The organism is Streptomyces sp. O3 (assembly GCF_054788135.1).
Map to the genome: position 1 here is coordinate 57,672 of NZ_JBTVYK010000007.1, position 57,671 is coordinate 115,342.

Consider the following 57,671-nt stretch of genomic DNA (forward strand, 5'->3'; position numbering starts at 1 on the left):
TGCCGCTGCACACGGACGGCCTCCTCGTCGGCGAACAGGTCGACCTGATCATTCTGTACGCGGCGGAGTTCTCGGACGTTCCGGGCTCCGGCGAGACCTACGTCAGCGACCAGCTGACGGCCTGGCGGGAGATGCCCGAGCGGCTGCGCCGCGTCCTCGACGAGCACGAGATCGAGTATCTGGTGAAGGAGCGGGGCTACTTCCCGACCGTCCCCGTCGACTGGCACACCATCCCGACGACCCGTGACTACGGCCGGGTGAAGTCCCTGAACCTCACGACGGCCTTCCCCCGCGACGTGGACCAGCGGTCCTGGGAGATCCGGGTCAAGGGCCTGCCGCAGGCCGAATCCGACCGGTTCTTCGATGAGCTCGACGCCTTCCTGCGCTCCGAACGCTACGCCTACACCCACCGCTGGCAGGTCGGCGACCTGCTGATCATCGACAACCAGCGGACGCTGCACGGCCGCACCGCCATCAGCGAGGGAGGCACCCGCGTGCTCTTCCGCGGCCAGCTGACGCTGTCCGACGCGGCCTAGCGGCCCGGCGGACCTGATCTGGCGGACCGGCCCCAGGTGTTCGAGGAGTTGCTGCCCGCCCCGCACACGGTCGTCGAGGCCTTCGGCGACCCGCCCGGCCCGGTGCCGCTCTTCGAGGAGGAGGAGCGGTACGTGGCCGGGGCCGTGCCCGAGCGACGCCGGGAGTTCGCCACCACCCGCGCCTGCGCGCGGGCCGCCCTGGCCCGGCTCGGCGAGGCTCCGGGGCCGATTCCGCGCGGGCCTCGGGGCGCGCCGGTGTGGCCCGCGTCGACCGTCGGCAGCATGACGCACTGCGCCGGGTACCGGGCCGCCGTGGTGGCCCGGTCCGCCGCGGTGCTGACCGTCGGCCTGGACGCGGAGCCGAACCTGCCGATCAGCGGCGGCGCTCTGAAAATGACCACGAGCCGTCAGGAACGGCTGCACATCGCCGAGTTGGCGGCGTCCGGCCTCGATGTGCACTGGGACCGGCTGCTGTTCAGCGCGAAGGAGAGCGTGTACAAGGCCTGGCATCCGCTCACCGGCGGCTGGCTGGGCTTCGAGGACGTGGCGGTGACCGTCGACGTCCCCGCACGGACCTTCACGGCGGACCTAACGCGGCCGCGCCCCCTGGCGGGCGGCCGGTGCGTGACCGCCTTCCAGGGGGTGTGGACCGTACGGCGGGGCCTGCTGCTCACGGCCGTCTCCGTGCCGAGAACCTCCCCCGATCTCCCTATCCCTCCCCCTCCCCCTCTTCTTCTCCCTCCTCCCGACTGACCCACCCCGTACAGGAGTTCGCGATGCTCAAGCCCAGACAGCCCGCGCCCGCCCTCGACGTCCCGCTGGTCGGCGGCGGCCGCTGGGTCCTCGCCGACCAGCGGCCCGAGAGCTTCACCCTCGTGGTCTTCTACCGGGGCGTGCACTGCCCCATGTGCCGCGCCCATGTAACGGAACTCGACTCCGTCATACCCGAGTTGGCCGAGGCCGGGGTGACCTCGGCGGTGGCCGTGAGCGGCGACGGCATCGACCGCGCCGAGCGGGCCGTCAAGGAGTGGAACCTCACGCGGGTGCCCGTCGGATACGAGCTGAGCCTGGAATCGATGCGGGAGTGGGGCCTGTACGTGTCGAAGGCCGTCAACGAGGGAAACCCCGACGAGTTCAGCGAACCGGGCCTGTTCCTCGTCCGCCCGGACGGCACGCTCTACGCGTCGGTGCGGACGTCGATGCCGTTCCTGCGCCCGCACCTGAACGAGGTCGTCGAGACCGTCCGGTGGATCAACGAGAACGACTACCCGGCACGGGGCGAGGTGTGAGCGGCGGCGAGCGGACCCCTGAGAACGCGGGCACGATCACACCCGCGGAACTCAAGGACCTGCTCGACCGCGGAGCCCCCATCGACCTCATCGACGTCCGGGAGCCCCACGAGTGGGAGCTCGTCCGCATTCCCGGAGCCCGGCTGGCGCCCCAGGGCTCCTGGCTCGACGCGTCGGCGCTGCCGACGCTGCGGGCGGGACTCCGGCCCGTCTTCTACTGCCGGACCGGTGTCCGTACGCGGGCGGTCCTGGCCGTCGTGCGCGAGGCGGGCTTCGCCGACGCCGTGCACCTCGAAGGCGGCGTCCTCGCCTGGGCCACGCAGATCGACCCCAGCCTGCCGCGGTACTGAACCGCCTCACCAGAAAGGCCTGAACATGGCTCCCGTCAGCAAATGGTGCGTCGTCGCCAACGTCCCCCTGCCCGACCTGGAACACCTCGCGCGGCCCGCCGACCTCGGCGACCTGACGGTGTACTACCGCGGCCCCGAGGGAGCGCGCCTCCCCGAGAACCCGCCGTTCGTCGTCGACGTCGCCACCCTGTCCCCGCACTCCCGCGCCGCCGCCTCGCTGCTGCGCGTCGAGGCGGACGCCGTCACCGTCCGCGTCTCAGCGCTCAACCAGGACCCGGTCTACTACGCGGTCAACCGGATGAAGGGCCTCTTCGCCTACTTCACCGACCTGTTCCTCGCCCCGCTGGTGCTGCCCGCGCTCGGCCTGCCCGTCCGCGTACTCGGCGACGCTCCGGCCCACGAGCACGGCACCCTGGTGGCCGACGTGAGCCGCCTGCGGCACGGCACCGTGACGCGGACGCGCCGTAACAGCGGCGGACACTGGCTCACCGACACGGGCGACGAGCACGACGTACTGGGCGACTTCCGCACCCCGCACCGGGACGACCCCCTAACAGCGGGCGAGGCGCAACTGGAGGCGCTGGCCGCGGAGATCGCACGCGTCGACGCGACCACTCCGGAGGGCACCGGCTACGCCACGCTGCTGTCCGGGGGCATCGACTCCGGAACCGTGACCTATCTGGCGGCCCGCGCCGGGCTGCCCGTCACCCCGTACAGCGTGGCGACCCCGTGGGGCGACGAGCTCGACGACGCGGCCGAGCTCTGCGCGGAGCTCGGCATCGGCCTCGAACCCGTATACCTGACCGAGGATCAGATCATCGCCTCCATACCGGAGGCCGTCCGCTGGCTGGGAGCGGCCGACGCCGAGACAGTCGAGGTCGCGCTGACCGCCACGACGGTGCAGCGGCTCGGCGCGGTCTCCGCGGACGAGGTCCTGCTGACCGGCTACGGCAGCGACCTCGTCAACGCCGGCCTCTACCGCCCCTTCGACCACCGCGACGACCTGATCGAGCAGATCCTGTCCGCGGTCGACCGCACCCGGCGCAGCAACGAACTGTCCAACCGGATGCCCCTCGCGTACGGCACGACCGCCCATCACCCCTTCTGGTCCTGGCCGGTGATGAGGGTCGCCCTGGAGACCACGCCCGAGTGCAAGGTCCGCGAGGGCCGGGAGAAGTACCACCTGCGCACGGCGATGGGCCGCCGCGTCCCCGAACCGGTCGCGTGGCGCAAGAAGATCGCCGTCCACCACGGCGGCGGCCTCCAGGACGGCGTGACCCGACGCCTGGAGAAGGAGACCGGCGCACAGGACCGAGGGGCCGTCTACCGGGCCTGCTTCGCCGAACTCCTGGACCGCGCGGCACGGGGAGAGCTGGAGCCCTCCGACCCCTGGGACCTCTTCGAGCGGGCGCTGCGGCGCGCGCGGGCTTAGCGTCCACGGGCGCGCCCGCCTCGGCCAGGACCGCCAAGTGGCCAGCGCGGACCGCCGATCGCCCTACCCGAGAGGCCGCGTCTCCGCCCATACGGTCTTGCCGGGGCCGGTGCGCTCGCTCACGCCCCAGCGAGCCGCGACGGCCGCGACCAGATGCAGGCCCCGGCCGCTGTCGCGGTCCGCCGCGGCGGTCACCGGCTCGGGCAGCGCCGGGTGGGTGTCGGACACCTCGACGCGGACGACCCCCGCCTCATGCCCGTACACCAAGCGCAGCTCGAAGTCCCGACCCGGCACGCGGCCGTGCAGTACGGCGTTGGCCGCCAACTCTGCGACGAGCAGGGCCACCTCGTGGCAACCCGGCGTCCCGTACGGGATGCCCCAGTCGTGCGACTGCTGCGCGGCGAGGCACCGCGCCTGGCGCGCGCCGAGCCGCGTCGCGGCGAAACGCCGCGCGAACACACTTACGGTTACGACCCCTTGGGCCGGTGAAGCTGTCATACGCCCAGCGTTCCGGCCCGTCACCGCACGCCAACAGGCGCGACACCCATACAGATCCGGCTGTACCAGTTCACGCACTGGACCGGGTGCGTGACCGCCCGTAACCATGGGTGAGTTGGGTGACGCACGGAGGGCGGGCGGCGATGACGGCGGAACACGACGGCGCGACCACGGAACCCGAACTGTCGGACAGCCTCAAGACCTTCGGGGCGGTGCACAAGGCGCTGCGCGACGCGGCGAACCTGACCCAGGAGGAGTACGCGCCGCGCGTGCGCTACTCGGCGGCCTACATCGCCAAGATCGAGCAGGGCAAACGGTTCCCGCCGGGGGATCTGCCCGAGCGGGCGACGGAGGCACTGGGACCGCTCGCGGCGAAGGTACTCGCGGCAGCGGCGAGAAGCCTGCGCCGCAAGGCCGGACTGGCGTCCTGGTTCTTGCAGTGGGCGGGGATCGAAGAGGAAGCGATCACGCTGTACGCGTACGAGTGCCGGGGGATTCCGGGGATGTTGCAGCCCGAGCCGTACATCCGGGCCATCTTCGACCGGCGGCTTCCTCCGGTTACGGAGGAACGGCTGGAGCAGGAGGTCGCGGCCCGCCTGGACCGGCAAAAGCTCATCTCGCAGCGCCCGAACACGGCGTTCAGCTTCGTCATCGAGCAGGCGGTGCTGGAACGCGGGGTGGGAGGGGACAGCGTCACACGGTCCGTGGTCGACCATCTCTTGCGCGTTGGCAGCCAACGGAACGTAGAGATCCAGATCATGCCGCTTCGGCAGGATGACCACGCCGGAATCGACGGGCAGATGTACTTGGCGGAACGGCCGGACCACCAATGGGTCGGCTACACGGAAGGACAACGGTCGAGCAGTTTGATCACCACTTCGGTCGATGTGAGCGTGCTTCTGCAGCGCTATGGCAAGCTGCGTTCCCAGGCCCTGGACTGTCGGGCTACCGTGAGCCTGCTGGAACAGATGCGAGGAGCGCTATGAGCACCACCGAAGACCTGAGCTGGTTCAAGAGCAGCTACAGCGGCAGCGAAGGCGACAACTGCGTCGAAGTCGCCATGCAGCCCACAGCGGTCCACGTCCGCGACTCCAAAGACACCGGACTCCGTCCCTTCTCTGTCTCTCCCGCGGCCTGGACGGCGTTCACCGCCACACAGTTGAGCTGGTTCAAGAGCAGCTACAGCGGCAGTGGCGGCGACAACTGCGTCGAGGTCGCCGTGTTGCCGCAGGCAGTCCACGTCCGCGACTCCAAAGACACCGGACTCCGCCCCTTCTCCGTCTCGGCCGCCGCCTGGACCGCGTTCACCGCGCACCTGTCGGTGTCTCAGATGCCCAGTACGGCCTTGGCGGTCATGAAGTAGATGAGCAGGCCGGTCGCGTCGACCAGGGTGGTGACCATCGGGGCGGACACCACCGCCGGGTCGATCCGCAGCCGCTTGGCCAGCAGCGGCATGGTGCCGCCGATGGTCGCGGCCCAGCTGCAGATGAGGATCAGGGTGATCCCGACGACCAAGGCGATCTCCGCCCCGGCGAACACCGTGCCGACGATCAGGCCGAGTGCCGCGAGCAGCGAGCCGAGCACCAGGCCGACCCGGCACTCGCGCCAGATGACCTTCAGCAGGTCCGAGCCGCGCACCTCGCCGACCGCCAGCGCGCGCACGCACGCCGTGGCGGCCTGCGCGCCCGCGTTGCCCCCGGCCCCGATGAGCAGCGGGATGAACATGGCGAGCTGGGTGACCCGTTCCAGGGTGCCCTCGAAGGCCTGGGTGACGCTGACCGTCAGCGTCGCGGCGACCAGCAGCAGACCCAGCCACAGCGCCCGCGAGCGGGCGAGCTGCCAGACCGACGCGGCCATGTAGTGCCCGGCCCAGGGCGCGGCGCCGGACTGGCGGGCCACGTCCTCGGTGTCGGCGGCCTCGATGACCTCCACCGCGTCGTCGATGGTGAGCAGCCCGACCAGGCGGTCCTCGCTGTCGACGACCGGCAGGTTGAGGTCGTTGGTGTCCCGCATCAGCCGGGCCGCGTCCTCCGCCGCGTCGGTGGCGTACGCGGACGGCGGCTCGGTGACGACCAGCTCGGAGACCATGGTGTCCGGCGGGCTGAGTACCAGCTCGCGCAGCTCGACGACGCCGGTCAGCCGCTTGCCCTGGTCGACGACGGGGAGCGTGTAGACGGTCTCGGCGTGCCCGCCCTTGGCCCGTACGGTGGCCAGCGCCTGTTCGACGGTGAGGTCCTGGGACAGCGCCACGAACTCGGGGGTCATATAGCGGCCGACGGAGCCCTCGGGGTAGCCGAGCAGCGCGGACGTCATCCGCCGTTCGTGCGCGCTCAGCCCCGCGAGCACCCGCTTGGCGACCTTGGCGGGCGCCTCGCGCAGCATCCGGGCCCGGTCGTCGGGGTCCATCGCCTCGACGAGTTCCAGGAAGGAGCGGTCCCGCAGCCCTTCGAGGATCTGCTGCTGGTCGACCGGCTCCAGCTCCTCGAAGACGTCCAGCGCCCGGTCCTTGTCGAGCAGCCGGAACGCGATGCCCGCGGTGACCCCGTCCATCCGCGCCAGTTCGTCGGCGATGACGTGCGGCGGGGTCACCTCCAGCCACTCCAGGGCGGCGTGCACCTGATGGTTCTCCACCATCTTCCGCAGCGACTCGGGCGGCTCGGAGCGGACGTCGGGCGTGGGGTGCGGCGGCATGGGGTCACGGTATCGAGACGCGTCGCGGTATCGGGTGAGGGCCATCCGGATGATCCCGTCACCCGCACAGCGAGTACCGGGCGTCCAGCGCGTGCGGGATGCGCCCGTACCCCCTTGGCTCAGAGGCACAGGCACCTGCGGCGGAGGGCACTCCCATGCGCACCACCCGGACATCCCGCACGCTCCGGCTCTACGGCCCGCTGGCCGCCGTGGGCGCGGTGGTGCTGGGGGTGCCGCTGGCGCTGTTCGCGGTGCACGAGACCGATTCCGGTACGCGACCGGCCGCCGGGGCCGGGGCCGGTATCCGGGTCACGGCCGACGGCTCCGTGGTGCGGGTCAGTACCGGCTCCTGTCCGAGCGGCGGGCGGGCCGCGCTGCTGAGCGCGGGCCGCGGCAGCTTCGCGGAGGGCAGGCAGACGGAGCTCACCGGCAGCGGCGGCGGCACGCTGAGCGCTTCCTGGCAGGGCGTCGCGCCCGGTACGTACACGGTGGCGGTGGTCTGCTCGGGCGGGGAGTCCGCGGGGTCGCGGCGGATCACCGTGACCGGCGCGCGGACGTCCACGGGTACGCCGTCCCCGGCCGCCACACCGTCCCCGGCCGCCACCGCGCCGCGCGTATCGCCGGTGTCTCCCGCGTCGCCCGCCACCGCCTCATCGCTCTCCCCCGTGCCGAGCGGGAAGGTGCGGGGCGGGTTCGGCGGCGGGGCGGGCAGCGGAATGTGGGCCGACCCGAACGTGCGGATCGCCGGGGGCGCGGCGCTCGCCGTGACGGCCGGGTCCTGCGGCGTCTGGCTGATCCGCCGCCAGCACCGCCGAAACTCCTCCTGCCCTTTCTGACTATCTCTGGTCACTTCTGACCACTTCTGACCCGTCGCCTGTACGGAGGTGAGCCCATGCGCTCCGGGAACCGGTCGCCCCGGCCGTATCGGGGATCGCGGATCAAGGCTCCGCTGGCCGGGCTGACCTCGCTGTCCGTGCTGGTCGGCGGCTGGCTGATGGCCGAAGGGGTCCGGGCCCAGGAGCAGCCGCCGCGGCCGTCCGCCGCCTCCGCCCAGCGCCAGGACCCGGAGTCCGGCCGGTCGCCCGCGGCCGCGGCCGGTGCGCTGGCGCTGCCGCCCGCGCGGCCGCTGCGGATGCGGATCGCGGCCATCGGCGTCGACACGCCGCTGATGGGGCTCGGGCTGCTCCCGGACGGCACCCTGGACACCCCTCCGGGCGACGCGACCGAGCTGGCGGGCTGGTACCGGGACGGGACCGCGCCGGGCGCCGTCGGCACCGCGCTGACCGTCGGCCATCTCGACTCCGCCACCGGGCCCGCGGTGTTCTACCGGCTCGGCGCGCTGCGCCAGGGCGACACCGTCGAGGTGGACCGCGCGGACGGGCGTACGGCCGTGTTCACGATCCACGCCGTGGAGTTGCACGAGGGCGAGGCGTTCCCCGACGAGCGGGTGTACGGCCAGGCGGACCGCCCTGAGCTACGGGTCATCACCTGCGGCGGCGGCTACGCGGGCCCGGACGCGGGCTACCAGGGCAACACGGTCGTGTACGCGCACCTCACCGACGTGATCAGCTCGGTGCGCCCGGAAACTCCCAGGTGATCATCGCGAAGGCGTCGTCGTCCTTGCCGCCCGCCGAGCGGTAGGTGGCCAGCGCGGCGTCGTTGTCCGGTTCGACGCCGACCCACATGCTGTAACAGCCACGCTCGCGGGCGAGGCGCTCCAGCGTGGCGACGAGCGCGCGGCCGATGCCGCGGCGGCGGAAGGCCTCGGCCACGCCGAGTTCGTACAGGCACATCTCGACGCCCTTGTCGGGGTGGACGAGTTCGATGCCGCTGACGAATCCGGCCGGGGCGGCGTCCTCGTAGGCGAGGAAAAGGTGGTGTCCCGCGGTGTCCAGGAAGCGGCGGGCCCACTCGGGGCGCACCGGGGAGTCGAAGAGGTGGGTGGCGGCGAGCAGTTCGTCGACGGTGTGCGCACGTCTGATCTCCATGGCGGATGTTCGTACCACAGCGGGACGGTGACCTGGACGCGAGGGGGGGTGCCGGGCCCCGGCAACGGGGGCCGGAGCGGACGGCGGCGGTCGGACGACGACGGCCGGACGGACGACGACGGCCGGCGGCAGCCGGACCGGCTGACGCGGACGCCCGTGCGCCCCGGTCCGGCGGGTCACCCAGTGACTCGCCGGACCGGGGCGCACGGCACCCAGGCCTGCCGCGCCGACGCGGCGCGACGGGCGGGCGGGCGGGCGCGGCTCAGTGGTTGCGCGGGAAGCCCAGGTCTACTCCGGCCGGGGAGTCCGACGGGTCGGGCCAGCGGGTGGTGACGACCTTGCCGCGGGTGTAGAAGTGCGTGCCGTCGTTGCCGTAGATGTGGTGGTCGCCGAAGAGCGAGTCCTTCCAGCCGCCGAAGGAGTGGTAGCCCACCGGCACCGGGATCGGCACGTTCACGCCGACCATCCCGGCCTCGACCTCTAGCTGGAAGCGGCGGGCCGCGCCGCCGTCACGGGTGAAGATCGCGGTGCCGTTGCCGAACGGCGAGGCGTTGATGAGGGCGAGGCCCTCCTCGTAGGTCTCGGCGCGCAGCACGCACAGCACCGGGCCGAAGATCTCGTCCCGGTAGGCGTCGGCGGTGACCGGGACCCGGTCGAGCAGCGACAGGCCGATCCAGTGGCCGTCCTCGTAGCCCTCGACCGTGTACCCGGTGCCGTCCAGGACGACCTCGCAGCCCTGCTCGGCGGCCCCGCGCACATACGACGCGACCTTGTCGCGGTGCGCGGCGGTGATCAGCGGGCCCATCTCGGAGGCCGGGTCGCCGCCGGGGCCGATCTTGATCTTCTCGGCGCGCTCGCGGATCTTCGCCACCAGCTCGTCGCCGGTCGCGCCGACCGCCACCACCGCGGAGATCGCCATACAGCGCTCACCGGCCGAGCCGTACGCGGCCGAGACCGCGGCGTCGGCGGCCGCGTCCAGGTCCGCGTCGGGCAGGACCAGCATGTGGTTCTTGGCGCCGCCCAGGGCCTGCACCCGCTTGCCGTTGGCCGAGGCCGTGGTGTGGATGTAGCGGGCGATCGGGGTCGAGCCGACGAACGACACGGCGGCCACGTCCGGGTGTTCGAGCAGCCGGTCCACGGCTGCCTTGTCGCCGTGCACCACGTTGAACACACCGTCCGGAAGCCCCGCCTCAGCCAGCAGTTCGGCGATCCTCATGGAGGCGGACGGGTCCTTCTCGGACGGCTTGAGCACGAAGGTGTTCCCGCAGGCGATGGCGATCGGGAACATCCACATCGGCACCATGGCCGGGAAGTTGAACGGCGTGATCCCGGCGACGACGCCGAGCGGCTGCCGGATCGAGGCGACGTCGACGCGGCTGGACACCGACGTGGACAGCTCGCCCTTGAGCTGGACCGTGATCCCGCAGGCCAGGTCGACGATCTCCAGGCCGCGCGCCACCTCGCCCAGCGCGTCCGAGTGCACCTTGCCGTGCTCGGCGGTGATCAGCTCGGCGATCTCGTCCCGGTGCGCGTCCAGCAGCGCCCGGAACTTGAACAGAATGGCGGTGCGCTGGGCCAGCGACGCGTTCCCCCAGGTCGCGTACGCCTCGCGGGCGGCGGCGACCGCGGCGTCGACCTCGTCCACGGACGCGAAGGCGACCTGGGTGGTGACCGCGCCCGTCGCCGGGTCGGTGACCGGCCCGTAGGTACCGGACGCGCCCTCGACGGTCTTGCCACCGATCCAGTGGCTGACGGTCTTCGTCATGACGTACTCCTCACAGGTGACGGCGTCGGGTGGCGACGTGCCGGTCGTACTCTTCGCGCGCCTTGACCGCCGACGGACGGTTCGCGGTCTCGGCTACGGGAACATCCCACCACGCCTGCGCGGGCGGCACGCCCGACACTGTGTCTGCCGTTTCGGTCTCTGCATAGACACCTGTGGGGCCCTCGGCCCGGCGGGCGGCCTGGAGGGCTTCGCGCAGGTCACGGACCGTTTTCGCGCGGATCACGGGCATGCCGAGGCTGGCCGCGTTGGCGGCCAGGTCGACGGGCAGCGGCGCGCCCGTGTACGTGCCGTCGTCGGCCCGGAAGCGGTAGGCGGTGCCGAACCGCTCGCCGCCGACGGACTCGGACAGGCCGCCGATGGACGCGTACCCGTGGTTCTGCAGGATCACCGTCTTGACCGGGACGCCCTCCTGGACGGCGGTGACGATCTCGGTGGGCATCATCAGATACGTGCCGTCGCCGACCAGCGCCCACACCGGCCGGTCCTGGCCGGGCTCGGCGCGCCCGTGGCCCGACCGGTCGGCGAGCGCGACGCCGATGGCGGCCGGGATCTCATAGCCCATGCAGGAGTAGCCGTACTCGACGTGGTACTGGTCGCCGGAGCGGGCGCGCCAGAGTTTGTGCAGGTCGCCGGGGAGCGAACCGGCCGCGTTGATGATCACGTCGTCGCCGGTGGCCAGCTCGTCGAGCAGGCCGAGTACCTGCGCCTGGGTGGGGCGGGCGTCCGGGTCGGGGGTCGCGTAGGCGGCGTCGACCCGCGCCTCCCAGCGGGCCTTGGCGTCGGTGTACTCGGCCTCGTAGGCGGGGTCGACGCGGTGGCCGCGCAGGGCTTCGGTCAGCGCGTCGAGCCCGGCGCGGGCGTCGGCGAGCAGCGGCAGCGCGGCCATCTTGTGCGCGTCGAACCCGGTGATGCTGAGGTTGACGAAGCGCGCCCGCGCGCCGAACAGCGTGCCGGACGCGGTGGTGAAGTCGGTGTACCGGGTGCCGACCCCGATCACCAGGTCGGCGGTACGGGCCAGCGCGTCGGCGGTCGCGGTGCCGGTGTGGCCGATGCCGCCCACGTCCGCCGGGTGGTCGTGGCGCAGCGAGCCCTTGCCCGCCTGGGTGGACGCCACCGGGACGCCGGTCGCGTCGGCCAGCGCCGCGAGCGCGTCCTGGGCCTCGCTGTGCCGGACCCCGCCGCCCGCGACGATCAGCGGCCGCCGGGCGTCGCGTACCGCCCGTACGGCCGCCGCGAGTTCACGCGCGTCGGGGGCCGGGCGGCGTACGCCCCAGGTGCGCTCGGCCAGGAACTCGTCGGGCCAGTCGTACGCCTCGGCCTGGACGTCCTGGGGCAGTGCGAGGGTCACCGCGCCGGTCCCCGCCGGGTCGGCCAGGACCCGCATGGCCTGGAGCGCGGCCGGGATCAGCGCCTCGGGGCGGGTGACGCGGTCGAAGTAGCGGGAGACCGGCCGCAGGCAGTCGTTGACGGACACATCGCCCGCGTAGGGCACTTCGAGCTGCTGGAGGACCGGGTCGGCGGGCCGGGCGGCGAAGGCGTCGCCGGGCAGCAGCAGGACGGGCAGGTGGTTGACCGTGGCCAGCGCCGCGCCGGTGACCAGGTTGGTCGCGCCGGGCCCGATGGAGGTGGTCACCGCGTGCGCGGAGAGCCTGCGGGCGTGCCGGGCGTAGCCGACGGCCGCGTGCACCATGGCCTGTTCGTTGCGGCCCTGGTGGTACGGCATCTCGTCGCGGTACTCGACCAGCGCCTGGCCGATCCCGGCCACGTTGCCGTGCCCGAAGATGCCCCAGGTCGCGCCGATCAGCCGCCGCCGGACGCCGTCCCGCTCGGTGTACTGCCGGGCCAGGAACGCCACCAGCGCCTGGGCGACGGTGAGTCTCACCGGTATCCCTCCGGGTGGTCGGGGTGGAAGCTGATGCGCCAGGCGCGTTCGTCGCCCGGACCCGCCATGACGTTCAGGTAGTACAGGGTGTGTCCTGGCTGGGCGATGGACGGGCCGTGCCAGCCGTCGGGCACCAGCACCGCGTCGCCGCTGCGGACCTCGGCGAGCACGTCCGTGCCGCCCGGCCTGGACGGCGAGACCCGCTGGTAGCCGAGGCCGGGCCGTCCCTGGTCGCCTTCCTCGATCTCGTAGTAGTAGATCTCCTCCAGTTCGGCCTCCTGGCCCGGCCGGTGCTCGTCGTGCTTGTGCGGCGGGTACGAGGACCAGTTGCCGCCGGGCGTCAGCACTTCGACGGCGATCAGCCGGTCCGCGTCGAAGACCCCTGCCGCCCCGAAGTTGCGCACCTCGCGGGCGCGGTTGCCGCTCCCCCGCCGTTCCACGGGAACCTCCGGCGCGGGGCCGTAGCGGGCGGGGAGTCGGCGCTCGCACTTCGCTCCTGCCAGGGCGAAGCGGCCTCCCGCACCGGAGGCGATCTGGGCGTGGGCGTCGCGCGGGACGTACGCGAAGTCGCTGACCCCACTGAACACACTTTCCCTGCCCAGGAGTTCAAAGGCCCCACCGTCCACATGCACGGTACAGCCACCGCTCAGCGGAAGCACGATCCACTCGCTGTCCCCGGCGGCCAGCTGGTGCGTGCCGCCCGGCGGCAGCTCGACGACCCGCAGCCCGGCGTACCCCCAGCCAGCCCGCTTGGGGTCGATGTCCAGCGTGTACGGCCCGCTGGCCGTACTGCCTGCCGGCAGATGCATCACGGCTCCCTTCGGTCGGTGTCAGCCCTGGCGGCCTGTCGGTCGCTGGCACCATCGGCCTGTTGGCCGTCGTCGGCCTGTCGGTCGCTGGCGACCCGGCCGCGTTCCAGGGCCTCGGCCACCTCGTGCGGGTACGGCATGGCGGACGAGCAGGCCAGGCGGGAGGCGACGAGGGCCCCGGCGGCGTTGGCGTACCGCATGGTCCGCGCCAGCTCCCAGCCGTCCAGCAGCCCGTGACACAGCGCGCCGCCGAAGGCGTCACCCGCGCCGAGTCCGTTGACGACCTCGACGGGCAGCGGCGGCACCTCGACGCTCCCGCCCGCGCGGTTCACGGCCAGGACGCCCTTCGGGCCCTGCTTGACGACGGCGAGTTCGACGCCCGCGTCGAGCAGCGCGCGGGCGGCGGCGTGCGGCTCGCGCTCGCCGGTGGCGACCTCGCACTCGTCCACGTTGCCGACGGCGACGGTGGTGTGCCGGAGCGCTTCGGCGTAGTGCGCACGCGCCCGGTGCTGGTCGGTCCAGAACATCGGCCGCCAGTCCAGGTCGAAGACCGTCGCCCCCGCCTTCGCCCGGTGGGTGAGCGCCGCGAGCGTGGCCGACCGGCTCGGCTCTTCGCTCAGCCCGGTCCCGGTCACCCAGAACACGCGCGCCGACCGGACCGCGTCCAGGTCCAGTTCGTCGGCGCGGATCTCCAGGTCGGGGGCCTTGGGCTGGCGGTAGAAGTACAGCGGGAAGTCGTCCGGCGGGAAGATCTCGCAGAAGGTGACCGGCGTCGGCAGCCCCGGCACCCCCGTCACCCACCGGTCGTCGACGCCGAACTCGCGCAGCGCCTGGTGCAGATACGCGCCGAACGCGTCCTCACCGGTACGGGTGATCACGGCCGCGCGCCGCCCGAGCCGGGCCGCGGCGACGGCCACGTTCGCGGCGGAGCCGCCGAGGAACTTGCCGAAGGTGTCCACCTGGGCGAGCGGGACGCCGGTGCGCAGGGGGTAGAGGTCGACTCCGATCCGCCCCATGGTGACGACGTCGTACGCGCCGCGATGGTCGGTTGCCGCCATGCACGCCCCTTCAGCCGCGGGTCCGCCGGGTGTCGCCGGGTGTCGCTGGGTGTCGCTGGGTGTCGTCGGCCGGTCCCCGGTCCCCGGTCCAGTCCCAGATCTAGTCCCGTCGCCCGAACCCTGTCAATCTTTTGTCCTGACATATAAGCCGGTTAAACCGTGACCGGCCTTGACACCCGCTTCCCACCGCCTGAAGGGTGACGCTCATGACGCCGCCGTCACCCCTGTCCCATATCCGCATCGGCTCCGCCCCCGACTCCTGGGGCGTGTGGTTCCCGGACGACCCCCGGCAAGTCCCCTGGCAGCGCTTCCTCGACGAGGTCGCCGACTCCGGCTACACGTGGATCGAGCTCGGCCCGTACGGCTATCTGCCCACCGACCCGGCCCGGCTGCGCGAGGAGACCGGGCGGCGCGGGCTGCGGATCAGCGCGGGCACCGTCTTCGCCGCGCTGCACCACGGACCCGCCGCGTGGGACGTGGCCTGGTCCCATGTCGTACGCGTCGCGGAGCTGACCCGCGCGGCGGGCGCCGGTCATCTGGTCGTCATCCCGTCCTTCTGGCGCGACGACAAGACCGGAAAGGTCCTGGAGGACCGCGAGCTGACGCCCCGGCAGTGGCGCTGGCTGGCGTCCGGCGCGGAGCGCCTGGGCCGGGAGCTGTGGGAGCGGTTCGGCCTGCGCGTCGTCGTCCATCCGCACGCGGACACCCACATCGACACCGCACCGCACGTCGCCCGCTTCCTCGACGCCACCGACCCGGATCTGGTCTCGCTGTGCCTGGACACCGGGCACTACGCGTACTGCGGCGGCGACAGCGTCCGGCTGATCGAGACGTACGGGCCGCGGATCGGCTATCTGCACCTCAAGCAGGTGGACCCGGACGTCCTGGCGGACGTACGGGCCGACGACCTGCCGTTCGGCCCCGCGGTGGCCCGCGGGGTGATGTGCGAGCCGCCGCGCGGCGTACCCGCGCTGCCGCCCGTGCTCCGGGCGGCGCAGGCGCTGGACGTCGACCTCTTCGCGATCGTCGAGCAGGACATGTACCCCTGTCCCCCCGACCGGCCGTACCCGATCGCCCGCCGCACCCGGCGCTACCTCCGCGGCTGCGGCGCGTAACTCACCACAGTCACCAGCGTCCCGCCCCCGTCCCACATGTCACAGTCACGCGGGTTTTCCGTCACACCCCGTCAACAGAACCTCCCGCACGGTCACTGACTGTCGTTGTCCGGGCACAGGCTGAGTGATCGCCCCTCTCGACGGCTCCCCCGGCCGCCGCTGCGGCGCGCACATGGAGGTTCGCACCGATGACCGACCGCCGACTCTGGTCGTACAAGGAGATCGCCGCGCATATCCGGGTCCAGCCGGACACCGTGCGCTCCTACCGAAAACACGGGCTGCTCCCACCCCCCGACCACGTCGAGGGCGGCAAGCCCTACTGGTACGCGGACACCGTCCGGGCCTGGGTCGCCAGCCGCCCCAGCAACCGGGGCCGCAAGCTGGAGTGACGCCGCCCGGACCACACCTGACAGGCGGCGCCCCACAGGGGGCGCCGCCTGTGCCGCTCGCCGTCGCACGGGCCGCCGGTCAGCGCCTCGCGCAGTAACCGGCGTACGGGGCGCGGCTGGGGGCGCGGTACTGGTCGACCTGCCGCTCGGCCTCCGCGTTGACGGCCCTGACGCGGTCGCGGGTCGACTGGTCGATGCCGTGATAGCCCTTCTGTGAGGCGTGGACCGCCAGGCCCACGCCCTCGATCTGGGCGTCGAGCGCCTTCGACAGCTTCACCAGCTCCGCGTGGACGACGGCGAACGTCTCGTAGAGGAACTGGGCTTCGCGGAACTCCCGCGACCCGAGCTGGCCGCGTGTCATGCGGACGCCGTCCGACATCCTCCCGGCGTCCGCGTCGGAGCCGCTCAACTCCGCGAGCAGGGTGCCGACTCGCTTCCTGAAGCCCGCCATCGCCTGGGCTTCGACCCGCACCCCCCACTGTCCCGCCACTCTTCCGCCCACTCCTCCGCCTCCCCGCGACACCCCCAGCCAGTTACGGAAAGTCACTATAGCTACCCCCTGTGACATTCGCGTGTCCGCCGCCGCGCGACCTCACCAGGACTCCAGCTCGACCGTCCGGCCCGGCGGTGGCGTCGAATCCCCGCCCGCCGCGCGCAGCTTGAGTGCCAGGAGCGGGAAGGTCAGTACGGACACCATCCCGGCCCCCACCAGTGCCGCCGCCTCGCCGGACTCCAGCGCGCCGTCGTCCAGGCCGAGCGTGGTGATCGCCACCACGAGTGGAAGCGCCGTGGAGGAGTACAGGGTCAGGGCTCGGCGATCGCGCGGGGACAGGTCGCGCGGGGCGAGGAACCAGACCGGCAGGCCGCGTACGACCAGGAAGAGCAGCAGGAAAGCGGGGAGGAGGAGCAGCGCGCGGCCGCCGTCCAGGAGGGCCTTCAGGTCGAACTCGACGCCGGTGACGACGAAGAAGAGCGGCACGAGGAAGCCGAAGCCCATGCCCTCGATCTTGCCCAGCACGGCGTCGGCGCTGTCCGGGGCGGCCCCGTGCAGCACCAGGCGGGTGATCATCCCGGCCGCGAACGCGCCCAGGAGCATGTCCAGGCCGAGGAGTTGCGACGCGCCGAGCATCAGGGCGAGCAGCAGCACCACCAGGCGTACCGCGAACTGGCCGCTGGTGTGCAGGGTCTTGGCGATGACTCGCGCGAACCACGGCGGGCGGGGGCGCAGCGCCCAGCAGACGGCCGCCGCGGTGAGCAGCGCGAAGGCCGCGAGTACGACCGTGGAGCGGCCCGGCGAGCGGCTGCCGAGCAGCAGCGCCATGGCGATGATCGGGCCGAACTCCCCGACCGCGCCGAACGCCATCATGACCGTGCCGAAGCGGCTGCGCAGGTCTCCGGCGTCCCGCAGGACGGGCAGGACGGTGCCCAGGGCGGTGCTGGTCAGCGCCACGCCGATGTAGACGCCCTTGTCGAAGCCGCCCGCCAGCAGCATGGCGAGCGCGAGCCCCAGGACGAGCGTGATCAGCCAGGCCCAGACGGAGCGCCGCAGGGTGTCGCCGCGCGTCTTGTCGAACTGGATCTCGTATCCGGCGAGGAAGATGAGCATCGCCAGGCCGAGTTCGGCGAGCGCGTCGATCACCTCGCCGTGCCCGGCCCAGCCCAGGACGTCGGGGCCGATGACGATGCCGAGCAGGATCTCGAAGATCACCAGGGGGACGGGCAACCAGCGGCTGACCCCGTACGCGAGAAGCGGCGCCAGGACCGCGATGGACATGATCAGAATCAGCGTCCCAGACTGCGCCATAGCGGATTTTTACCATAAGATTTGGACAAAACGGCCGTATATGGAGTACGGAGTGATGCGCTGTGAGCCTGCCGCCCGACACTGGCCCGACTCCGCCTCCGCCTCCGCCGCCTCCGCCGCCCCCTCCCTCGCGATCGTCGCGCCCGGCCGCCGGTACGACCTCGCCGCCCCCCGCCGCCCCCGAGATCAGCCGGGGCCTGTGGAAGCGGTGCCTGTGGGGCGGCCTCGCCCTGTGGGTGCTGACCGCGATCGTCACGTACGCCACCAAGAACACCACCCTGCTGCCGACCCTGATCCTGCTCGGCAGCTTCCTGGTGCCCGCCGTGTTCGTGCTGTGGGCGTACGAGCGCCACGGCGGCGACCTCGGCGTGGGCCTCATCCTGGGCTGCTTCCTGACCGGCGGCGTGCTCGGCGTCCTGGGGGCGTCGGTGATGGAGTACTACCTGCTGCACCCGTCGGTGTGGATGTTCCTCGGCGTGGGGCTCATCGAGGAGGCGGTGAAGCTCCTCGCGCTGATGTACGTGCTGCGCCGCCGTCCGGGCGTCCGCGGGCTGCGCGCGGGCATCGTGCTCGGCGCGTCGGTCGGCTTCGGGTTCGCGGCCTTCGAGAGCGCGGGGTACGCCTTCAACGCCGCCGTGACCATGCGGGGCATCGACCTGCGGGCTCTGGTGGAGACCGAGGTGCTGCGCGGGGTGCTCGCGCCGTTCGGGCACGGGCTGTGGACGGCGATCGCGGGCGCGGTGCTGCTGGCGTACCGCCGCCCGGACGGCCGGTTCCGCTTCGCCGGGCCTGTGGTGCTCACCTATCTCGGGGTGGCCGTGCTGCACGCGCTGTGGGACTCGATGCACGGGATCGCGGTCTGGCTGGTCGCCGTGCTGACCACCAGCGACCTCCAGCGGTCGCTGTTCGCGCAGGGGTACATCCCCGAGCCGACCTCCCAGCAACAGCACCTCTTCACGTTGTTCTCGGTGGGGGGACTGGTGGCGATCTCCTTGGCGGCCATCGGCTGGGCGCGTTCGCTCGCGCACCGGGACCCCTCTTGGAAACGTACCCCCTAGGGGTATACAGTGATGAGTGTCAGGCGGGCTCGGAATTCCGGGTTCCGTTCAGTCCGCCGCACGCCATGCCGCCACGCGCGCGTACGTCTTCGGCCGCGCACCATCCGACGAGGAGAACGCCATGACCGCCCAGACCGAGACCCCCAAGGCCGAGACCGGCTCCTGCTGCACTGCCGACGGCTCCTGCCACTCCACCCCGGCGGCCGACGAGCAGCAGGGCGCCGTGACCGTCGTCTACCAGGTCAGCGGGATGACCTGCGGTCACTGCGAGGGCGCCATCGCCAGCGAGATCTCCGAGATCGCCGGGGTCACCTCCGTGAAGGCCGTCGCCGCCACCGGTGAGGTGACCGTGGTCTCCGAGGCCCCGCTCGACGAGGCCGCCGTACGTGCCGCCGTGGACGAGGCGGGCTACGAGCTCACCGGCAAGGCCGCCTGAGTCGTACGTTGGGGGTGTCGCGGGAGTGCCCTCGCGACACCCCCGGCACGCACGACCCCCAGAGCACCAGGACGCACCCATGACCAGCGCGGCGACACACGGCATGCCGGCCGTGGACGGCTCCGAGACCGAGCTCGCCATCGGCGGGATGACCTGCGCCTCCTGCTCCGCCCGCATCGAGAAGAAGCTGAACCGCATGCCGGGCGTGTCCGCGTCCGTCAACCTCGCCACCGAGAAGGCGAAGGTCGCGTACGGGGACGGGGTCGAGGTCGCCGACCTGGTGGCCACCGTCGAGAAGCTCGGGTACTCCGCACGGGAGCTGCCCCCGTCCACGCCGACCGCGCCGACCGCGTCGCCTACGTCGCCCGCGCCGACCGCGCCGTCGGCTCCGGCCGCCGCACCGTCCGCGCCGGAGGCGGAACCGGCGACGACGGCGGCGGCCGGGCCGGAGTCGGCAGCGGAAACCCGTGCCGTCGGCGCGCTGCGGCAGCGCGTACGCGTCTCCGCCGTGCTCGCGCTGCCCGTGGTGCTGCTGGCCATGGTTCCGGCTCTGCAGTTCGACAACTGGCAGTGGCTGTCCCTGACACTCGCCGCGCCCGTCGTCGTCTGGGGCGGGCTGCCCTTCCACCGGGCCACCTGGGCGAACGCCAAGCACGCCGCCGCCACCATGGACACCCTGATCTCGGTCGGCACCCTCGCGGCGTTCGGCTGGTCGCTGTGGGCGCTGTTCTTCGGGGACGCGGGGATGCCCGGAATGCGGCACGGCTTCGACCTGACGATCTCCCGCACCGACGGCGCGAGCACCATCTACCTAGAGGTCGCCGCGGGCGTCATCACGTTCATCCTGCTCGGCCGCTATCTGGAGGCCCGGTCCAAGCGGAAGGCGGGCGCCGCGCTGCGGGCGCTGCTCACCCTCGGCGCCAAGGACGTGTCCGTACTGCGGGATGGAGCGGAGGTAAGGATTCCGGTCGAGCGGCTGGCGGTCGGGGACCTCTTCGTCGTACGGCCGGGCGAGAAGATCGCCACCGACGGCACCGTCACCGAGGGCTCCTCGGCCGTGGACGCGTCGATGCTGACCGGCGAGTCCGTCCCGGCGGACGTCACCGTCGGGGACGCGGTGGCCGGTGGCTGTGTGAACACCGCGGGACGCCTGGTCGTCACGGCGACACGGGTCGGCGCGGACACCCAGCTGGCCCGGATGGCGAAGCTCGTCGAGGACGCGCAGGCCGGAAAGGCCGCGGTGCAGCGCCTGGCGGACCGCGTCTCGGCCGTGTTCGTGCCGGTCGTCATGGCGATCGCGGTCGGCACGCTGGTCGCCTGGCTCGCCTTCACGGGCGACGCGGGCGCCGCCTTCACGGCCGCGGTCGCGGTGCTGATCATCGCCTGCCCGTGCGCGCTCGGCCTGGCCACGCCGACCGCGCTGCTGGTCGGCACTGGGCGCGGCGCCCAGCTCGGCATCCTGATCAAGGGGCCCGAGGTGCTGGAGTCCACGCGCCGGGTCGACACCGTCGTCCTGGACAAGACCGGGACCGTGACCAGCGGGCGGATGCGGCTGCGCGAGGCGTACGCCGCGGACGGCACGGGCGGTCCGGGCACCGCCGACGCCACGGACGCCACCGGATCCGGCTCCACCGCCGCTAGCCGCACCGCCACCGACGCCACCGCCGGCGCCCCCGCCACGGCAGGCGCCACCGACACCGCAGGCGCCACCGACGCCGACAGCGTGCGGACGCTGCTGCGGCTGGCGGGCGGCCTGGAGCACGCGTCCGAGCACCCCGTCGCCCAGGCCATCGCGGACGGCGCCGCCGCGCGGGTCGGCGCCCTGCCCGCGGCCGAGGACTTCGAGAGCGTCGCGGGGCTCGGCGTACGCGGCACGGTGGACGGGCACCGGGTGCTCGTCGGCCGGGAGCGGCTGCTCGCGGAGGCCGGAATCGCGCTCCCGGACGGGCTCGCCCGCGCCAAGGCGGCGGCCGAGGCCCAGGGGCGTACCGCCGTGGCCGTGGCCTGGGACGGCGCGGCGCGCGGCGTGCTCACGGTCGCCGACGCGGTCCGGGAGACCAGCGCCGAAGCGGTCGGCCGGCTGCGCGGGCTCGGCCTGCGGCCTGTGCTGCTGACCGGCGACAACCAGGCGGTCGCCGACGCGGTCGCGGCCGAGGTCGGCATCGACGAGGTGTACGCCGAGGTGCTGCCGCAGGACAAGGTGGCCGTGGTGGAGCGGCTGCGGCGGGACGGACGCACCGTGGCGATGGTGGGCGACGGCGTCAACGACGCGGCCGCGCTGGCCACCGCCGATCTGGGCCTGGCCATGGGAACCGGCACGGACGCGGCGATCGAGGCCGGTGACCTCACGCTCGTCCGGGGCGACCTGCGGGTGGCCGCGGACGCGATCCGGCTGTCCCGCAGGACCCTGGCCACCATCAAGGGCAACCTGTGCTGGGCCTTCGGCTACAACGTCGCCGCGCTGCCGCTGGCCGCCGCCGGGCTGCTCAATCCGATGATCGCGGGCGCGGCTATGGCCTTCTCGTCGGTCTTCGTGGTGACCAACAGCCTTCGACTCAGGTCCTTCACATAGTCACTACAGGGCACGCAATACCCTTACGCTCGGGACCGGATCGGGATTCGGTCCCTCTTGCACCGCTACGGCGCCTGTGCAAGAGACGTAGATCACAGTGATTCCCGCGTAACCATTCGCGGGGGTCGCGGGTCTAAGTAGGGGATGGCGGAGATGTCTTGGGGGACGTGTCCGCCGTCGGGGGACGTCTTGGGGGACGTCTCCGGGATGTTGTTGGCCGGGGCACGTGCACCGGGGAGCTTGAGCGGCCCTCCCGTACGTACGCGTCCCGGCGGACCGCATGCGGCACCACGCAGGACCACGCGGACACCCGAGCGGATCCCGTGGGGGGAATCCGCTTCGGGAAAGGGGAAGCGCCCCGTCAGTCGGCCCGTGGGGGGTCCGGCTGCGGGGCGCTTTTCCGGCTGCGGGGCGCTTTCCGGCTGCGGGCGGGCGCGATCCGCGCGGCGGCGGTCTCCGCGCGCGAGGACGGTCGCCGCGAGGCGGTCGCGGTCGCTCAGCGCGCCTCGACCGGGACGAAGTCGCGCTCGACGTGGCCCGTGTAGATCTGGCGCGGGCGGCCGATGCGGGAACCCGGCTCCTTGATCATCTCGTGCCACTGGGCGATCCAGCCGGGCAGTCGGCCCAGCGCGAAGAGCACCGTGAACATCTCGGTCGGGAAGCCCATGGCCCGGTAGATCAGGCCGGTGTAGAAGTCCACGTTCGGGTAGAGCTTGCGCTCGACGAAGTAGTCGTCGGACAGCGCGTGCTCCTCCAGCTTGAGCGCGATGTCGAGGAGCTCGTCGGACTTGCCGAGCGCCGACAGCACATCGTGCGCGGCGGCCTTGATGATCTTGGCGCGCGGGTCGAAGTTCTTGTAGACCCGGTGGCCGAAGCCCATCAGGCGGACGCCGTCCTCCTTGTCCTTCACCTTGCGGATGAAGGTGTCGACGTCGTTGCCCGAGTCCCGGATGCCCTCCAGCATCTCCAGGACGGACTGGTTGGCGCCGCCGTGCAGGGGACCCCACAGCGCGGAGATGCCCGCGGAGATCGAGGCGAACATGTTCGCCTGCGAGGAGCCGACCAGGCGGACGGTGGAGGTCGAGCAGTTCTGCTCGTGGTCCGCGTGCAGGATCAGCAGCTTGTCGAGCGCGGAGACCACGACCGGGTCCAGCTCGTACTCGGCGGCGGGCACCGAGAACGTCATGCGCAGGAAGTTCTCGACGTAGCCGAGGTCGTTGCTCGGGTAGACGACCGGGTGGCCGACCGACTTCTTGTACGCGTAGGCGGCGATCGTCGGCAGCTTGGCGAGCAGCCGGATCGTCGACAGGTGGCGCTGCTTCTCGTCGAACGGGTTGTGGCTGTCCTGGTAGAACGTGGACAGCGCGCTGACCACGGAGGACAGCATCGCCATCGGGTGCGCGTCGCGCGGGAAGCCGTCGTAGAACCGCTTGACGTCCTCGTGCAGCAGCGTGTGCTGGGTGACCTCGTTACGGAACGTCGAGAGCTCGTCGACGGTCGGCAGGTCGCCGTTGATGAGCAGGTACGCCACCTCGAGGAAGGTGGAGCGCTCGGCCAGCTGCTCGATCGGGTAGCCGCGGTACCGCAGGATGCCCTGTTCGCCGTCGAGATAGGTGACCGCGGATTTATAGGCGGCGGTGTTGCCGTATCCGCTGTCCAGGGTCACCAGACCGGTCTGGGCCCGGAGCTTCCCGATGTCGAAGCCCTTGTCGCCGACGGTGCTGTCGATCACCGGGTAGGTGTACTCGCCATCGCCGTACCGCAGTACTACAGAGTTGTCGCTCACGTCATCCCTCACCGACGTTGTGCCTCTTCTTCGAGGTGCCCTGACTGTCTCTACCATCCCCCATTTGGCCCTGGAGAGTGCACTCGGGGTCGACCATTGGGCCTATTGGCGGCACTCAGTGCCGCCAGCCTGCTCATCCTGCCCCCTGAGACCCGGCTGCGGAACCCCTCCGTGACACACACCACCGAAATGATCGATCACTCGGGTGACGGCGCGCCACTCGGGGGGTCTACGGGGGTCCCCGGCCCGCTCTGGCCGCCGCGCAGACGGTGGGCGAGCGCGGTGCAGCGCTTGCCCGCCGAGACGGTGCGCACCGCCTGGCCGAGCGCCCGGCGGGAGCCGACCAGGACGACGAGCTTCTTGGCGCGGGTGACGGCGGTGTAGAGCAGGTTCCGCTGAAGCATCATCCAGGCCCCGGTGGTGACCGGGATCACCACGGCCGGGTACTCGCTGCCCTGGGAGCGGTGGATCGTCACCGCGTAGGCGTGCGCGAGTTCGTCGAGTTCGTCGAAGTCGTAGGGCACCTCCTCGTCCTCGTCGGTCAGGACCGTCAGCCGCTGTTCGTCGGCGTCGAGTGCGGTGACGACGCCGACCGTGCCGTTGAAGACGCCGTTCTCGCCCTTCTCGTAGTTGTTGCGGATCTGGGTGACCTTGTCGCCGACGCGGAAGACCCGGCCGCCGAACCGCTTCTCGGGCAGCTCGGGCCTGGCGGGGGTGATCGCCTGCTGGAGCAGGCCGTTGAGGGTGCCCGCCCCGGCCGGGCCGCGGTGCATGGGGGCCAGCACCTGGACGTCGCGCCGGGGGTCGAGCCCGAACTTGGCCGGTATGCGCCGGGCCGCGACGTCCACGGCGAGCTTCCCGGCGTCCTCGGTCTCGTCCTCGACGAAGAGGAAGAAGTCGTTCAGCCCCTGGGTGAGGGGCGGGACCCCGGAGTTGATGCGGTGCGCGTTGGTGACCACGCCGGACTGCTGGGCCTGGCGGAAGATCCTGGTCAGCCGGACCGCGGGGACCGGGCCGCCGTCGCTGAGCAGGTCCCGCAGCACCTCGCCCGCGCCGACGCTCGGCAGCTGGTCGACATCACCCACCAGGAGGAGATGGGCACCGGGTGCCACCGCCTTCACGAGCTTGTTGGCGAGCAGCAGGTCCAGCATGGACGCCTCGTCCACGACCACCAGGTCGGCGTCCAGCGGGCGGTCCCGGTCGTAGGCCGCGTCCCCGCCCGGCTTCAGTTCGAGCAGGCGGTGCACCGTGGAGGCCTCGGCGCCGGTCAGCTCGGCGAGCCGCTTGGCGGCCCGCCCGGTGGGGGCGGCGAGCACCACCTTGGCCTTCTTGGCGCGGGCCAGCTCCACGATCGAGCGCACCGTGAAGGACTTGCCGCAGCCGGGGCCGCCGGTGAGCACGGCGACCTTCCGGGTGAGGGCCAGCCGGACCGCCTGCTCCTGCTCCGGGGCGAGCTCGGCGCCGGTGCGGTCGGCGAGCCACGCCAGGGCCTTGTCCCAGGCCACGTCGGCGAAGGCGGGCATCCGGTCCTGGTCGGTGCGCAGCAGCCGCAGCACCTGGGCGGCCAGGGACAGTTCCGCCCGGTGGAAGGGCACCAGGTAGACGGCGGTGACCGGCTCCCCGCCGTCGGGGCCCGGCACCCGTTCCCGTACGACGCCCTCCTCGTCGGCCGCGAGTTCGGCCAGGCACTCGATGACCAGGCCGGTGTCGACCTGGAGCAGCTTCACGGCGTCCGCGATGAGCCGCTCCTCGGGCAGGAAGCAGTGCCCCTGGTCGGTGGACTGGGACAGGGCGTACTGGAGGCCCGCCTTGACCCGCTCCGGGCTGTCGTGCGGGATGCCGACGGCCTGGGCGATGCGGTCGGCGGTGAGGAAGCCGATGCCCCACACGTCGGCGGCCAGGCGGTAGGGCTGATTCTTCACTACGGAGATCGAGGCGTCGCCGTACTTCTTGTAGATGCGCACGGCGATGGAGGTGGAGACCTCGACGCCCTGGAGGAAGACCATCACCTCTTTGATGGCCTTCTGCTCCTCCCAGGCGGCGGCGATCTTCTTCGTGCGCTTCGGGCCGAGTCCGGGCACTTCGATGAGCCGCTTCGGCTCGGACTCGATGACGTCGAGGGTGTCCACGCCGAAGTGAGTGGTGATCCGGTCGGCCATCACCGGGCCGATGCCCTTGATCAGGCCCGAGCCGAGGTAGCGGCGGATGCCCTGGACGGTGGCGGGCAGCACCGTCGTGTAGTTCTCCACCGTGAACTGTTTGCCGTACTGGGGGTGCGAGCCCCAGCGGCCCTGCATGCGCAGCGACTCGCCGACCTGCGCGCCCAGCAGTGCGCCGACGACGGTCAGCAGGTCGCCCGCGCCGCGGCCGGTGTCGACCCGAGCGACCGTGTAGCCGTTCTCCTCGTTGGCGTAGGTGATCCGTTCCAGGACTCCCTCGACCACCGCCTGCTGAGGCTGGGGCGCTGTCGGCTGTGTGGACATGATCCGACGCTACCGCCGGAGTACGACAACGCGGGAAGCCTGTGGAAAACCCCGGTCCGGGGAAACTTCGAGGGGGTCCGGCCCGTCGGCCGGACCCCCTCGGTCTCCCCTCCCCTGTTCCCCCCTGTCAGGGCGTCTCGATCCCCCCGGATCGCCCCTCCCCGGAGGCCCTGACACCGTGTACGACCCACGTCACCCGGAAAGGGTTGTACGACTTCACGCGGTTATTTTTCCGGAGGGTCGACAGGGTCGGCGTTCCGGGGTGTTCGCGACAAACCGGGCGGCCGTCTCCGCGAGGACCTCGCGCCCGTCCCGCGCCCACAGGGCGTCGTTGAAGAGTTCCACCTCGATCGGGCCCGTGTACCCGGCCGCGTCCGCCTGGCGGCGCCAGTCGGCCAGGTCGACGGCCCCGTCGCCGAGTTGGCCGCGCCCGGTGAGCACCCCCTGCGGGAGGGGCGTGACCCAGTCGGCCAGCTGGAAGGCGTGCAGTCGGCCGCCCTGCCCCGCCCGGACGAGCTGGGCGGGCGCCAAGTCGTCCCACCAGACGTGGTACGTGTCCACGCACACGCCCACCTGACCGGCCGGGAAGCGCTCCGCCAGGTCGAGCGCCTGGCCGAGCGTGGAGACCACGCAGCGGTCGGCGGCGTACATCGGGTGCAGCGGCTCGATGGCCAGCCGGACGCCGCGGTCCGCCGCGTAGGGGGCCAGTTCGGCCAGCGCGTCCGCGACGCGCTCCCGCGCCCCGTGCAGGTCGCGGCTGCCGGGCGGCAGGCCGCCGGAGACCAGGACCAGGGTGTCGGTGCCGAGCGCCGCGGCCTCGTCGATCGCCGCCTTGTTGTCGTCGACGGCCGCCACGCGCGCGTGGGCGTCGATCGCGGTGAGGAAGCCGCCGCGGCAGAGCGTGGTGACGGCGAGCCCCGCGCCCCGTACCAGCCGGGCCGCCTGCTCGACCCCGTACTCCTGGACCGGCTCGCGCCACAGGCCGACGCCGGGGATGCCCGAGGCCGCGCAGGACGTGACCAGTTCGGGGAGCGTGAGCTGTCTGACCGTCATCTGGTTGACGCTGAAGCGGGCCAGGTCGGGGGCGCGGGTCTCGCTGGCGGGGCTCACTGGTCCACTCCGTGCACGGTGAGGAGGGCCTTGATCCGGGCCTCGGCCAGCGCCGGGTCGGGGAACAGGCCGAGTCCGTCGGCGAGTTCGTACGCGCGCGCCAGATGCGGCAGGGAGCGCGCCGACTGGAGGCCGCCGACCATCGAGAAGTGCCGCTGGTGGCCCGCCAGCCAGGCCAGCAGCACCACGCCCGTCTTGTAGAAGCGGGTGGGCGGTGCGAACAGGTGGCGGGACAGCGCGACCGTCGGGTCCAGCAGCTCCCGGAAGCCCTTGGCGTCGCCGGTGTCCAGGGTGCGCACGGCCTGCGCGGCCAGCGGCCCGAGCGGGTCGAAGATCCCCAGCAGGGCGTGGCTGAAGCCGCGTTCGTCGCCCTCGATCAGCTCGGGGTAGTGGAAGTCGTCGCCGGTGTAGCAGCGCACGCCCTCGGGCAGGCGGCGGCGCAGCGCGACCTCGCGCCCGGCGTCCAGGAGCGAGACCTTGATGCCGTCGACCTTGTCCGGGTGCGCGGCGATGACCTCCAGAAAGGTCTCGGTCGCGGCGTCCAGGTCGGACGACCCCCAGTAGCCCTCAAGGGCCGGGTCGAACATCGGGCCGAGCCAGTGCAGGATCACCGGCTCGGCGGCCTGGCGCAGCAGGCGCCCGTACACCTGGAGGTAGTCCTCGGGGCCGCGGGCGGCGGTGGCGAGGGCCCTGGACGCCATCAGGACGGCCTGCGCCCCCGCGTCCTCGACGACGGCGAGCTGCTCCTCGTAGGCGGCCCGCACCGCGTCCAGCGAGCCCGCGGGACCGGCCGCGAGCTGGTCGGTGCCGACCCCGCAGGCGATGCGTCCGCCGGTCGCGCGCGCCTCGGCGGCGGACCGCCTGATCAGTTCGGCGGCCACCGGCCAGTCCAGGCCCATGCCCCGCTGGGCGGTGTCCATCGCCTCGGCGACGCCGAGCCCGTGCGACCACAGGTGGCGGCGGAAGGCGAGGGTCGCGTCCCAGTCGACGGCGGCCGGTGAGTCGGGGGACGCGGGCGAGGTGTCGGCGTACGGGTCGGCGACCACATGCGCGGCCGAGAAGACCGTACGGGAGACGAGCGGGGCGCCGTCGGCGACGGCGAGGGGCTCGGGGCGGGGCGTGTAGGCGTAGACGCCGCCACGCGCGCGTGGCAGGAGGACGGTCACCGCGACAGCTCCGGGACGTCGAGGCGGCGGCCCTCGGCTGACGACTTCAGGCCCAGCTCGGCGAGTTGCACGCCGCGCGCGCCCGCGAGCAGGTCCCAGTGGTAGGGCGCGCCGGTGTGGACGTGCCGCAGGAACAGCTCCCACTGGGCCTTGAAGCCGTTGTCGAAGCCGTCGGACCCGGCGGGCAGGTTGTCCGGGACCTCCTGCCACTGGTCGCGGAAGGACTCGGTCGCCGGCAGGTCCGGGTTCCACACCGGCTTGGGGGTCGCGCTGCGGTGCTGGACGCGGCAGTCGCGCAGGCCCGCGACGGCCGAGCCCTCGGTGCCGTCGACCTGGAACTCGACCAGCTCGTCGCGGTTCACCCGCACCGCCCAGGAGGAGTTGAACTGCGCGACCACGCCGCCGTCCAGCTCGAAGACGCCGTAGGCGGCGTCGTCGGCGGTGGCGTCGTACGGCTTGCCGCGCTCGTCCCAGCGCTGCGGGATGTGGGTCGCGGTGAGCGCCTGGACGGTGCGGACCCGGCCGAACAGCTCGTGCAGCACGTACTCCCAGTGCGGGAACATGTCGACGACGATGCCGCCGCCGTCCTGGGCGCGGTAGTTCCAGCTGGGGCGCTGGGCCTCCTGCCAGTCGCCCTCGAAGACCCAGTAGCCGAACTCGCCCCGCACCGACAGGACGCGGCCGAAGAAGCCGCCGTCGATCAGCCGCTTCAGCTTGAGCAGGCCCGGCAGGAACAGCTTGTCCTGGACGACGCCGTGCTTGACGCCCGCGGCGTCGGCGAGGCGGGCCAGCTCCAGTGCGCCGTCCAGGCCGGTGGCGGTCGGCTTCTCGGTGTAGAGGTGCTTGCCCGCGGCGATCGCCTTGCGCAGCGCCTGTTCGCGGGCGGATGTGACCTGCGCGTCGAAGTAGACGTCGACCGTGTCGTCGGCGAGTACGGCGTCCAGGTCGGTGGAGTAGTGCTCCAGGCCGTGCCGTTCGGCGAGCGCGCGCAGCGCGTGTTCCCTGCGGCCGACGAGTACCGGCTCCGGCCAGAGCACGGTGCCGTCGCCGAGGTCGAGGCCGCCCTGCTCGCGCAGCGCGAGGATCGAGCGGACCAGGTGTTGGCGGTAGCCCATCCGCCCGGTTACGCCGTTCATGGCGATGCGCACCGTCTTGCGTGTCACGAGTGTCCCTCTCCGCCGTGCTCAGGAGCGCCCGCCCTGCCGTACAGCACCGGATAGCAAGCGCTTTCTATCGGGAGAAAAGCTAGCCTGATCCACATGACCTGGACAAGACGTCCGGCGAACTCGGCGGCGCGGGGCGTCGCGACGCGTGACCGAGCGGCTCTGGGAGGCCCGAGATGACCGTGACCCTGGCGGATGTGGCGGCCCGCGCCCAGGTCTCCCCGGCGACCGTCTCGCGCGTGCTGAACGGCAACTACCCGGTCGCCGAGGCCACGCGGGAGCGGGTGCTGAGCGCGGTCGCCGAGCTGGACTACGTACTCAACGGCCCGGCCAGCTCGCTCGCCGCCGCCACGTCCGATCTGGTCGGCATCCTCGTCAACGACATCGCCGACCCGTTCTTCGGCATCATGGCCGGAGCCGTCCAGTCCGAGATCGGCGGCCCCGGCGGCCGGGCGGGCGGCGAGCGCCTCGCGGTGGTGTGCAACACGGGCGGCTCCCCCGAGCGCGAACTGACCTATCTCACGCTCCTCCAGCGCCAGCGCGCCGCCGCGGTGGTCATCACCGGCGGCGCCGTCGAGGGCGCCGAGCATGCGGCGGCACTCGGCGCCAAGCTGCGGCGGCTGACCGACGCCGGGACGCGGGTCGTGCTGTGCGGGCGGCCGCCCGCGCCCGACACCGGGGCCGTCGCGCTCACCTTCGACAACCGGGGCGGCGGACGCGAGTTGACCGCCCACCTCCTGTCCCTGGGCCACCGGCGGATCGGCTACATCGCGGGCCCCGAGGAGCGCACGACCACCCGGCACCGGCTGGAGGGCCACCGCGAGGCCCTCGCCGCCGCGGGCCTTCCGACCGGGCCCGAGCTCACCGCGCACGGGCCCTACGACCGCGCGTCCGGCTACCGGGCGGTCGACGAACTGCTGCGGCGGGCCCCGGATCTGACGGCGATCGTGGCCGCCAACGACACCGTGGCACTGGGCGCCTGCGCCGCGCTGCGCGAGCGCGGGCTGCGCGTCCCCGCCGACGTGTCGGTCGCGGGCTTCGACGATCTGCCGTTCAGCGTGGACGCCGCCCCGGCGCTCACCACCGTACGGCTGCCGCTGCACGACGCCGGGGCGCGGGCCGGGCGGATCGCGGCGGGCCGCGAGCAGGAGCCGCCGGACGGTCTGGCCGTGGTGCACGGCGAGCTGACGGTACGGGCCTCCACGGCCCCGCCGCGCGCCTGACCCCTCGACGGGACCCGCACCAGCGACGCGGCCCGCCTTGCCCGCCGAGAGCCCGCGCCCCCTATCTCAGCTATGTAGCGCTGGTACGAGGCGGCACCCCCGCTGCAGGACCTACTCGGCCCAGGCCGCGAGCGCCCGTCCCGGCTGCTGAACGAGGCGGCCTGAATCCGGCGCGCCCGCGACTGGTCTCACGACGGCGTGGCCGAGGAGCGCACGCCGAGCCACTGCTCGGCGCCGTAGGCCTCGAACCGCTCCGCCTCGGTGAACCCCAGCTTCGCCGCGAGGCGCATCGAGCGGACGTTGGCGGTCTGGGTGGCGAGCACCACCGGCTCGCCCGGCAACGCGCCCGCGAACCAGCCGAGTGCCGCCGCGCACGCCTCGGCGGCGTACCCGTATCCCCATGCCTCCGGCAGCAGCAAGTAGCCGAGTTCGACCTTCCCGGCGGCCTGGCGAATGTGTCCCGTATCCCGGTAGAGGGTGATCTGGCCGATCATCGCCCCGTCGAGGTCGACCACGAAGCGACCGGGGCGGCGCTCAGGCATCTCGGGGACGGAGCGTTCGAGGTCATCGCGCGGCTGGGGCCCACCGAGGTAGGTATGCACCTCAGGCGACGCGAGCAGTTCGACGAACGCCGCACGGTCCCGGACCTCGGGCTCGCGGAGTACGAGCCGTTCGGTCTTTATCGGGGCGGGCGGCCAGGCGACGGGTCCGAGTTCAGCCATAGCGGGCACGCTAGCGCACGCCCGTGACGCCGCTCGCAGGGCCGATCAGGCCGTGCTGTGGGCCTTGGACTCGATGTGGTTGGCTTCGCCGTCGAGTTCCAGGTGCAGGGCCGTGTCGGGCCCGCGTACCCGGCCGTGTCCGAGCGATCTTCCCCCTCCCCGGGGTTGCCCCCACTCCGCTCCCGTGCCCACGGGATGAAATCCCCGCCCCCCGGTGTTGGTGCCTTGCGGCAGCACAGGTGGAAACGGGAGGCGGCACGGGTGAGCGGGGCGGAGCAACAAGGCTGGGCGCGGCGGCTGGCCGGGTACGCGTGGCGGTACCCGAAGGACGTGCTGCTCGCGCTCGGGGCCTCGCTCGGCGGGATGGCCGTGATGGCGCTCGTTCCGCTCATCACCAAGGTGATCATCGACGATGTCATCGATACGCGACAGCGCTCGCTGGCCGTCTGGACCGGGCTGCTGCTGGCCGCCGCGGTCGTCGTGTACGTACTGACGTACATCCGGCGGTACTACGGCGGGCGGCTCGCGCTCGACGTCCAGCACGACCTCCGTACGGACATGTTCGGCGCTGTCACCAGGCTCGACGGGCGGCGGCAGGACGAGCTGTCCACCGGGCAGGTCGTCGGGCGGGCCACCAGTGATCTCCAGCTGATCCAGAGTCTGCTCTTCATGCTGCCGATGACCATCGGCAACTTCCTGCTCTTCGCCATCTCGCTGGCGATCATGGCGTGGCTGTCGCTGCCGCTGACCCTGGTCGCGCTCGCCGTCGCGCCCGCCCTGTGGTTCATCGCCAAGCGCAGCAAGACCCGGCTGCACCCCGCCACCTGGTACGCGCAGGCCCAGGCGGCCGCGGTGGCCGGTGTCGTGGACGGCGCGGTGTCCGGGGTGCGGGTCGTCAAGGGGTTCGGGCAGGAGGAGCAGGAGACCGGGAAGCTCAGGGAGGTCGGGCGGAGGCTGTTCGCGGGGCGGCTGCGGACGATCCGGTTCAACGCGCGGTACACCCCGGCGCTGCAGTCCGTACCGGCGCTCGGGCAGGTCGCGATGCTGGCGCTGGGCGGCTGGCTGGCGGTGCGGGGCGAGATCACGCTCGGCACGTTCGTCGCGTTCTCGACGTATCTGGCGCAGCTGGTCGGGCCGGTGCGGATGCTGGCCATGGTGCTCACCGTGGGGCAGCAGGCGCGCGCCGGTGTCGAGCGGGTGCTCGATCTGATCGACACCGAGCCGTTCATCGAGGACGGCCGCAAGGAGCTTCCCGCGGACGCTCCGGCCACGGTCGAGTTCGACGCGGTCGGATTCTCGTATGAGTCCACCAAGTCCGCGGACTCGGCGGACTCGGCGGGCTCGGCGGGCTCGGCGGGCGGGGGCGGCTCCACGACTCGGCCCGTGCTCGACGGGTTCTCGCTGGAGATCCGTCCCGGTGAGACCGTCGCCGTGGTCGGGTCGTCCGGGAGCGGCAAGTCGACGGTCTCGCTGCTGCTGCCGCGCTTCTACGACGTGACGCACGGGGCCGTGCTGGTCGGCGGGCACGATGTGCGCGAGCTGACCCTCGCGTCCCTGCGGGCCGCCGTCGGGCTGGTCCCCGAGGACAGTTTCCTGTTCTCGGACACGGTACGGGCGAACATCGCGTACGGGGTCCCCGACGCCACCCAGGAGCAGATCGAGACCGCCGCGCGCGCCGCCCAGGCGCATCGTTTCATCGCCGAGCTGCCGGACGGCTACGACACCACGGTCGGCGAACACGGCCTGACCCTCTCCGGCGGCCAGCGCCAGCGCATCGCGCTGGCGCGGGCGATCCTCACCGATCCCCGGCTGCTGCTCTTGGACGACGCCACCTCGGCCGTCGACGCGCGCGTGGAGCACGAGATCCACGAGGCGCTGCGGGGCGTCATGGCCGGGCGTACGACGCTGCTCATCGCGCACCGCCGCTCCACGCTCAACCTCGCCGACCGCATCGCCGTACTGGACGGCGGGCGGCTCGCCGACATCGGCACTCACGAGGAGCTGGAGCGCCGCTCGGCCCTGTACCGGCGGCTGCTGACCGACCCGGACGAGCTCGGCGGCGTATCGCCTGGTCACACGCCGCCCACCGCCCCCGAGCCGCTGGAGGACACCTCGGTACGGGATGAGCTGGACGCCGAGTTCGACGCCGAGCGGGGCATCACGCCGCGCCTGTGGACCGGCGACCGCGAGCCCAGGGACGCCGCGCTGTCGGGCTCTCCGGCGACCCCGGAGCTGCTCGCGCAGGTCGACGCGCTGCCTCCGGCGGCCGACACCCCGGACATCGACGAGGCGCGGGCGGTCGCGCCCGAGGAGTCGTACGGGCTGCGCAGGCTGCTGCGCGGCTTCGGTCTTCCGCTGCTGCTGGCCCTGGCGCTGGTCGCCGTCGACGCGGGCATGGGCCTGCTGCTGCCGGTGCTGATCCGGCACGGCATCGACGAGGGCGTGCAGCAGACCGCGCTCGGCGCGGTGTGGGCCGCGGCGGTGCTCGCGCTGCTGACCGTGCTGATCCAGTGGGGCGCGCAGATCGGCGAGATCCGGATGACGGGCCGTACCGGCGAGCGCATCCTGTACTCGCTGCGCCTGAAGATCTTCGCGCAGTTGCAGCGGCTGGGGCTCGACTACTACGAGCGTGAGCTGACCGGGCGGATCATGACCCGGATGACCACGGACGTGGACGCGCTGTCCACCTTCTTGCAGACGGGGCTCGTCACCGCCTTCGTGTCCGTCGTCACCTTCCTCGGCATCATGGTCGCGCTGCTGGTGATCGATGTGGGGCTCGCCCTGGTGGTCTTCGCGACCCTCCCCGTCCTGATCGTCGGGACGTACTTCTTCCGCAAGTCGAGCGTGAAGGCGTACGAGCTCGCCCGCGAGCGGGTGTCTCTGGTCAACGCCGACCTCCAGGAGTCGGTGTCCGGGCTGCGGATCGTGCAGGCCTTCGGGCGCGAGCGCACCGGCTACGCGCGGTTCGTCGAGCGCAGCGACGACTACCGGCGGGCGCGTGTCCGCGGCCAGTGGCTGATCTCGGTGTACTTCCCGTTCGTGCAGCTGCTGTCGTCGGCGGCCGCGGCGGCCGTGCTGATCGTGGGCGCGGGCCGGGTGGAGGCCGGGACCCTGACGACCGGTGCGCTGGTCGCGTACCTGCTCTACATCGAGCTGTTCTTCGCGCCCGTGCAGCAGCTGTCGCAGGTCTTCGACGGCTACCAGCAGGCGGCCGTCTCGCTCGGCCGCATCCAGGAGCTGCTGCGGGAGCCGACCTCGACCGCCGCGGCCGACGAGCCGCTCGACGTGCCGTCCCTGCGGGGCGAGATCGCCTTCGAGGACGTGCACTTCTCGTACGGCGAAGACGGCGCGGGCAGCACGGGCGACGCGGGCGGCACGGGCGGCGAATACGGCGCACGCGGTGACGGCGACAGCCGCGGCAACGGCGGCAACGGCGGCGGCAAGGAGGCGGCGCTGAGCGACGTCGCGCTGCGCATCCCGGCGGGCCAGACGGTCGCGTTCGTCGGCGAGACCGGCGCGGGCAAGTCGACCCTGGTCAAGCTGGTCGCCCGGTTCTACGACCCGACCAGCGGCCGGGTCGTCGTCGACGGCACGGATCTGCGCGCCCTCGACCTGACCGCGTACCGGCACCGGCTCGGGGTCGTCCCGCAGGAGGCGTACCTGTTCGCGGGCACGGTGCGCGACGCGATCGCGTACGGCCGCCCGGAGGCGACCGACGCCCAAGTGGAGGCCGCGGCACGGGCGGTCGGCGCGCACGACATGATCGCCACGCTGGACGGCGGCTATCTGCACGAGGTCACCGAGCGCGGCCGCAACCTCTCGGCCGGGCAGCGGCAGCTGATCGCCCTGGCCAGGGCCGAGTTGGTCGACCCCGACATCCTGCTGCTCGACGAGGCCACGGCCGCGCTCGACCTGGCCACCGAGGCGCAGGTCAACCAGGCCACCGAGCGCGTCGCGGGCCGCCGTACCACGCTGGTCGTCGCGCACCGGCTGACCACGGCGGCGCGCGCGGACCGGGTGGTGGTGATGGACCACGGCCGGGTCGCCGAGGACGGCACGCACGAGGAACTCCTGGCCCTGGACGGCCGGTACGCGCGGCTGTGGCGGACGTTCGTGGGCGAACCCGAGTCGGCGGCGGCGTAAGGCGGTCCAGAGAGCTGAGCTGAGAGGCCGGGAACGGATCGGTTGCACAATCCGTTCGACAATTGTGCAACCGTTCGCCCAACCCGCCGCGTCCGTACCTCTGTACGCTGCCGAGCGCGGGAGGGGCGCCTGTGTGCTGTGGGGAGACGACCGCACGCCGCGGGCGCTGGCCGGTCCGCGGGCGCTGGCTGATCCGCGGGCGCTGGCCGCTCTACGCCGCCGCGCTGGCGGCGGCTTTGCTGCTCGGGCTGACAGGGCCCGGCATCGGGCAGGCGCACGCCGCCGGGCCCTGCCCCGGCAAGAAGATGCGCACGCTGTCGTTCTCCACCGGCGCCGTGCACGTCTACAAGAGCCGCGGCTTCGTGTGCGCCCTCACCCGGCCCAAGAAGGCGGGAAAGCGCCAGTACATGTCCGTCAGCGTGCAGGCGCGCGGCGGCCGCGCGGTACCGGACGCGGACTGGTTCACGCAGTACGCGGGCCCGGTCAAGGTCTACGCGGGCAATCGCTGCGTATGGGTCAGAGGGAAGGTCGGCAGGGGATCGGTCAGCTCTGGCTGGATCTTGTGCTGAACCACAGCCAACTCACAGCCAAAGCATGGCCAAAGCACAGCCGAATCGCCCGCAACGGACACAAACGACTCAATTCCCCTCTGGTGTCAGGTGAGTTGCTCCGATAGGTTCCGGCGGACATCCGTGAACCCAGGGGAGGGTGCATGCGTAAGGCGCTCAGATGGCTGCTGTCGCTCGTGGTGCTCATAGGCACCATGAGCGCGGCCGGGGCGGCCACCGCCGCCGAGCCGGAGGCGACCGACATCAAGGACCGGCTCCTCGCGATACCGGGCATGAGCCTGATCGAGGAGAAGCCGTACGACGGCTACCGGTACTTCGTCCTCAACTACACCCAGCCGGTCGACCACTGGCGGCCGTACAAGGGGACGTTCCAGCAGCGACTGTCCGTGCTGCACAAGGACACCGACCGCCCGACGGTCTTCCACACCTCGGGCTACCACCTCTACACCAACCCGTACCGCGCCGAGCCGACGCGGATCATCGACGGCAACCAGGTGGCGATGGAGTACCGCTTCTTCGAGCCGTCCCGTCCGGACCGGGCCAACTGGTCCAACCTGAACATCCGGCAGGCGGCCGCCGACCAGCACCGCATCTTCAAGGCCCTGAAGCCGATCTACAGCAAGAACTGGCTGTCCACCGGCGGCTCCAAGGGCGGCATGACGGCCACGTACTACGAGCGCTTCCACCCGAACGACATGGACGGCGTGGTCGCCTACGTCGCGCCCAACGACGTGGTGAACCGCGAGGACTCGGCGTACGACCGCTTCTTCGAGAACGTCGGCACCAAGGAGTGCCGCGACGCCCTCAACGCGGTGCAGCGCGAGGCGCTGGTGCGCCGTGAGCCGCTGAAGAAGCGCTACGCGACCTGGGCGGCCGAGAACGGCGCCACCTTCAACACCGTCGGCAGCCTGGACAAGTCCTTCGAGGCCGTCGTGGCCGACATGGTGTGGGCCTTCTGGCAGTACAGCTCGGAGTCGGACTGCAAGGACGTGCCCACCGCGGCCACCGCCACCGACCAGGAGATCTACGACTACGTGGACGAGATCTCCGGCTTCTCCTTCTACACCGACCAGGGCCTGGAGCCGTACACGCCGTACTACTACCAGGCGGGCACCGAGCTGGGCTCCCCGGACATCAAGCAGCCGCACCTGAACGGCCTTTCCCGCTACGGCTACCAGGCGCCGCGCGAGTTCGTGCCGCGTGACATCCCGATGTGGTTCCGGCCCTGGAAGATGCGGAGCGTCGACACCTGGGTGCGGCACAACGCCGAGCGCATGATGTTCGTCAACGGCGAGAACGACCCGTGGGGCGCCGAGCCGTTCCGCCTCGGCAAGCGCGCCAAGGACTCGTACGTCTACGTGGCCCCCGGCGCCAACCACGGCGCCAACGTCGCGTCCCTGAAGCCGGACGAGCGCGCCAAGGCCACGGCCTCGATCCTGGAGTGGGCGGGCGTCGCCCCGTCGTCGGTCAAGGCCGACGAGAAGAAGGCCAAGCCGCTGGCCAAGTACAACGCGAAGCTCGACAAGCGCGACCTCAGGCGGGAACTCCCGATGCGCCGCTGACACCCGACGCGTCCTCTCCCACCCGGTCCTGGTGACCGCGCCGCGCCCGCCGCCGTCCGAGGCGGCGGGCGCGGTGTCGTGTGTACGAGGCGCGATGCGGGGCGGGGCCGGACCGGGCGGTGCGTCGGCTGATGTCCACTCGTAAGCTGCCGCCATGACCGAGATCCAGAACCTGACTCCCCGCGACGCCTTCGAGCTGCTCATGGCCGGTAACCAGCGCTTCGTCTCAGGCGCCCCCGAGCACCCGAACCAGGACGCCGTCCGCCGCGCCGAGATCGCACCGGCCCAGCAGCCCTTCGCCGTGCTGTTCGGGTGCTCCGACTCCCGGCTGGCCGCCGAGATCATCTTCGACCGCGGTCTGGGCGACCTGTTCGTGGTGCGCACCGCGGGGCATGTCGCCGGTGCGGAAGTCCTCGGCACCGTCGAATACGGCGTGAGCGTGCTCGACGCCCCGCTCGTCGTCGTGCTCGGCCACGACTCGTGCGGGGCCGTCGCAGCCGCCACTGCCGCGGCCGACGGCGGCACGGTGCCCGGCGGCTTCGTCCGCGACGTCGTCGAGCGGGTGACGCCGAGCGTGCTGGCAGCCCGCGCCGCCGGACGCGACCAGGCCGACGAGATCCTGGCCGAGCACATCGGGAACACCGTGGACCTGCTGCTCGAACGCTCCCGCATCCTTGCCGAACGGGTGGCCGACGGCCGCCTCGCCGTGGTGGGGCTGTCCTACCGGCTGGCCGACGGCAGTGCGCAACTCGTCGCCTCTCACGGCCTGGACGCGGCGGTCTCCGCGTCCTGACCGCCCCGGCCGTGGCCGCCCCTGCCTGATTCGCCCCGGCGGCCACGCGTCCAGCGCCGTTCCCCGCGCCGACCTGGCGCGGGGAACGGGGAGCGGGGAGCGGGGAGTGGGGAGCGGGGAGTGGGGAGCGGGTTACGAGGTGCGCCGGGGCCCCGCGGCGCGGCGGAGCCGGTTGGCGATCGCCAGCCCCAGCCCCTCCTCCGTCGGCAGGGACGCGACAATGAGGTCGCACCCCCGCTGGTCGAGTTCGCGCAGGAACCCGTACAGCCCCCGCGCATAGGCGGCCGTCGAATCGGGGACCCGCACCACCGCGTCCGCCTTCACCTCAGCGTCGGCGAAGGGAGCAGGAAGAAAGACGCCCACCCGGTGACCCAGCTCCCGCGCCGTCTCCGCTTCGGCGACGACCTTCTCCGGCTCGACCAGGACGACCCGCGCACGCGGCGCGTAGTGAGAGGGATGCTGGCCCGGCACCCGGACGCGGCTGGTCGCGGGGACCGCGAGCGGGTACCCCAGCACCGCTTCGAGTTCCTCGCGCGTCACCCCGCCGGGCCGCAGGACGGTCGGGAGCTCGCCGGTGACGTCGACGATGGTCGACTCGACACCGACCTCGCAGGGGCCGCCGTCCAGCACGAAATCGACGGCGTCACCGAGCTCGGCACGCACGTCGTCCGCGGTCGTGGGGCTCACCGAGCCGAAGCGGTTGGCGGACGGCGCCGTGACACCGCCGCCGAAGGCCGACAGCAGCGCGAGCGCCAGGGGGTGGTCGGGCACGCGCACGGCCACCGTTTCCAGGCCGCCGGTCGCCTCCAGGGGCACCCGGCGACCACGCCGCAAAACCAGCGTGAGAGGCCCCGGCCAGAAGCGTTCGGCCAGCAGGCGGGCCGTCGCGGGCAGGTCCTCGACCCAGTCGGCCAGGTGCTCCGCGCTCCCGAGGTGGACGATCAGCGGGTGGGAAGGCGGACGTCCCTTGACCTGGAAGATACGCGAGACGGCGGCGGGGTCCTCGGCGTTGGCGCCCAGGCCGTAGACGGTCTCGGTCGGGAGAGCCACCAGACCGCCGGCGCGCAGCACACCGGCCGCCTTCTCGATGTCACTGGTTCTTGACGTCACCCTCGCCATCCTAGGCAACGCGACCCGGCCCGTGCCGCGCGCGGACCGCGGCGCCCCCCGGCGCACCGCACGCCACCACCGGCCGCTCCGCCGGACAGGTTAAAGATCAAGCTAGGTTGCGCCCTTGCGAGAGCGGTTGCCGGAGGCGGCGCCGGTGTTCAGGGCGTTGGCCAGTTGGGCGCGGGAGCGTACGTCCAGCTTCTGGTAGATGCGGGTCAGCCGGGCCTCCACGGTCTTGACGCTCAGGAACAGCCGGGCCGCGGCCTCCTGGTTGCTCGCCCCCTGGCCGACCAGGTGCGCCAGCCGCGACTCGGCCTCCGTCAGCTGCGGCAGCGCGCCGCCGTCCACGGGCGAGGCGGTCTCGGCGCGCGCGGGACGCGGCGGGCCCTCCGCCGCCAGCTCCAGCCAGGGCGCGGCCCCCGCCCGCTCGAAGACCGCGGCGGCCGCCTGGAGCGCCTGCTGCGCGGCCGACCGGCGTCGGCGGCGGCGCTCCACGCGGGCCAGCGCGATGAGACAGCGCCCCTGTTCCAGCGGCAGGCCGTGCGCGGCGAACTTCTCCGCCGTCTCCGCCAGCAGCCCGGCCGCCTCCTCGGGTTTGCCGCCCGCGGCCAGACACAGCGCGTACACCCGGTCGAAGCCCAGCAGCACGGTCGTACGGCCCAGCCGCTCGGCCACCGGGCCGACGTCCACGAGCAGCGTCCGGGCCTCGTCCGGCGCGTCGTTGGCGAGCAGGGCCTCCGCCAGTTCCTCGTGCCAGCGCAGCATGGACGGGTCGACCGTCCCGTGGGCGTGCTGTCCCTCCTGCACCCGGCGCAGCGTCTCCAGCGCGCACGCCACATCGCCCGTCGCCAACTGCACCCGGCCCAGGGCGTACAGGCTGCGGGAGAGGAAGACGTGGTCGCCTTCCTCCTGTGACGCCTGGGCGCTGCGCCGGGCGTAGCTCGCGGCGCGGGCGAAGCTGCCGCCCGCGGTCTCGGCCACCGCCAGCGCGAACCAGGCGGGTCCCGGCGACAGACCGGCCTCCAGGGTCAGCGCCAGCGACCGTTCGGCGTGCGACAGCGCGGCCGCGCACTGGCCTTGGCGCGCCTCCACCTCGGCCAGGGTGTGGAACAGTTCGATGGAGTCCTCGACCGGGCCGCGCCGCTCCACCAGGGGGACCAGTGTGTGCAGCAGGGCGCGGGCCTCCCGCAGCCGGTCGTCAAAGAGGGCATGACGGATCGTCAGGATCTGTGCGGTGTTGCGGACGCCCTGCGGCCCGTCGGCCGTCTCCAGGGCGCACGCTTCGGCGAGCGTCTTCTCGGCCCCTGGGGCACCCAACACGCGGTCCACTCTGGCCTGTTGGGTCAGCGCCTGCGCGGCGGTGTGCCGGTCCCCCGCCGCGGACGCGAGCCGGGCGGCCTCCACGGCGGCGGCCCGCGAGCGCGCCGGGTCCCCGTCGGCCAGTACGTATTTGACCGCGAGCCGCAGCAGCACCGCGGCCCGCAGGCCGGAGTCGCCTTCGGAGTCCTCCATCGCGTGGGCGTAGAGCTCGTCGAGGTCGGTCAGTCCCTGCCCCGCCGTGTCCAGTACGGCGAGCCGGGCGCGTACCCGGTCGGCGGGCTCGGCGTCGCGGGCGAGCAGTTCGTCGGCCGCGCGCAGCGCCAGGTCGGCGCGGGCGGCGCTCGCGGCCTCCTGGGCGGCCCGCGTCAGCCGGGCCAGCTTGCGGTCGGCCGACGGGCCGGGCGTCGACTCCGCGGCGAGCAGGGCCAGTTCGGCCGCGAGGGTGTTGTCGCCGCGTCGGCGTGCCGCGTCCGCGGCGTCGGCGACCTCGGCGGCGAGCCGCTCGTCGGGGCCGTCGGCGGCCAGGGCCCGGTGCCGTACGGCCTGCACGGGGTCGTCGACGACGGCGGACAGCGCCGCGTGGCCCTGTCTGCGGACCGTCCAGCTGGTGTCGTGGACGAGGGTCGAGGGCAGCAGCCCGGCGGTGAACGCCACCGCCCCGTCCTCCGTCAGCGTGACCAGACCGGCCCGCTCGGCCGTGGCCAGCTCCGCCTCGGCGTCCGGGCGTCCGGCCCGCCGGATCAGCGACGCGGTCGGCCGCAGCGCGAGCGCGGCGAGCAGCAGCGAGTGCCGTACGGAGGGGCAGGCGGCGGCCAGCATCCGGCGCGCCAGGTCTCGGGCGCGCCCGGACAGCGGCAGCGCCTCGGCGTGGTGCACGGGTGTCGTGGCGTCCGCGAGGGATCTGCCGACGGCGAGGGCGATCCGTGGGTTGCCGCCGCTGGCGCGGTGGATGCGGCCCGCCATCCGGGAGGGCAGCCGGTGGTGGACGAGGAGTTCGGCGATGGCGTCGGCGTGCAGCGGCGGCACCAGCAGCACATCGGCCTCGGACGGCACCCACAGGGGGAACCCTCCGGGGTCCATGGCCCCGGAGGCCGACGTCGGCGTCGGCTGCGGCTGCCACAGTGGGTCCGGCGACGACTCCGGCGAGCGCCGCGGCCGGGGCGGACGCGTCGACTGCGGCGGGCGCTGCGACTCCGGGCGCGGCTCCGGCTGCCACAGCGGGGCCAGCGACTCCGGCGAACGCTCCGGCTGCGGCTGCGGCGTATGAGGGTAATCCGTGCGGGGAGTCCGCGGCGGCGGCCGCCTCTCCGCGTCGTCCGGACGCTCCGACGCGGGTACGGGCGCCGCCCGTTCGACGGGCGGCCGCGGTGTCGGAGCGCACGACGCCGGGGGCTCGACCGCGAGCACCCGCAGTTCGGGCGGGGCGAGTTGGAGCGCGAAGCGCAGCAGGTCCGCGCTCTGAGCGTCGATGAGCTGGGCGTCGTCGATGACGAGGAGCACGGTCCCCCGAGCGGCGAGGTTGCGCAGGACGCGCGCGATGCCGAGCCGCAGCGCGATCGGGTCCAGGGCCGCGTCGGGAGCCTCGGCCTCCCGGCAGAGCACCGCGACCGCGGTCCGCTGCGGCTCCGGCAGCCCGTCCAGCGCGAACGCGGGGACGGAGGAGACGAGCGCGGCGGCGGCCGCGCCGGGTATCCCGCGGTCCGCGGGCTGCGGTGCGAGCCACACCACGGTCTCACCCGCCGCGGCGAAGCTCGCCGCGGCGGCCTGGGCGACCTCGGTCTTGCCGACGCCGACCGCCCCGGTGAGCAGGGCGCGGCCCCGGCTGTTCAGTACGCCCGTCAGGCGGGTGAGAAGGTCGCCGCGCCCGACGGGCGTGGCGCGCTCCGGTGTCGGCTTCACCCTGGCCACCCTCCCCGGAACCGGTCCGCGCGGCCCCCTGTTCTCCGCGAGGTTCTCCGCGAGTTGAGCAGAGGATACGAAGTAGGCCAGCGGAATCCAGGCCCCTTGTCCACGATGTGGACCACAGGGCGCGGGCGCCGGGGACGACGGGACGGGGCGCGCCCGCGGCCGACCGCCGCGGACACGCCCCTGACCAGTGTGGATACCGGTTGTCCGAGTGGATCAGAAGGTGAGGCTCCAGGAGTCGATGTAGCCGGTGTCACCCCAGTACACATCCTGGACCCGCAGTTTCCAGTCACCGGCGGCGAGCTCCGAAGAGGCGTCGACCGTGTACGTGGCGTGCACGTCGTCGGCCGAGTCACCGCTGTTCGAGTTCTTCAGCCGGTACGCGGTGCCGTCCGGTGCGATGAGGTCGATGACCAGGTCGCCGCGGTAGGTGTGCACGATGTCCACCCCGACCTTCAGGTCGGACGGGGCGTTTCCGGTCAGACCGGTCGTCGAGATCAGGGATTCGACGGTGGACCTGTCCGAGAGGGTGACGTTCGAGGTGTTGGTGAAGGTGCCGCCGTCGCCGTCACCGCCGCCGGTCTCGCCTCCGGTGACCGCCGCGACGGTCTTGGCGGCGTCGGCGATGCCCGCGCCGCAGCCGCCGGAGCAGGTGCCGGGCACCGGGCGGGCGTTGTCCTTGAGCGCGGTCTCGATCTCGGCGGGGGTCAGCGAGGAGTCGGCCGACTTCAGCAGCGCGGCGAGGCCCGCGATGTGCGGGGCGGCCATCGAGGTGCCCATGTACGGCTCGTAGTTCTCCGCGGACTGGGTGGTCGCGCCGGAGTTCAGCGTCGAGAGGATGCCGTTCTCGGGGGTGGTGACGGTGCCCGGAGTGTCGCTCGCGCGCCGGACCTCGCCGCCGGGGGCGGAGATGTCGATGCCGCTGCCGTAGTTCGAGTAGAAGGCGCGGTTGCCCTCACGGCTGGTGGCCGCCACGTTGATGACGCCCGCGCAGTTGGCGGGCGTGAAGCCGGAGACGTCGGCGTTGCTGTTGCCCGCCGCGACGACGACCGCGGTGCCGCGCGAGACCGCGCCCTTGATGGCGTTGCGGTAGACCGTCGGGCAGGTGTTGCTGGCGCCGCCGAGGCTCAGGTTGATCACCTGGGACGGGTTGGGGTTGGCCGGGACGCCCGGCACCGAGCCGCCCGAGGCCCAGGTGATGGCGTCGGCGATGTCCGCCGACGAGCCGCCGCACTTGCCGAGCACGCGTACGTGCTGGACCTTCGCCCCGTAGGCGACGCCGGCCACGCCCTTGCCGTTGTTCGCGGTCGCGGCGATGGTGCCCGCGACGTGCGTGCCGTGCCAGGACGAGTCGCTCGCGCGGGAGCCGGAGTAGCACTCGTTGTCGGTGGCGTTCCAGTCGCCCTCGTCCGTCGGGTCGCTGTCGCGGCCGTTGCCGTCGCGGGCGTCGCCGGAGTCGGTGATGAAGTCGTAGCCGGACACGGTGTTCGCGCTCAGGTCGCTGTGCGCGGCGTAGCCGGTGTCGATGACGGCGACGGTGACGCCGCTGCCCGTGGTGGTGTCCCAGGCGCCGGGCACGTTCATGCCGCCGGTGGGCTCGAAGAAGTCCCACTGCTTGGCGTAGTCCGTGTCGTTCGGGTCGACGGCCGTGGGGTAGGCACGGATGTCGGGCTCGACGGACGCGACGGACGAGTCCGCACGGAAGGCCTTCATGACCTCCGTGACGTCCTTGGAGTCGGCGTCGTCGCCGAGGTCGACCAGCGCGGCGCCGTCGGCCAGCCGCCGTTCGAAGGACAGCTTCTCGCCGGTCTTCTTGCCCTTCTCGGCGGCGTCCTTCTTCGCCGCGGAGTTCGAGTTCGCCTCGGTGGCCCGTGACTTGTAGGTCACGATGACCTTCTCCACGGGAGCGTCGTCGGGCGTGCCCGGATCCATGGTCTGGGACGCGGGGGCGAGGGGGCGGTCGGATGGGCCCGTCGTAGCGGCGAGCGCCGCGGACGAGGTGGCGGTCACGCCGAGGATTGTGGCGCTGGCGGCCACGACGGATATGAGTCTCCGCCTGGAACCGTTCACGGTGATCCCTTTCAGGGGCCGCTCCGGCGACGCCCGGAGCAGCGGTCGGTGCGGTACGCGAGCGGGCGGCGCGAGGAATCGCGGTGCGTCGTGGGGGGTGCGTCCGCGATCCCTTGGGCTGGGTAGGCCCGTGCGCCGCCGCCGGCGCGACGGCCCCGTACGGGACCGTCACCGGCCGGAAACCCCAAATGCCATGCACCTGACATACAGGAATCGGCAAGGGGAACCACCGGTGCGGGAGACAGTAGGGAAACCCCGGATGAAGCCGATACGGGGAAATCCCTTGTCGCGGCTCAGGGCCGGAAGGGTCGGCGGGCGACGCCCGGCGCGGCGGCCGCCCGGCCCGCCCTCCGGGCGGACGGCGGGAGGGAGAAGGCAGGGCCTAGGCCCTGTCTTCAAACTCCCGTCGTCGCCCGAAGGGCGGCCTCGCGGCGTCAGGTGCGTGCTCTCGGCGTGCCGGGTGCGGGCCCTCGTACTGGACGTACTTGGGTCTGCGCCCGGTGCGGCGAGAGTGCGTGCATGGCGTCGCGAGGCAGACGGGAGTTTGAAGGCAGGGCCTAGGGCCGCCGCTCCGCCGCGGGCCAGAACGCGCGCAGCGTGCGCACCGCATCGGCGATCGCCGGGCGGCGCGCGGCGCCGGTGCGCCACAGCGCGTACAGCCGCCGCACCGGCAGCGGTTCGAGCCGTACCGCGACGGCCTCGGCGGGCAGCGGGCCCCGGCCGAGCCGGGGGATCACCGCGATGCCCAGGCCCGCGGCGACCAGGGCGATCAACGTCGGGTTCTCGTCGGCCTGGTGGACGATACGGGGCTCGCTCCCGGCCGCGCGCATCGTCCGTACCAGCCAGTCGTGGCAGACCCGGCCGGGCGGCTGGCAGACCCACCGCTCGTGCCGCAGGTCCTCGTGGCGTACCACGTCACGGGCGGCCAGCGGATGCCCGGCGGGCACCAGCAGGTCGCACAGGTCCTCGCCGATCAGCGCCAGTTCGACGCCGGGCGGCGCGGGCAGCGGCGCGATGTCCCAGTCGTGCGCCACGGCCAGGTCGACCGCCGCCTTGGCCACCAGGTCGACCGACAGATGCGGGTCGACCTCGCTGAGCCGGGTGTCGAGCGCCGGATGCCGCCGCGCGAGGTCGGCCAGCACTCCGGGCAACAGCCCGCGCGCGGCGGAGGGGAACGCGGCGATGGTCAGCCGCCCGGACGGCAGCCCCCGGCGCTCCTCCAGGTCGGTCTCGGCCCGCTCGACGATCGCCAGCAGCTCCTGTCCGGCGGCGGCCAACTGCCGGGCCTCCTCGGTGAGGCGCACGCCGCGGCCCTGGCGTTCGAGCAGGGTCGTACGGGTCTCCCGCTCCAGCTTGGCGATCTGCTGCGAGACGGCGGACGGGGTGTAGCCGAGCGCGGCGGCCGCGGCGCCGATGGTGCCGTGCACGGAGACGGCGTGCAGGGCACGCAGCCGGGCCAGGTCAAGCATCGAGCGTCCTCCCGCCCCGGCTCCCCAGTGATCTGGTCTCTCTGGTTCATCCGGTTTATCTGGTCCGACAAACCGTAAGCAGTGCTTCATTCAATCATGCAGACATCCGCGCTGGTGCTACATGGTCATCGGCCGGGATGCTCGACGCATGCGACCCGCACACATCTGCCTGGCCGTTCTCGTCGCCGCCGTCTGGGGCGTCAACTTCGTCGTCATCGAGATCGGCCTCGGCCACTTCCCGCCCCTGCTGTTCTCCGCGCTGCGCTTCCTGGCCGCCGCGGTGCCCGCGGTGTTCCTGGTGGGGCGGCCGTGCGTCGGCTGGAAGTGGCTCACGGGCGTCGGACTGGCCCTGGGGGTGGCCAAGTTCGGGCTGGTCTTCGCCGGTATGGACGCGGGGATGGGGGCCGGGCTCGCCTCGCTGGTGCTCCAGATCCAGGCGGTGTTCACGGCGCTGCTCGCGTTCGCGCTGCTCGGCGAACGGCCGGGCCGGGTGCGGGCGTTCGGGATGGGCGTGGCGTTCGCCGGGATCGGCGTGGCCGCGTACGACGAGGGCGCCTCGGGTCCGCTGCTGGGCTTCGCGATGGTGGTCGCGGGGGCCTTCGCCTGGGGTTTCTCCAATGTGCTGACCCGCAGGGCCGCCCCGCGGGACGCGCTGAACTTCATGGTCTGGGTCAGCGTCGTACCGATCCTCCCGCTGCTGCTCCTGTCGTTCGCCCTGGAGGGCGGGGACGAGATCGGGCGGGCGCTGGGCGGGCTGGACTGGGCGGGCGTCGGCGCGATCCTGTTCGTGGCCTGGGTGTCCACCCTCTTCGGCTTCGGCGCCTGGGGCTGGCTGCTCCGCCGCCACCCGGCCTCGTCGGTCGCGCCCTTCTCGCTGCTGGTCCCGGTGTTCGGGATGTCGTCCGCGGCCATGATCCTGGGCGAGGGGGTGAGCGGGCTGCGCTGGTGCGCGGCGGTGCTGCTGGTGGGCGGGGTGGCGGTGACGTCGTTGGGACGGCCTGGCCGGAAGACGACCCCCGCTCAGCGGCCACGACCGACGTCGCGGCCGCCGAGCAGGATGACCGCATAGTGATATTTGCTGCTTCACCACAAGCAGACCGATGGATCTTCATGGGTTCGCCGCACGCCACACCATTCATCCGCCTCCCCCGCTGCTCAATCAACAGATGTCCCTAGGCCGAACCCCGCCGCCGGAGACGGCGGGATAGTGTTCCGGCCAAGCAGTCGGGGGCGGCGCGAGCGTGATCCCCTCTGCGCGGCACCGCGAAGAAAGACATGTAGGGGAATGAGAACAAGGCCTGGCCCGCTCCGTCATTCACTCGACGTATGGAGTGAACTCCCGCAGTCATTCAGGAAAGCCGCACTGGAACGGTCGGCGACCGGAGCGCCCGGCGTCCACGACGGAATCAGCGGATCCAAGGGGACGTGGCGCCCGCTGCGGCCGACCTTCGTCGACCGGGCCCACTACGACGAGCTGGGACGCGTCTCCGCACGTCTGATGCGGCTGGTCCTCGACGCGTGCCGCCGTCGGGCCGCCACCGTCGGCGAACTCCAGGACGTGCTGGGAGTGGCCGGGGCCACCGTCCCGCTCCTGTCCCGGACGGAGCCGCTCAGCGATGACCTGCTCGTCGCGGCGCGCCCCGACATCGTCTATCGCGACGGTGTCCCCTGGTTCGTCGAGTTCAACATCGACGGGGCGCTCGGCGGCACACTGCAAGCGGATTTGCTCGCCGCGCGATTCCGTGACCTCTATCGCCCGATTCCCGGCGGAGAGCGCATTGACACACCGCCTTCCGCGGTGGATTCCCGGTTCGCTGAAATACGTACGTCATTGGAACTCCCCCAGGGCTCGCGGGTCGCCATTCCCGTGTTCCGGAAAGGCGCGGCGCCCGGTCTGGAGGACCCGGACGCCTTCCTGGCCTGGCTGGAACCGATGTGCGCGAGCGGCGGCCGCCACGGCATGGAGACCGTCGCCTGCCTGATGGACCAACTGGAGACCGACGAGCACGACGCCCTGCTCCTGGACGGCCGCCGTGTGGACGCGGTGTTCCGCCTGTTCCTCAGCTGCGACCAGCCGCCGAGCGACGGCCTCGACGCCCTGATCCGCGCCGTGCGCGCCGGGCAGGTACGGATGCACACGTCCGAGGCGACTTGGCTGCTCAGCGACAAGACGACCCTGGCCTGGCTGTGGGAGGACAGGGAGTCCCTCCCGGAGTCCGACCAGTCGCTGATCGAGCGGCATCTGCCCTGGACCGCCCTCTTCCCCGGCCCGGCGGCCGACGGCGCGGAGCTGCTGCGGCACGCCCTGGCTCACCGCGCGGAGCTGGTTCTCAAGCCCGTCGGCGGATACGGCGGCGGGGGTGTGGTCCTCGGCCCCGAAGTCTCCGACGAGACCTGGCGCGACGCGCTGTCGCGCGCGGAGCGGGAGGGCGGTCATATCCTCCAGCGCCATGTGACGCCCGACTGTCTCTCGCTGGACTTCTACGACCAGAAGACGGGCGCGGTCGAGCACGCCGACGTCCCCTTCGTGCTGGGCCCGTTCATGTTCGGCGGCGCCCCCTCGGGTGTGCTGATCCGGCATGGGGTTCCCGGTGGCGGTCCCGTACTCAACGCGCACCACGGCGCCCTGATGAGCTCCGTCCTGCTGGTGGACCGATGCTGAGCGGGTTCCGCAAGCGGCGGGACGACGCACAGCAGACGCAGAAGTCCCCGAAGGCACAGCAGACGCAGCAGACGGGGAGCACGCCACAGACGGGGGGTGCCCAGCGCGAGCGGCTCGGCTCGCCGTTCCGGCTGTTCCAGTCCGCCGTGGTCTCCTCGGATCTCGCGGACGGCATCTACAAGATCGCGGTCCCCCTGCTGGCCCTCGGGATCAGCCGCTCGGCGGTGGCGGTCAGCGTGGTGGGCCTCGCGGTCCGGCTGCCCTGGCTCATCGCCACGCTGCCCGCCGGGGTGGTCGCCGACCGGTGGGCGCCGCGTACCGTGATGCGCTGGGCCTCGGCCATCCGGCTGCCGCTGGTGATCGTGATGTGCGCACTGGCCGCGACCGACCGGCTGCCGCTGTGGGCGCTGGTGGTGACCGCCTTCCTGATCGGCTGCGCGGGCATCTTCGTCGACGTGGCCGCGCAGTCCCAGCTGCCCCGGCTGGTCCCGGTGGGACAACTGCCTCGGGCCAACGCGTCCTTGCAGTCCACTCAGATGTTCCTCGCGCAGCTGCTCGGGCCCGCCCTCGGCGGATACGTGGTGGCGCTCGGCTCCGGCGGCGGCCTCGCCGTCGTGGTCGCGCTGTACGTGATCACGGTGTGGACGCTCGGGCTGCTGCCCGCGGCCGTCGTGAAGGCGGCGAGCCACGATCGACCGGAGCGGACGGCCCAGGCCGGTTCCGGTGCCGAGGCCGGCGCCAAGGCCGCCCCGCAAGGCGGGAAGCGGACGTCGCTCCGCTCGATGGCCGGCGAACTCGGCGCGGGTCTGCGGTACTTCCGGGGCCGCCGGGACCTCGCCCGGCTCGCGACCGCGGCGGCCGTCAACAACCTCTCGTACTCGATGTGCCTGACCATGCTGCCGTTGTGGGCCGTGACGCCCGGTCGGCTCGGCCTCTCCGAGTCCGGATACGGGCTCCTGCTCACCTGTCTCGCCGTCGGCAGCATCCTCGCCGGTCTGGTGACCGGGCGCGTCCTGAAGCTGATCGGCGACGGGCCGGTCATGCGGGGCGGGGCTCCGCTGCTCGGCGTCTGCTTCCTGTGCCTGGCCGTGCCCAGCGTGCCGGTCGTCGCCGGGGGACTCTTCGCCTACGGACTCGTGTCCATGGTCTGGAACGTGGCGGTGGTCTCCTACCGTCAGGCGACCATTCCGCTGGCCCTCTTCGGCCGGGTCAACGCCGCCTACCGATGGCTGACCTGGGGTGTGATCCCGTTCGGATCGGTGATCGGCGGGGCACTCGCCTCGACCGTCGGCATCACCTGGGTCTTCCTGACCGCGGGCGCCCTCCCGCTGATCGCGGGGGTACTGCTTCCCCCGACCCGCCCAGGGGCCACGGGCGTACAGCCCGGCAAGGACGCCAGCACCGACACGGAAGCCGCCAGCACTGACACCGCCGTCAGCGCCGAGGCCGCCGACACGACCGCCGCACAAACCGGCACGCCCCGCTCGGCGCGGGACTGACCCGCCCGGCCGCCGCACACCGGTCGGCCTGCCCGTTCTCCCTTATCTCCTGCCCTCATCCGCACCGACTCCACGGAAGATGGTGTCCCCGCATGTCGTTCCTGCATGACCTGCTCACCACGCAGGCCACGTCGGCCCCCACCCGCACCGCAGCCCTCTACGGGGACGCGTCGGTCACCTACGCCCAAGTCGAGGCCGACGCGGACCGGATCGCCGCGGCCCTCGCCGCTCAGGGCGTCCGTCCCGGCAGCCGTGTCGGTCTGCATATGTCGCGCTCCCTCGCGCTGCTTCCCGCCCTGTTCGGCGTGCTGCGCGCCGGCGGGGTCTGCGTCCCGGTCGACCCGGAGGACCCGGCCGACCGCCGCGCCACGATCCTGGAGCACTCGGGCGCCGAACTCGTCGTCACCGAGCGTGCCCTGCTCAGCGAGCCCTGCCCGCGGGACATCCGTCTCGCGGCCGTCGAGGACCTGCTCGACAGCGGCGTCGAGCCGCTCGGCCAGCCCGTCGAACTCGCCCCGGACGCCCTGGCGTTCGTGTTCTACACGTCCGGCTCCACCGGTACGCCCAAGGGCGTGATGCTGACCCACCGCGCCCTGCTCAGCGGCCAGCGGTGGCTCCAGCGCACCTTCCCGCTCCTGCCCGGAGACCGGCAGCTGCTGCGTACCACCCTCAGTATCACCAACCTGGTCCGCGAGGTCTTCTGGCCGGTGCTCTCGGGCGGTGCCGTGGTCATCGTCCCGCCGGGCGACCACAAGGACCCCGACCGCCTAGTCGAGTTGATCAACAGCGGGTCCGTGACGACCCTGATGGTCGTCCCCGCCCTGCTGTCCGGGATCCTGGAGAACCCCGCGTTCGCGGCCAACACCTCCCTGAAGTACGTCTTCTGCAGCAGCGATGTGATGCCCGGCGCCCTGCCGGAGAAGTACTTCGCCAGCGGCCTGAACGCCCGGCTGTTCAACGTCTACGGCCTGACCGAGGCTCTCTACAGCACATACTGGGAATGCCTGCCCGGCGTCGGGTACGAGGGCTTCGTCCCGGTCGGCCACCCGGCCGAGCTGACACCGCGGGTGCTCGACGCCGACCTCAACCCGGTCGAGACGGGCGAGCTGTGCATGGCGGGTACCGGCATCGCCGAGGGATACGACCGGATGCCCGAACTCACCGCCGCGAAGTTCGCCGAGACCTCCCAGGGCCGGGTGTTCCGCACCGGCGACCTGGCCCGGCGGACCGAGGACGGCCGACTCGAACTCCTCGGCCGGATGGACGACCAGGTCAAGATCGCTGGCTACCGGGTGGAGCTCGGCGAGGTCGAGGCGCGGCTGCTGGAAATCCCCGGCGTCACCGGCGCGGTCGCCTCCGGGCTGCGCGGCGCGGGCGGGCACCAGCGCCTGGTCGCCCATCTGACCTGCCCAGACGAGCCCCCGACCGCCGCCGCGATCCGCGCCCACCTGGCGGACCGGCTGCCGTACTACATGGTCCCGGCCACGTTCACGGTGATCGACGCGATCCCGCTGACCCACAACGGCAAGGTCGACCGCCGCTCCCTGCACGAGCTGCGGGGCGCCCAGCTGGAGCTGGCGGAGGACTACACCGCGGCCCGCGACGAGCTGGAGGGCTACCTGTGCGCGCTGTGGTCCGAGACCCTGGACCTGCCCGCCGTCGGCATCCACGACAACTTCTTCGCGCTGGGCGGTGACTCCATCCAGGGGTTCCTGATCAGCGCCAAGGCGAACCGCGAGGGCATCGACCTGAGCGCCACCCAGGTCTTCGCGACCCCCACCGTCGCCGAGACCGCCGCCTTCATCGAGGAGCAGCGGCGCACACGGCCCGCGCCGACCGGCTCCGCCGAGCCGGAGTCCGCCGAGCCGGAGGGCTTCACCCTCTCGGACGAGGACCTGGCCGCCGTACGGGAGTCCGCCCTCGACCCCGACGGCGTCGAGGCGGTCTACCCGCTCACCGAGATGCAGAAGGGCATGCTCTTCCACTCGCTGCTCGATCCGGGCTCGGGCGTCTACTTCGAGCAGTTCCTGTACGCGATCGACGGTGAGGTCGACCTCGACGCCTACCACCAGGCGTGGCAGCGGGTCGTCGACCGGCACGAGATCCTGCGGGTCTGGATCGCCACGCGAGGCCTGTCCGAGCCGCTCCAGGCCGTGCAGAACAAGGCCGAGCTGGGCTGGACGGTGCTCGACTGGTCGGACCGTACCGAGGCGGAGCAGACCGAACTCCTGGAGCGGTACCTGGACGACGACCGGCGCACGGGATTCGCCTACGACCGGGCGCCCCTGTTCCGGCTAACCCTGGTCCGGCTCGGCGCGACCCGCTACAAGCTCGTGATGAGCTACCACCATCTGATCCTCGACGCGTGGTCGCTGTTCGTCCTGCTGCGCGACTCGCTGGAGATCTACCACGCGAAGCTGGAAGGCCGCCTGCCCGAGCTCCGGCCGACGCGTTCCTTCGGCGACTACGTCGCGTATCTGGAGCGGGAGGACATCGCCGGCGCCCGCGACTACTGGCTGCGGCGGCTGGCCGGTTTCCGCCGCCCGACCGTGATCGGCCGGTCCTCCCAGCTCGGTCTCTCCGCCAGTTCCCAGGAGATGCATGCCGAAGCGCGTCTGGACCTCGGCGAGGAACTCACCGAGCGGCTCCTCGCCTACGGCCGCGCCAACCAGCTGACCCTCAACTCCCTGGTCCAGGGCGCCTGGGCGGTGGTCGTCGGCGGCTGCAGCGGGCAGGACGACGTCTGCTTCGGCATCACCATCACCCACCGGCCGGTGGCGCTGACCGGTGTCGAGGACATCGTCGGCATCTTCATCAACAGCCTCCCGATGCGGGTGGGTCTGGAGCCTCAGCAGCCGATCGGCGACTGGCTGCGGGAGATCCAGCGCACCCAGGTCGCGGCGCGCTCACACGACCACTACCCGCTGCCGCTGATCCAGCAGCGCACCGACCTGCCGAGCGGCCAGCCCCTCTTCGAGTCGCTGCTGATCTTCGAGAACTTCCCCCGCGGCACCGGCTGGTCCGGGCGCGGCGGCGTGCACGTACGCCAGGAGCGCTACGTCGGGTGGACGAACTACCCGTTCGCGATTGAGGCGATGCCGGAGGAGCAGCTGTTCTTCCAGGTCAAGTACGACCTGGCGTTCTTCGACGCGGAGTCGGTCGATCGCATTCTGAAGGCCTTCCGCGGCGTGCTGGAGTCCATCGCCGACGGCGGTACGGAGTCGGTGGGCAAGCTCGCGGAGCACATCGCGGCCCACCGGCCGGGCCCGGCGGCCGAGCCGCTGCCCGACGGCGCGGCCGAGCGGGCGCTGTTCCCGGCCCGCGGCGCCGGCGCGAGCGCCGACGTCGCCACCGCGCCCGGCACCGAGGACGAGATCGCGCTGGCCCGGATCTGGGCGCAGGTGCTCCAGGTCGAACAGGTCGACGTCCACACGCCGTTCCTGGCGCTCGGCGGCAGTTCCCTCGCGGCCATGCGGCTGGTGTCGCTCGCTCAGGCGGAGGGCTTCGACTTCGAGCTGAGCGAGCTGTTCACGGCGGACGGCACCGTCCACCGGCTCGCCGCGGAGGGGGCTGACCAGTCGCTCTAGGCGATCCAGGCGATCTGGACGGTCAGGCGGAAGAAGCAGACGAGCGGCCGAAGCGGACGGCGGACGGCGGACGGCGGACGGCGCACAACGCACGGCGTCGGCGTCGGCGTACGGCGGAGAGCCCACGGCGGACAGCGGTCAGGAAGGGACACCACGGTGGAGGACACACGGTTGGACGCCGGGGGGCGGGATGTGCTCGCGCTCCTCGACGAGTTGGCCGAGCACGGCGTCGTGGTGCGCTCCCGCCGCGGCCGGTTGTCCGTCGACGCTCCCGAGGACGCGCCGCGCGACCTCCTCGACCGGCTGAAGGCCGCCGAGGAGCCCGTCCTGGACGCGATCGCCGCCCGCCCCGGCCTCCCCGGCCCCCGCGTTCCGGCGCCGGGCGAGGGGGCCGGACCGGGCGCCGCCCCCCGGCCGTTCCCGCTGACCGATCTGCAGAGCGCGTACCAGGTCGGCGAGTCGGACTTCCCGCAGCTGGCCACCCCGGCCTATGTGGCGCACGGCTTCGAGGTGCCGGACTTCGACGCCGAGCGTTGGCGCGGCGCGCTGCGCACGGTGCTCACCCGGCACGAGATGCTGCGGTGCGCCGTCGACGAGGACGGCCTCCAGCGGGTCGTGGCGCTCGACGACGGCTGGGGCCCGGTCCGGGTGGACTGGCGTCATCTGGACGCCGCGGCGGCCCGCGAGGCGTTCTACCGAGAGCGCGAGACAGCGGCCGCGCTGCTGCCCGCCCTGGCCGACGGACCTCAGCTGGGCTGCGCCGTCTACACGGCCCGCGGCACCACGTTCGTCCTGCTGTGCCTGCGGCTGTTCGTGCTCGACGCCCGGTCGATCGGGCTGGTCTGCCGGGACCTGGCCGAGGCGTACGAGGGCCGCGCACCCTCGGCGACGGCCGTGCCGCCCGGCGCGTTCGCCGACTATGTGAACGCCCTGGCCGAGCACCGGGGCAGCCAGGCCTACCGCAACGCGGTGGCGCACTGGCAGCGGCGCGCCCCCGTACTGCCCGGCCCTCCGGAGCTGCCGGAGCTGACCAGACCCGCCGAGGCGCGGTTCGCCAGGGTCAGGCACCGGCTGCCCGCGCCCGTCTGGGAGCGCTTGCGCGAGAAGGCCCGCGCCGCCGGTCTGTCGGCCAACACCGTGCTCTGCTCCTCCTACGCCGAGGTACTGCGCCGCTGGTCGGGGCAGGACTCGTTCTCCCTCACGGTCCTGGTCGCCACACGCGGCATGCTGGCGGCGGGCGCGCCGGAGTCGGCCTCGGCCTCGGCTCTGGACGCCTGTGTGGGGAACTTCGGCGGCACGCTGCTGCTGGAGTGCGACGGGAAGGGCACGTCCTTCGCCGAGCGGGCCGCGGCGCTCCAGCGGCGGCTGATGGCGGATCTCCCGCACGCCTGGCTGTCCGGGGTCGAACTGGCCCGCCGGGCCCGTCGGCGCCAGCCAGGTGCGGCGGTGGGCAGTCCCTTCGTCTTCGCCTCCGGTCTCGACGAGTCGACGGCCGACGCGCTGCCGCCGCATCTGTGCGCCACGGGCTGGGAGCTGGTCTTCAAGTCCATGCACACCCCGCAGGTCCTCATCGACCACCAGGTCTCCGAGGAGGACGGGCAGCTCGTCTGCACCTTCGACCACGTGGCCGACGCGTTTCCCGACGGCCTGGTCGAGGAGTTGGCGGCGGCCCACGCCGACCTGCTGCACCGGCTGGCCGACGCCGAGGACGCCTGGGCGGCTCCGGCGCCGCCCCCGCTGCCCGCAGCCCTGCTGACGGCCCGCGAGGCGGCCAACGACACCGCACGCCGCTTCCCCGGCGGCGGGGTGCTCGACGGGCTGCGCGAAGGAGCTTCCCGTACCCCCGAGCGGGTCGCCTTCCACGGCGTGGACGGGACGGTCACCTACCGCGAGGCGGCTGACCGGGTGGCCGCGACGGCCGGGGCTCTGCGCGGGTGCGGGGCGGCAGCGGGCGAACTGGTCGGCGTACTGGCGCGGAAGGGGCCCGGACAGTACCTGGCGGCGCTGGCGGTGATCGCCGCGGGAGGCGCCTACGTGCCGCTCGGCGCGGACTGGCCGGTGGCCCGCCTCGACGCGCTGCTCGGTCGGCACGGCATCGACCGGGTCCTGGCCGACGCGGAGGGCGCGCGGCTCCTGGCCCGGCTGGACCGGACGGTCACCGTGGTCGACGTGGACGCCTCCACGCCCGAGCCCACGTCCACGCCCACACCCGAGCCCGCACCCACACCCGAGCCCGCACCCACACCCGAGCCCGCACCCACGCCCACGCCCGAGCCCGAGCCGGTCGGGCTTCGGGTGCCCGAGCCCGACGAGCTGGCCTACGTCATCTTCACCTCAGGTTCGACCGGCGCCCCCAAGGGCGTCGCGATCCCGCACAGCGGCCTGCTCAACACCGTTCAGGACGTGGTCGAACGCTTCGGCGTCGGACCCGACGACCGGCTGCTGTCGCTGTCCGAACTGCACTTCGACCTGTCGGCCTTCGATCTGTTCGGCGGTCTGTACGCGGGCGGCACCGTCGTGGTCCCGCCCTGCGGCCCCCGCCCCGACCCCGAGCTGTGGGCGCACTGGGTCCGGCACAGCGGTGCGACGGTCTGGAACACCGTGCCCGCGCTCCTCGAAATGCTCCTCGACCACCTCGGCGAGCGGGCCCCGGAGGTGCTCGGCGGGCTGCGGCTGATCCTGCTCAGCGGCGACTGGATTCCGCTGGACCTGCCCGAACGCGTCCGGCGGGCGAGCCCCAAGGCCGAGATCGTCGCCCTGGGCGGGGCGACCGAGGCGTCGATCTGGTCCAACTACCACGTCGTGGACCGGATCGAGCCGTCCTGGAAGTCCGTCCCGTACGGGCTGCCGCTGGCCAACCAGCGCTATCACGTACTCGACGCGGCCTTCGCGGACGTCCCGCACTGGGTGCCCGGCGAGCTGTTCATCGCCGGTGACGGACTCGCCGCCGCGTACTACGGGCAGCCCGAACTCACCGAGGCCCGATTTCCCCGCCATCCCCGCGGCGGCGAACGGCTGTACCGCACCGGCGACCACGCCCGGTACCGGCCCGACGGCACCCTGGAATTCCTCGGCCGGGTGGACAGCCAGGCCAAGGTGCGCGGCTACCGGGTGGATCTGCTGGAGGTCGAGCAGCGGCTGACGGCGCAGCCGGAGATCCGGGCGGCGGCCTGTGTGGTGACGGGCACCGGGGCCGCCAGCCGTCTGATCGCCTTCGTCGTCACCGAGCCCCGCGCGGGCGAGGCCGCGACGGGAGACGACGGCGCGCGTGGCGACGGGCCCGCGCCCACCGGCGACGGCGGCACGCTCGACCCGGCGGCGCTCCGCGCCCGCCTGGGCGCGGCCCTGCCCTCGTACGCGGTGCCCAGCGCCTTCCGCTCCGTTCCCGCGCTGCCGCTGACCGCCAACGGCAAGCGGGACGCGCGGGCCCTGCTCGCCCTGGCCGACGAGCACGCCGCGCACGGCGACGCCGTCGGCCAGAGCCCGGCGGACCGGCCGCCGCGCACCGAGCGGGAGGCGGCGCTCGCCCGGCTGTGGCGGGAGGTATGCGGCACGGACGTCCGCTCGGTCGACGACGACTTCTTCGCGGTCGGCGGCAGTTCGGTGTCCGCGGTGCGGCTGGTCCGGCGGATCGGT

General features: G+C 72.6%; 43 protein-coding genes and 1 pseudogene (2 of these 44 cut by a window edge). 25 read left to right on the forward strand and 19 right to left on the reverse strand.

The window, feature by feature from the left end; translation table 11 throughout:
- The 5 genes in view from ACX6XY_RS05955 to ACX6XY_RS05975 are tightly spaced (at most 36 nt apart) and all read left to right on the forward strand, a layout consistent with a single transcriptional unit that may run on beyond the window.
- A protein-coding gene (locus ACX6XY_RS05955) for a TauD/TfdA dioxygenase family protein (protein ID WP_460327166.1) crosses the window boundary here: on the forward strand, nt 1–536 show its 3' portion. Its footprint begins 289 nt before the window's first position; the window shows 536 of its 825 coding nt (coding positions 290–825); its start codon lies beyond the left edge, outside the window; its stop codon occupies nt 534–536.
- Between the two features lie 36 nt (nt 537–572).
- Nucleotides 573–1,289: a 4'-phosphopantetheinyl transferase family protein gene (locus tag ACX6XY_RS05960; protein ID WP_460327169.1), complete on the forward strand. Its 717-nt coding sequence runs from the start codon at nt 573–575 to the stop codon at nt 1,287–1,289.
- Nucleotides 1,290–1,312: 23 nt separating this feature from the next.
- Complete coding sequence (locus ACX6XY_RS05965; protein WP_460327171.1) at nt 1,313–1,825, forward strand: peroxiredoxin-like family protein; 513 nt, start codon at nt 1,313–1,315, stop codon at nt 1,823–1,825.
- On the forward strand, nt 1,822–2,175 hold the full coding sequence (locus tag ACX6XY_RS05970) for a rhodanese-like domain-containing protein (RefSeq protein ID WP_460327173.1): 354 nt from the start codon (nt 1,822–1,824) through the stop codon (nt 2,173–2,175). The genes ACX6XY_RS05965 and ACX6XY_RS05970 overlap by 4 nt, the downstream gene beginning before the upstream one ends.
- A 25-nt stretch (nt 2,176–2,200) precedes the next feature.
- Nucleotides 2,201–3,607: an asparagine synthase-related protein gene (locus tag ACX6XY_RS05975; protein WP_460327175.1), complete on the forward strand. Its 1,407-nt coding sequence runs from the start codon at nt 2,201–2,203 to the stop codon at nt 3,605–3,607.
- A gap of 63 nt (nt 3,608–3,670) precedes the next feature.
- Here ACX6XY_RS05975 and ACX6XY_RS05980 read toward each other — a convergent pair whose 3' ends face one another.
- The gene (locus ACX6XY_RS05980) at nt 3,671–4,105 is read right to left on the reverse strand and encodes an ATP-binding protein (RefSeq protein ID WP_460327177.1); all 435 of its coding nucleotides are present in this window, start codon (nt 4,103–4,105) and stop codon (nt 3,671–3,673) included.
- 143 nt (nt 4,106–4,248) lie between these two features.
- Here ACX6XY_RS05980 and ACX6XY_RS05985 point away from each other — a divergent pair, with 143 nt between their 5' ends.
- The 3 genes and pseudogenes from ACX6XY_RS05985 to ACX6XY_RS05995 all read left to right on the forward strand — a co-directional run bounded on the left by ACX6XY_RS05985 (nt 4,249) and on the right by ACX6XY_RS05995 (nt 5,468).
- A complete protein-coding gene (locus ACX6XY_RS05985) occupies nt 4,249–5,091 on the forward strand; it encodes a helix-turn-helix domain-containing protein (protein WP_460327179.1) in 843 nt (280 codons plus the stop codon).
- Nucleotides 5,088–5,246: pseudogene (locus ACX6XY_RS05990) on the forward strand (DUF397 domain-containing protein); the annotation flags it as partial. The gene ACX6XY_RS05985 and the pseudogene ACX6XY_RS05990, both read left to right, overlap by 4 nt.
- A gap of 18 nt (nt 5,247–5,264) precedes the next feature.
- Complete coding sequence (locus tag ACX6XY_RS05995; protein WP_460327281.1) at nt 5,265–5,468, forward strand: DUF397 domain-containing protein; 204 nt, start codon at nt 5,265–5,267, stop codon at nt 5,466–5,468.
- On the opposite strand, the gene mgtE is transcribed toward ACX6XY_RS05995, so the two are convergent.
- Complete coding sequence (gene mgtE, locus ACX6XY_RS06000; protein WP_460327180.1) at nt 5,432–6,796, reverse strand: magnesium transporter; 1,365 nt, start codon at nt 6,794–6,796, stop codon at nt 5,432–5,434. The genes ACX6XY_RS05995 and mgtE overlap by 37 nt on opposite strands.
- A gap of 155 nt (nt 6,797–6,951) precedes the next feature.
- Between mgtE and ACX6XY_RS06005 the strand changes: the two genes are divergently transcribed.
- Nucleotides 6,952–7,632: a hypothetical protein gene (locus ACX6XY_RS06005; RefSeq protein ID WP_460327182.1), complete on the forward strand. Its 681-nt coding sequence runs from the start codon at nt 6,952–6,954 to the stop codon at nt 7,630–7,632.
- A 56-nt stretch (nt 7,633–7,688) separates the two neighbouring features.
- On the forward strand, nt 7,689–8,393 hold the full coding sequence (locus ACX6XY_RS06010; RefSeq protein WP_460327184.1) for a class F sortase: 705 nt from the start codon (nt 7,689–7,691) through the stop codon (nt 8,391–8,393).
- On the opposite strand, the gene ACX6XY_RS06015 is transcribed toward ACX6XY_RS06010, so the two are convergent.
- The 5 genes from ACX6XY_RS06015 to iolC form a co-directional block, all read right to left on the reverse strand.
- Nucleotides 8,362–8,784 (reverse strand): GNAT family N-acetyltransferase, encoded by a 423-nt coding sequence (locus tag ACX6XY_RS06015; RefSeq protein WP_460327186.1) that lies wholly within the window; start codon nt 8,782–8,784, stop codon nt 8,362–8,364. The genes ACX6XY_RS06010 and ACX6XY_RS06015 overlap by 32 nt on opposite strands.
- 262 nt (nt 8,785–9,046) lie before the next feature.
- Nucleotides 9,047–10,549 carry a CoA-acylating methylmalonate-semialdehyde dehydrogenase gene (gene mmsA, locus ACX6XY_RS06020; RefSeq protein WP_460327187.1) on the reverse strand — a complete coding sequence of 501 codons (1,503 nt, stop codon included), beginning with the start codon at nt 10,547–10,549 and terminating at the stop codon, nt 9,047–9,049.
- Between the two features lie 10 nt (nt 10,550–10,559).
- The gene (iolD, locus tag ACX6XY_RS06025; protein WP_460327283.1) at nt 10,560–12,494 is read right to left on the reverse strand and encodes a 3D-(3,5/4)-trihydroxycyclohexane-1,2-dione acylhydrolase (decyclizing); all 1,935 of its coding nucleotides are present in this window, start codon (nt 12,492–12,494) and stop codon (nt 10,560–10,562) included.
- A complete protein-coding gene (gene iolB / locus ACX6XY_RS06030; protein WP_460327189.1) occupies nt 12,449–13,261 on the reverse strand; it encodes a 5-deoxy-glucuronate isomerase in 813 nt (270 codons plus the stop codon). Before iolB ends, iolD begins: the two co-directional genes overlap by 46 nt.
- On the reverse strand, nt 13,261–14,319 hold the full coding sequence (iolC, locus tag ACX6XY_RS06035) for a 5-dehydro-2-deoxygluconokinase (protein WP_460327192.1): 1,059 nt from the start codon (nt 14,317–14,319) through the stop codon (nt 13,261–13,263). The genes iolB and iolC overlap by 1 nt, the downstream gene beginning before the upstream one ends.
- Nucleotides 14,320–14,525: 206 nt before the next feature.
- Here iolC and ACX6XY_RS06040 point away from each other — a divergent pair, with 206 nt between their 5' ends.
- Nucleotides 14,526–15,434, forward strand: coding sequence for a sugar phosphate isomerase/epimerase family protein (locus ACX6XY_RS06040; RefSeq protein WP_460327194.1), 909 nt, complete (start codon nt 14,526–14,528; stop codon nt 15,432–15,434).
- Between the two features lie 188 nt (nt 15,435–15,622).
- On the forward strand, nt 15,623–15,823 hold the full coding sequence (locus ACX6XY_RS06045; RefSeq protein WP_460327196.1) for a helix-turn-helix transcriptional regulator: 201 nt from the start codon (nt 15,623–15,625) through the stop codon (nt 15,821–15,823).
- A gap of 79 nt (nt 15,824–15,902) precedes the next feature.
- On the opposite strand, the gene ACX6XY_RS06050 is transcribed toward ACX6XY_RS06045, so the two are convergent.
- Both ACX6XY_RS06050 and ACX6XY_RS06055 read right to left on the reverse strand, forming a co-directional pair.
- Nucleotides 15,903–16,313: a hypothetical protein gene (locus ACX6XY_RS06050; RefSeq protein ID WP_460327198.1), complete on the reverse strand. Its 411-nt coding sequence runs from the start codon at nt 16,311–16,313 to the stop codon at nt 15,903–15,905.
- Nucleotides 16,314–16,415: 102 nt separating this feature from the next.
- On the reverse strand, nt 16,416–17,627 hold the full coding sequence (locus tag ACX6XY_RS06055) for a cation:proton antiporter (RefSeq protein WP_460327200.1): 1,212 nt from the start codon (nt 17,625–17,627) through the stop codon (nt 16,416–16,418).
- Between the two features lie 197 nt (nt 17,628–17,824).
- Between ACX6XY_RS06055 and ACX6XY_RS06060 the strand changes: the two genes are divergently transcribed.
- From ACX6XY_RS06060 to ACX6XY_RS06070, 3 genes are all read left to right on the forward strand, one after another.
- On the forward strand, nt 17,825–18,685 hold the full coding sequence (locus ACX6XY_RS06060; RefSeq protein ID WP_460327285.1) for a PrsW family intramembrane metalloprotease: 861 nt from the start codon (nt 17,825–17,827) through the stop codon (nt 18,683–18,685).
- 121 nt (nt 18,686–18,806) lie between these two features.
- Entirely contained in the window at nt 18,807–19,121 is a 315-nt protein-coding gene (locus tag ACX6XY_RS06065; protein ID WP_460327202.1) for a heavy-metal-associated domain-containing protein, read from the forward strand.
- A gap of 79 nt (nt 19,122–19,200) precedes the next feature.
- Nucleotides 19,201–21,693 (forward strand): heavy metal translocating P-type ATPase, encoded by a 2,493-nt coding sequence (locus ACX6XY_RS06070; protein ID WP_460327204.1) that lies wholly within the window; start codon nt 19,201–19,203, stop codon nt 21,691–21,693.
- 496 nt (nt 21,694–22,189) lie between these two features.
- On the opposite strand, the gene ACX6XY_RS06075 is transcribed toward ACX6XY_RS06070, so the two are convergent.
- From ACX6XY_RS06075 to ACX6XY_RS06095, 5 genes are all read right to left on the reverse strand, one after another.
- Nucleotides 22,190–23,479: a citrate synthase gene (locus tag ACX6XY_RS06075; RefSeq protein WP_460327205.1), complete on the reverse strand. Its 1,290-nt coding sequence runs from the start codon at nt 23,477–23,479 to the stop codon at nt 22,190–22,192.
- 197 nt (nt 23,480–23,676) lie between these two features.
- Nucleotides 23,677–25,962, reverse strand: a complete 2,286-nt coding sequence (gene recD2, locus ACX6XY_RS06080; protein ID WP_460327207.1) for an SF1B family DNA helicase RecD2 — start codon at nt 25,960–25,962, stop codon at nt 23,677–23,679.
- Between the two features lie 216 nt (nt 25,963–26,178).
- A complete protein-coding gene (locus ACX6XY_RS06085; protein ID WP_460327287.1) occupies nt 26,179–27,015 on the reverse strand; it encodes a sugar phosphate isomerase/epimerase family protein in 837 nt (278 codons plus the stop codon).
- Between the two features lie 53 nt (nt 27,016–27,068).
- Nucleotides 27,069–28,238, reverse strand: coding sequence for a dihydrodipicolinate synthase family protein (locus ACX6XY_RS06090; protein ID WP_460327209.1), 1,170 nt, complete (start codon nt 28,236–28,238; stop codon nt 27,069–27,071).
- Entirely contained in the window at nt 28,235–29,401 is a 1,167-nt protein-coding gene (locus ACX6XY_RS06095; RefSeq protein ID WP_460327210.1) for a Gfo/Idh/MocA family protein, read from the reverse strand. Before ACX6XY_RS06095 ends, ACX6XY_RS06090 begins: the two co-directional genes overlap by 4 nt.
- Before the next feature lie 176 nt (nt 29,402–29,577).
- On the opposite strand from ACX6XY_RS06095, the gene ACX6XY_RS06100 reads away from it, so the two are divergent.
- Nucleotides 29,578–30,624, forward strand: a complete 1,047-nt coding sequence (locus tag ACX6XY_RS06100; protein WP_460327213.1) for a LacI family DNA-binding transcriptional regulator — start codon at nt 29,578–29,580, stop codon at nt 30,622–30,624.
- A gap of 188 nt (nt 30,625–30,812) precedes the next feature.
- Here the strand turns inward: ACX6XY_RS06100 and ACX6XY_RS06105 are convergent, their stop codons facing one another.
- Nucleotides 30,813–31,346 (reverse strand): GNAT family N-acetyltransferase, encoded by a 534-nt coding sequence (locus ACX6XY_RS06105; protein WP_460327215.1) that lies wholly within the window; start codon nt 31,344–31,346, stop codon nt 30,813–30,815.
- Between the two features lie 261 nt (nt 31,347–31,607).
- Here ACX6XY_RS06105 and ACX6XY_RS06110 point away from each other — a divergent pair, with 261 nt between their 5' ends.
- From ACX6XY_RS06110 to ACX6XY_RS06125, 4 genes are all read left to right on the forward strand, one after another.
- Nucleotides 31,608–35,489 carry an ABC transporter ATP-binding protein gene (locus tag ACX6XY_RS06110; protein WP_460327217.1) on the forward strand — a complete coding sequence of 1,294 codons (3,882 nt, stop codon included), beginning with the start codon at nt 31,608–31,610 and terminating at the stop codon, nt 35,487–35,489.
- A 131-nt stretch (nt 35,490–35,620) separates the two neighbouring features.
- Entirely contained in the window at nt 35,621–36,058 is a 438-nt protein-coding gene (locus ACX6XY_RS06115) for a hypothetical protein (RefSeq protein WP_460327219.1), read from the forward strand.
- A 143-nt stretch (nt 36,059–36,201) separates the two neighbouring features.
- Nucleotides 36,202–37,620: a S28 family serine protease gene (locus ACX6XY_RS06120; RefSeq protein WP_460327220.1), complete on the forward strand. Its 1,419-nt coding sequence runs from the start codon at nt 36,202–36,204 to the stop codon at nt 37,618–37,620.
- Between the two features lie 154 nt (nt 37,621–37,774).
- On the forward strand, nt 37,775–38,413 hold the full coding sequence (locus tag ACX6XY_RS06125; protein WP_460327221.1) for a carbonic anhydrase: 639 nt from the start codon (nt 37,775–37,777) through the stop codon (nt 38,411–38,413).
- A 132-nt stretch (nt 38,414–38,545) separates the two neighbouring features.
- On the opposite strand, the gene ACX6XY_RS06130 is transcribed toward ACX6XY_RS06125, so the two are convergent.
- The 4 genes from ACX6XY_RS06130 to ACX6XY_RS06145 form a co-directional block, all read right to left on the reverse strand.
- Complete coding sequence (locus ACX6XY_RS06130) at nt 38,546–39,532, reverse strand: L-threonylcarbamoyladenylate synthase (RefSeq protein ID WP_460327222.1); 987 nt, start codon at nt 39,530–39,532, stop codon at nt 38,546–38,548.
- A 102-nt stretch (nt 39,533–39,634) separates the two neighbouring features.
- Nucleotides 39,635–42,742, reverse strand: coding sequence for a helix-turn-helix transcriptional regulator (locus tag ACX6XY_RS06135; RefSeq protein ID WP_460327224.1), 3,108 nt, complete (start codon nt 42,740–42,742; stop codon nt 39,635–39,637).
- A 222-nt stretch (nt 42,743–42,964) separates the two neighbouring features.
- Nucleotides 42,965–44,785: a S8 family peptidase gene (locus ACX6XY_RS06140; RefSeq protein WP_460327288.1), complete on the reverse strand. Its 1,821-nt coding sequence runs from the start codon at nt 44,783–44,785 to the stop codon at nt 42,965–42,967.
- Nucleotides 44,786–45,375: 590 nt separating this feature from the next.
- Nucleotides 45,376–46,287, reverse strand: coding sequence for a LysR substrate-binding domain-containing protein (locus tag ACX6XY_RS06145; protein ID WP_460327226.1), 912 nt, complete (start codon nt 46,285–46,287; stop codon nt 45,376–45,378).
- A 148-nt stretch (nt 46,288–46,435) separates the two neighbouring features.
- Here ACX6XY_RS06145 and ACX6XY_RS06150 point away from each other — a divergent pair, with 148 nt between their 5' ends.
- The 5 genes from ACX6XY_RS06150 to ACX6XY_RS06170 form a co-directional block, all read left to right on the forward strand.
- The gene (locus tag ACX6XY_RS06150; protein WP_460327228.1) at nt 46,436–47,356 is read left to right on the forward strand and encodes an EamA family transporter; all 921 of its coding nucleotides are present in this window, start codon (nt 46,436–46,438) and stop codon (nt 47,354–47,356) included.
- A gap of 216 nt (nt 47,357–47,572) precedes the next feature.
- Entirely contained in the window at nt 47,573–48,949 is a 1,377-nt protein-coding gene (locus ACX6XY_RS06155) for a hypothetical protein (RefSeq protein WP_460327230.1), read from the forward strand.
- The gene (locus tag ACX6XY_RS06160; RefSeq protein ID WP_460327232.1) at nt 48,943–50,448 is read left to right on the forward strand and encodes an MFS transporter; all 1,506 of its coding nucleotides are present in this window, start codon (nt 48,943–48,945) and stop codon (nt 50,446–50,448) included. The genes ACX6XY_RS06155 and ACX6XY_RS06160 overlap by 7 nt, the downstream gene beginning before the upstream one ends.
- 92 nt (nt 50,449–50,540) lie before the next feature.
- A complete protein-coding gene (locus tag ACX6XY_RS06165) occupies nt 50,541–54,035 on the forward strand; it encodes an amino acid adenylation domain-containing protein (protein WP_460327235.1) in 3,495 nt (1,164 codons plus the stop codon).
- 156 nt (nt 54,036–54,191) lie between these two features.
- Nucleotides 54,192–57,671, forward strand: the 5' portion of a protein-coding gene (locus tag ACX6XY_RS06170; RefSeq protein WP_460327237.1) for a non-ribosomal peptide synthetase. The gene runs 945 nt beyond the window's last position; only the first 3,480 of its 4,425 coding nucleotides appear in the window; the start codon lies at nt 54,192–54,194; its stop codon lies off the right edge, out of view.

Coding starts and splice junctions, on each gene's coding strand:
- ACX6XY_RS05965 (WP_460327171.1), top strand. CDS start 1,313: ATGCTCAAGCCCAGACAGCCCGCGCCCGCCCTCGACGTCCCGCTGGTC.
- ACX6XY_RS05975 (WP_460327175.1), top strand. CDS start 2,201: ATGGCTCCCGTCAGCAAATGGTGCGTCGTCGCCAACGTCCCCCTGCCC.
- ACX6XY_RS05980 (WP_460327177.1), bottom strand. CDS start 4,105: ATGACAGCTTCACCGGCCCAAGGGGTCGTAACCGTAAGTGTGTTCGCG.
- ACX6XY_RS05985 (WP_460327179.1), top strand. CDS start 4,249: ATGACGGCGGAACACGACGGCGCGACCACGGAACCCGAACTGTCGGAC.
- mgtE (WP_460327180.1), bottom strand. CDS start 6,796: ATGCCGCCGCACCCCACGCCCGACGTCCGCTCCGAGCCGCCCGAGTCG.
- ACX6XY_RS06005 (WP_460327182.1), top strand. CDS start 6,952: ATGCGCACCACCCGGACATCCCGCACGCTCCGGCTCTACGGCCCGCTG.
- ACX6XY_RS06010 (WP_460327184.1), top strand. CDS start 7,689: ATGCGCTCCGGGAACCGGTCGCCCCGGCCGTATCGGGGATCGCGGATC.
- ACX6XY_RS06015 (WP_460327186.1), bottom strand. CDS start 8,784: ATGGAGATCAGACGTGCGCACACCGTCGACGAACTGCTCGCCGCCACC.
- mmsA (WP_460327187.1), bottom strand. CDS start 10,549: ATGACGAAGACCGTCAGCCACTGGATCGGTGGCAAGACCGTCGAGGGC.
- iolB (WP_460327189.1), bottom strand. CDS start 13,261: ATGCATCTGCCGGCAGGCAGTACGGCCAGCGGGCCGTACACGCTGGAC.
- iolC (WP_460327192.1), bottom strand. CDS start 14,319: ATGGCGGCAACCGACCATCGCGGCGCGTACGACGTCGTCACCATGGGG.
- ACX6XY_RS06040 (WP_460327194.1), top strand. CDS start 14,526: ATGACGCCGCCGTCACCCCTGTCCCATATCCGCATCGGCTCCGCCCCC.
- ACX6XY_RS06045 (WP_460327196.1), top strand. CDS start 15,623: ATGACCGACCGCCGACTCTGGTCGTACAAGGAGATCGCCGCGCATATC.
- ACX6XY_RS06055 (WP_460327200.1), bottom strand. CDS start 17,627: ATGGCGCAGTCTGGGACGCTGATTCTGATCATGTCCATCGCGGTCCTG.
- ACX6XY_RS06065 (WP_460327202.1), top strand. CDS start 18,807: ATGACCGCCCAGACCGAGACCCCCAAGGCCGAGACCGGCTCCTGCTGC.
- ACX6XY_RS06070 (WP_460327204.1), top strand. CDS start 19,201: ATGACCAGCGCGGCGACACACGGCATGCCGGCCGTGGACGGCTCCGAG.
- recD2 (WP_460327207.1), bottom strand. CDS start 25,962: ATGTCCACACAGCCGACAGCGCCCCAGCCTCAGCAGGCGGTGGTCGAG.
- ACX6XY_RS06085 (WP_460327287.1), bottom strand. CDS start 27,015: ATGACGGTCAGACAGCTCACGCTCCCCGAACTGGTCACGTCCTGCGCG.
- ACX6XY_RS06100 (WP_460327213.1), top strand. CDS start 29,578: ATGACCGTGACCCTGGCGGATGTGGCGGCCCGCGCCCAGGTCTCCCCG.
- ACX6XY_RS06105 (WP_460327215.1), bottom strand. CDS start 31,346: ATGGCTGAACTCGGACCCGTCGCCTGGCCGCCCGCCCCGATAAAGACC.
- ACX6XY_RS06120 (WP_460327220.1), top strand. CDS start 36,202: ATGCGTAAGGCGCTCAGATGGCTGCTGTCGCTCGTGGTGCTCATAGGC.
- ACX6XY_RS06125 (WP_460327221.1), top strand. CDS start 37,775: ATGACCGAGATCCAGAACCTGACTCCCCGCGACGCCTTCGAGCTGCTC.
- ACX6XY_RS06130 (WP_460327222.1), bottom strand. CDS start 39,532: ATGGCGAGGGTGACGTCAAGAACCAGTGACATCGAGAAGGCGGCCGGT.
- ACX6XY_RS06145 (WP_460327226.1), bottom strand. CDS start 46,287: ATGCTTGACCTGGCCCGGCTGCGTGCCCTGCACGCCGTCTCCGTGCAC.
- ACX6XY_RS06150 (WP_460327228.1), top strand. CDS start 46,436: ATGCGACCCGCACACATCTGCCTGGCCGTTCTCGTCGCCGCCGTCTGG.
- ACX6XY_RS06155 (WP_460327230.1), top strand. CDS start 47,573: ATGAGAACAAGGCCTGGCCCGCTCCGTCATTCACTCGACGTATGGAGT.
- ACX6XY_RS06160 (WP_460327232.1), top strand. CDS start 48,943: ATGCTGAGCGGGTTCCGCAAGCGGCGGGACGACGCACAGCAGACGCAG.
- ACX6XY_RS06165 (WP_460327235.1), top strand. CDS start 50,541: ATGTCGTTCCTGCATGACCTGCTCACCACGCAGGCCACGTCGGCCCCC.